The organism is Labilibaculum filiforme (assembly GCF_002843315.1).
Taxonomy (GTDB): domain Bacteria; phylum Bacteroidota; class Bacteroidia; order Bacteroidales; family Marinifilaceae; genus Labilibaculum; species Labilibaculum filiforme.
The window spans coordinates 1-57,671 of the sequence record NZ_MVDD01000012.1 but is presented as its reverse complement, the minus strand read 5'-3'; the positions used below and the strand labels follow the sequence as shown (position 1 = coordinate 57,671).

At 35.6% G+C, this 57,671-nt stretch carries 38 protein-coding genes (1 of these 38 running past the window's edge); 13 read left to right on the top strand and 25 right to left on the bottom strand.

The genetic code is table 11. The features are described from left to right. A protein-coding gene (locus BZG02_RS15000) for a translocation/assembly module TamB domain-containing protein (protein WP_180335744.1) crosses the window boundary here: on the top strand, window positions 1-832 show its 3' portion. Its footprint begins 3,755 nt before the window's first position; 832 of the gene's 4,587 nt are visible here — the last part of the coding sequence; its start codon lies beyond the left edge, outside the window; its stop codon occupies window positions 830-832. 10 nt (window positions 833-842) lie between these two features. On the opposite strand, the gene BZG02_RS14995 is transcribed toward BZG02_RS15000, so the two are convergent. The 4 genes from BZG02_RS14995 to argS form a co-directional block, all read right to left on the bottom strand. Further along, complete coding sequence (locus BZG02_RS14995) at window positions 843-1,205, bottom strand: hypothetical protein (RefSeq protein WP_101262260.1); 363 nt, start codon at window positions 1,203-1,205, stop codon at window positions 843-845. Between the two features lie 349 nt (window positions 1,206-1,554). Next, window positions 1,555-2,436, bottom strand: a complete 882-nt coding sequence (folD, locus tag BZG02_RS14990) for a bifunctional methylenetetrahydrofolate dehydrogenase/methenyltetrahydrofolate cyclohydrolase FolD (RefSeq protein WP_101262259.1) — start codon at window positions 2,434-2,436, stop codon at window positions 1,555-1,557. A gap of 65 nt (window positions 2,437-2,501) precedes the next feature. After that, window positions 2,502-3,833, bottom strand: coding sequence for a signal recognition particle protein (gene ffh / locus BZG02_RS14985; protein WP_101262258.1), 1,332 nt, complete (start codon window positions 3,831-3,833; stop codon window positions 2,502-2,504). Window positions 3,834-4,029: 196 nt separating this feature from the next. Continuing rightward, entirely contained in the window at window positions 4,030-5,823 is a 1,794-nt protein-coding gene (gene argS, locus BZG02_RS14980; protein WP_101262257.1) for an arginine--tRNA ligase, read from the bottom strand. Between the two features lie 378 nt (window positions 5,824-6,201). Between argS and BZG02_RS14975 the strand changes: the two genes are divergently transcribed. From BZG02_RS14975 to BZG02_RS14965, 3 genes are all read left to right on the top strand, one after another. Continuing rightward, window positions 6,202-9,180, top strand: a complete 2,979-nt coding sequence (locus BZG02_RS14975) for a tetratricopeptide repeat protein (protein ID WP_101262256.1) — start codon at window positions 6,202-6,204, stop codon at window positions 9,178-9,180. A gap of 69 nt (window positions 9,181-9,249) precedes the next feature. Further along, entirely contained in the window at window positions 9,250-10,242 is a 993-nt protein-coding gene (locus BZG02_RS14970) for an isoaspartyl peptidase/L-asparaginase family protein (protein ID WP_101262255.1), read from the top strand. Window positions 10,243-10,314: 72 nt separating this feature from the next. Next, window positions 10,315-10,656 (top strand): avidin/streptavidin family protein, encoded by a 342-nt coding sequence (locus tag BZG02_RS14965; protein WP_101262254.1) that lies wholly within the window; start codon window positions 10,315-10,317, stop codon window positions 10,654-10,656. Between the two features lie 52 nt (window positions 10,657-10,708). Here BZG02_RS14965 and BZG02_RS14960 read toward each other — a convergent pair whose 3' ends face one another. Next, window positions 10,709-10,993 (bottom strand): hypothetical protein, encoded by a 285-nt coding sequence (locus tag BZG02_RS14960; RefSeq protein ID WP_101262253.1) that lies wholly within the window; start codon window positions 10,991-10,993, stop codon window positions 10,709-10,711. Between the two features lie 174 nt (window positions 10,994-11,167). Here BZG02_RS14960 and BZG02_RS14955 point away from each other — a divergent pair, with 174 nt between their 5' ends. Then, a complete protein-coding gene (locus BZG02_RS14955; protein WP_101262252.1) occupies window positions 11,168-11,980 on the top strand; it encodes an aminotransferase class IV in 813 nt (270 codons plus the stop codon). 5 nt (window positions 11,981-11,985) lie between these two features. Here the strand turns inward: BZG02_RS14955 and BZG02_RS21040 are convergent, their stop codons facing one another. After that, complete coding sequence (locus tag BZG02_RS21040; RefSeq protein ID WP_218972252.1) at window positions 11,986-14,925, bottom strand: sensor histidine kinase; 2,940 nt, start codon at window positions 14,923-14,925, stop codon at window positions 11,986-11,988. Window positions 14,926-15,381: 456 nt separating this feature from the next. Between BZG02_RS21040 and BZG02_RS14945 the strand changes: the two genes are divergently transcribed. Next, on the top strand, window positions 15,382-15,942 hold the full coding sequence (locus tag BZG02_RS14945) for a hypothetical protein (RefSeq protein WP_101262250.1): 561 nt from the start codon (window positions 15,382-15,384) through the stop codon (window positions 15,940-15,942). Window positions 15,943-15,956: 14 nt separating this feature from the next. Next, complete coding sequence (locus BZG02_RS14940) at window positions 15,957-18,392, top strand: cache domain-containing protein (RefSeq protein WP_101262249.1); 2,436 nt, start codon at window positions 15,957-15,959, stop codon at window positions 18,390-18,392. Window positions 18,393-18,409: 17 nt separating this feature from the next. Here BZG02_RS14940 and BZG02_RS14935 read toward each other — a convergent pair whose 3' ends face one another. From BZG02_RS14935 to BZG02_RS14915, 5 genes are all read right to left on the bottom strand, one after another. Further along, the gene (locus BZG02_RS14935; RefSeq protein ID WP_101262248.1) at window positions 18,410-19,435 is read right to left on the bottom strand and encodes a PorP/SprF family type IX secretion system membrane protein; all 1,026 of its coding nucleotides are present in this window, start codon (window positions 19,433-19,435) and stop codon (window positions 18,410-18,412) included. Continuing rightward, window positions 19,435-30,831 (bottom strand): T9SS type B sorting domain-containing protein, encoded by an 11,397-nt coding sequence (locus BZG02_RS14930; protein ID WP_143470488.1) that lies wholly within the window; start codon window positions 30,829-30,831, stop codon window positions 19,435-19,437. The genes BZG02_RS14935 and BZG02_RS14930 overlap by 1 nt, the downstream gene beginning before the upstream one ends. A gap of 536 nt (window positions 30,832-31,367) precedes the next feature. Further along, on the bottom strand, window positions 31,368-32,093 hold the full coding sequence (gene rluF / locus BZG02_RS14925; protein WP_101262246.1) for a 23S rRNA pseudouridine(2604) synthase RluF: 726 nt from the start codon (window positions 32,091-32,093) through the stop codon (window positions 31,368-31,370). Window positions 32,094-32,204: 111 nt separating this feature from the next. Then, a complete protein-coding gene (locus tag BZG02_RS14920; RefSeq protein WP_101262245.1) occupies window positions 32,205-32,744 on the bottom strand; it encodes a carbonic anhydrase in 540 nt (179 codons plus the stop codon). A gap of 183 nt (window positions 32,745-32,927) precedes the next feature. Next, entirely contained in the window at window positions 32,928-33,842 is a 915-nt protein-coding gene (locus BZG02_RS14915; protein WP_101262244.1) for a glutaminase, read from the bottom strand. Window positions 33,843-34,105: 263 nt separating this feature from the next. On the opposite strand from BZG02_RS14915, the gene BZG02_RS14910 reads away from it, so the two are divergent. Beyond that, entirely contained in the window at window positions 34,106-34,837 is a 732-nt protein-coding gene (locus BZG02_RS14910; RefSeq protein ID WP_101262243.1) for a hypothetical protein, read from the top strand. Window positions 34,838-34,856: 19 nt separating this feature from the next. Here BZG02_RS14910 and BZG02_RS14905 read toward each other — a convergent pair whose 3' ends face one another. From BZG02_RS14905 to BZG02_RS14885, 5 genes are all read right to left on the bottom strand, one after another. Beyond that, the gene (locus tag BZG02_RS14905) at window positions 34,857-36,188 is read right to left on the bottom strand and encodes a hybrid sensor histidine kinase/response regulator (RefSeq protein WP_101262242.1); all 1,332 of its coding nucleotides are present in this window, start codon (window positions 36,186-36,188) and stop codon (window positions 34,857-34,859) included. Window positions 36,189-36,299: 111 nt separating this feature from the next. Further along, window positions 36,300-38,636: a penicillin-binding protein 1C gene (gene pbpC, locus BZG02_RS14900; protein ID WP_218972251.1), complete on the bottom strand. Its 2,337-nt coding sequence runs from the start codon at window positions 38,634-38,636 to the stop codon at window positions 36,300-36,302. A gap of 146 nt (window positions 38,637-38,782) precedes the next feature. Then, entirely contained in the window at window positions 38,783-44,347 is a 5,565-nt protein-coding gene (locus tag BZG02_RS14895) for an alpha-2-macroglobulin family protein (protein WP_101262240.1), read from the bottom strand. Window positions 44,348-44,511: 164 nt separating this feature from the next. Next, window positions 44,512-45,876: a DEAD/DEAH box helicase gene (locus BZG02_RS14890; RefSeq protein ID WP_101262239.1), complete on the bottom strand. Its 1,365-nt coding sequence runs from the start codon at window positions 45,874-45,876 to the stop codon at window positions 44,512-44,514. Between the two features lie 165 nt (window positions 45,877-46,041). Continuing rightward, complete coding sequence (locus BZG02_RS14885; protein WP_101262238.1) at window positions 46,042-46,482, bottom strand: VOC family protein; 441 nt, start codon at window positions 46,480-46,482, stop codon at window positions 46,042-46,044. A 211-nt stretch (window positions 46,483-46,693) separates the two neighbouring features. Here BZG02_RS14885 and BZG02_RS14880 point away from each other — a divergent pair, with 211 nt between their 5' ends. Genes BZG02_RS14880 through BZG02_RS14870 form a run of 3 tightly spaced genes read left to right on the top strand, consistent with a single transcriptional unit; the run spans window position 46,694 to window position 49,006 of the window. Continuing rightward, the gene (locus BZG02_RS14880) at window positions 46,694-47,236 is read left to right on the top strand and encodes an RNA polymerase sigma factor (protein ID WP_101262237.1); all 543 of its coding nucleotides are present in this window, start codon (window positions 46,694-46,696) and stop codon (window positions 47,234-47,236) included. Beyond that, window positions 47,220-47,942 carry a hypothetical protein gene (locus BZG02_RS14875; RefSeq protein WP_101262236.1) on the top strand — a complete coding sequence of 241 codons (723 nt, stop codon included), beginning with the start codon at window positions 47,220-47,222 and terminating at the stop codon, window positions 47,940-47,942. Before BZG02_RS14880 ends, BZG02_RS14875 begins: the two co-directional genes overlap by 17 nt. Before the next feature lie 38 nt (window positions 47,943-47,980). Beyond that, window positions 47,981-49,006 (top strand): hypothetical protein, encoded by a 1,026-nt coding sequence (locus BZG02_RS14870; protein WP_101262235.1) that lies wholly within the window; start codon window positions 47,981-47,983, stop codon window positions 49,004-49,006. Between the two features lie 393 nt (window positions 49,007-49,399). Here the strand turns inward: BZG02_RS14870 and BZG02_RS14865 are convergent, their stop codons facing one another. The 9 genes from BZG02_RS14865 to BZG02_RS14825 form a co-directional block, all read right to left on the bottom strand. Beyond that, window positions 49,400-49,627: a hypothetical protein gene (locus BZG02_RS14865; RefSeq protein WP_101262234.1), complete on the bottom strand. Its 228-nt coding sequence runs from the start codon at window positions 49,625-49,627 to the stop codon at window positions 49,400-49,402. A 128-nt stretch (window positions 49,628-49,755) separates the two neighbouring features. Then, on the bottom strand, window positions 49,756-50,460 hold the full coding sequence (locus BZG02_RS14860; protein ID WP_101262233.1) for a type 1 glutamine amidotransferase domain-containing protein: 705 nt from the start codon (window positions 50,458-50,460) through the stop codon (window positions 49,756-49,758). A 276-nt stretch (window positions 50,461-50,736) separates the two neighbouring features. Beyond that, entirely contained in the window at window positions 50,737-51,729 is a 993-nt protein-coding gene (locus tag BZG02_RS14855; protein WP_101262232.1) for an NADP-dependent oxidoreductase, read from the bottom strand. Window positions 51,730-51,795: 66 nt separating this feature from the next. Continuing rightward, entirely contained in the window at window positions 51,796-52,458 is a 663-nt protein-coding gene (locus BZG02_RS14850) for an NAD(P)H-binding protein (RefSeq protein WP_101262231.1), read from the bottom strand. Window positions 52,459-52,463: 5 nt separating this feature from the next. Then, complete coding sequence (locus tag BZG02_RS14845) at window positions 52,464-53,042, bottom strand: TetR/AcrR family transcriptional regulator (protein WP_101262230.1); 579 nt, start codon at window positions 53,040-53,042, stop codon at window positions 52,464-52,466. Between the two features lie 17 nt (window positions 53,043-53,059). Continuing rightward, window positions 53,060-53,446 (bottom strand): DoxX family protein, encoded by a 387-nt coding sequence (locus tag BZG02_RS14840; protein ID WP_101262229.1) that lies wholly within the window; start codon window positions 53,444-53,446, stop codon window positions 53,060-53,062. 215 nt (window positions 53,447-53,661) lie between these two features. Further along, window positions 53,662-54,264, bottom strand: a complete 603-nt coding sequence (locus BZG02_RS14835; protein WP_101262292.1) for a DUF1287 domain-containing protein — start codon at window positions 54,262-54,264, stop codon at window positions 53,662-53,664. Between the two features lie 73 nt (window positions 54,265-54,337). After that, a complete protein-coding gene (locus BZG02_RS14830; protein WP_101262228.1) occupies window positions 54,338-55,294 on the bottom strand; it encodes a calcium/sodium antiporter in 957 nt (318 codons plus the stop codon). Window positions 55,295-55,569: 275 nt separating this feature from the next. Next, entirely contained in the window at window positions 55,570-56,367 is a 798-nt protein-coding gene (locus tag BZG02_RS14825; protein ID WP_101262227.1) for an EFR1 family ferrodoxin, read from the bottom strand. Window positions 56,368-56,633: 266 nt separating this feature from the next. Between BZG02_RS14825 and BZG02_RS14820 the strand changes: the two genes are divergently transcribed. Then, on the top strand, window positions 56,634-57,014 hold the full coding sequence (locus BZG02_RS14820; RefSeq protein ID WP_101262226.1) for a hypothetical protein: 381 nt from the start codon (window positions 56,634-56,636) through the stop codon (window positions 57,012-57,014). A gap of 4 nt (window positions 57,015-57,018) precedes the next feature. After that, the gene (locus tag BZG02_RS14815) at window positions 57,019-57,516 is read left to right on the top strand and encodes a transcriptional regulator (protein ID WP_101262225.1); all 498 of its coding nucleotides are present in this window, start codon (window positions 57,019-57,021) and stop codon (window positions 57,514-57,516) included. The last annotated feature ends 155 nt before the right edge of the window (window positions 57,517-57,671 follow it).

Sequence of the window (57,671 nt, the reverse complement as noted above, 5' to 3'; positions counted from 1 at the left end):
CGAAAACCTTAAGGTTCAGTATGTTGTAAAAAAAGACACCACACAAAAAGAACCTCCAAATATTTACAAAAAGCTGAAAGGAAATTTTGATATCGAAATTCCAAGAAACACTTGGGTAAAAGGTAAAAATATGAATTTTGAATTGGCCGGAAGTATAAAAGCTATCAAAGAAAACGAACAGATAGATTTTTTCGGAACAATGAACGTAAAAAGGGGATACTATAAAATTTACGGAAGAAGACTTGAATTTGAAGAGGGAGAAATTACCTTAACAGGTGGAGCATCCTTAAATCCGATTGTTAACTTTACAATTGCGTACAAATTCCGCGATCCAGACAATCAACTTCGAAAGCTGACCGTAAATGTTACCGGTCGTATATACCAACCGGAAGTTCAATTTTTTCTCGACGAAAACTCTATTGAAGAAAAGGATGCCATTTCGTATCTTATTTTCAATAAAAGTACCAATCAACTCGATACCCAAGAAAATTCTTCGATGAAGAGCAGTAACCTGGATATCGCTAAAGATTTTGCCATTGGGCAATTCTCCAATGTTGTTAAGGATGCACTACAAAGCTCGCTTGGCTTAGATGTAATTGAGATTACTGGAAATACGGGATGGACACAAGGTAGTGTATCTGTTGGTAAGTACATTACAAATAATCTGTACCTAAATTACGAACGAACCTTTACCATCGATAAAAAAGATAAAATTATTGAACCAGAAAAAATATCTATGGAATATCAATTTTATCGCTCCCTGTTTTTACAGGCAACCAATCAGAGTACAAACTCAGGTTTTGATTTCATTATTAAATGGACCTGGAAATAAAAAGCCTCCATTAAGACGCTTTTCGTTGTGCTCTTCGGGCTGCAACAATTAGCAGATAACCAGCAATTACAGGACCATAGGATACAAAATAATACCCATGCATATCAAACCATTTAAAATAAGTTCCAAGAGTAATAATACCTCCAATTATCATTAAAGTCCATCCCATTAAACGAAATTCACGAGCTTTCGATTTCCCAGTCTTCTTCACTTCACCCCTCAACATTCTATCATCAATGGCGCGAACAACATCCTTAATTAAATCTTCATCGACATTTTTATCGGCTAATTCTTTACGGATTTGAGAAAAATCCATTCCCTCTATTTTCTTTTGGTAATATAAATCAACCAACTCTTTAAAACTCTTTTCCATGATTCAATTGTTCTATTTGTAAAACAAAACTACTTACAATTGAACAGATATTCAAAACCGAATCGGTAAATTTCACAAACATTGAATAAAAAAAAACGAACTAAACACAATTGTGTTACAGGCTACTATTCCAACCCGATACCATACCACTTCTACTCCCTATTTCGCCAAATAATTTGAACCCAATAACAACGCACTTACACTTTCTACTCAAAGAGTTAGTTTCACAACCAAACACCTCCAATATATCAACAACATCCTGAAAATCAAAATAGTAAGTGGCAGATTATATAAAAATAGGCTTCTCGAATCGAGAAGCCTACACTATATTTAGAACCATATTCTTGGTCTATTTGTATATTTCTTTTTTAGCAGCAAGCAATGTATTTTGTAGTAAAGAAACAATGGTCATTGGACCAACTCCACCTGGAACAGGAGTAATAAAAGAAGCTTTAGGAGCAACCTCATCGAACTTCACATCTCCTAATAATTTCCATCCCGATTTCGTTTTATCCGATTTTACGCGATGAATTCCTACATCGATAACAACAGCACCTTCTTTAACCATATCGCCAGTTAAAAATTCTTTCATGCCAAGCGCTACAATAACGATATCCGCCTGACGGGTGATTTCTGCAATGTTCTTCGTTCTGCTATGACAAAGCGTAACCGTACAATCGCCATATTCTGCTTTTCGCGACATTAAAACGCTCATTGGTGTACCAACAATATTACTACGGCCGATAACCACACAATTTTTGCCCGAAGTTTGAATTTTATACCTTTTCATCAGCTCAACAATTCCAGCCGGAGTAGCAGGCAAATAAGTTGGTAGGCTCGACACCATTTTTCCAACATTCATCGGGTGAAAACCATCCACATCCTTTTCCGGACGAATGGTTTCAATCACTTTTGATTCTGAGATGTGCTTTGGTAAGGGCAACTGAACAATTAAACCATCAATATCATTGTCATCATTCACCTTTTTAATTTCTGCTAACAATTCCTCTTCGGTAATATCCTCTTCGAAACGAAACTCTGAAGATTTAAAACCAACCATTTGACAGGCTTTCACCTTTGCTGCCACATAAGTTTCACTGGCTCCATCGTGTCCAACAATCATAGCTGCTAAATGAGGAGTTTTTCCTCCAGCCTTCACGATAAGTTCAACTTCGGCAGCAATTTCCTGCTTCACCTCCATTGAGATTTTTTTTCCGTCGATTAATTCCATGCTTGTATTGTTTGCTTTATAAAAAATGCCTGACCAAGTGGCCAAGCATTTCTATTTATAACTTATTATCTACGGCCTCCCATATTCCCCATCATTCGGGACATGTTTCCACCTTTGCTCATCATTTTCATTAATTTCCGTGTTTCGTCGAACTGTTTAATCAAACGATTCACATCCTGAATGGTAGAACCACTACCATCGGCAATACGCTTTCTTCTCGATCCGTTAATTAGCGCCGGATCCTCTCTTTCAGCTGGAGTCATCGAAAAAATAATTGCTTCCACCCCTTTAAAGGCGTCATCATCAATATCGATGTTCTTTAAAGCCTTTCCCACACCAGGAATCATAGAAGCCAGATCTTTCAAATTACCCATTTTCTTAATCTGAGAAATCTGAGAAAGGAAATCGTTGAAATTAAATTGGTTCTTAGCTATTTTTTTCTGAAGCTTTCTTGCTTCGTCTGCATCGAATTGTTCTTGAGCACGTTCTACAAGTGAAACAATATCACCCATACCCAAAATACGATCGGCCATACGACTAGGATGAAAAACATCAAGCGCTTCCATTTTTTCGCCAGTACCTACGAATTTGATCGGTTTATTAACAATAGAACGAATAGAAAGAGCTGCTCCACCTCGAGTGTCACCATCTAACTTGGTTAAAACAACACCATCAAAATCCAGACGATCGTTAAATTCCTTGGCAGTGTTCACTGCATCCTGTCCGGTCATCGAATCCACTACGAACAAAATTTCAGAAGGTTCAATCGCTTTTTTAACAGCCTCAATTTCCTTCATCATTTCCTCATCAATCGCTAAACGACCTGCAGTATCGACAATCACCAAGTCGTTTCCGTTAGCTTTTGCCTGCTTAATTGCATCCTGAGCAATTTTAACAGGATTTTTACTATCGATATCCGCAAAAACAGGAACTCCAATTTGTTCTCCCAGTACTTTCAACTGGTCGATAGCTGCAGGACGATACACATCACAAGCAACCAGCAATGGATTCTTAGAACGTTTTGTTTTCAGAAGGTTCGCCAATTTACCTGAAAAGGTGGTTTTACCCGAACCTTGCAAACCGGCAATTAATATTACGGCAGGTTTTCCCTGAAGATTTATGTCAACCTGAGTACTTCCCATTAATTCCGCCAGCTCATCGTGAACGATTTTCACCATTAACTGGTTTGGCTTTAATGCGGTTAGTACATTCTGTCCTAATGCTTTTTCTTTTACAGTATTAGTAAAGGACTTGGCTATATTAAAGTTTACATCGGCATCCAAAAGGGCACGTCTTACATCTTTCAGTGTTTCTGCAACATTGATTTCTGTAATTTTTCCTTGCCCCTTTAATATTTGGAAGGATCGCTCAAGTCTTTCGTTAAGATTTTCAAACATTATTATCCAGATTTATATTTCACTGCAAAATTAAAAAAATCTACTTAGCGATAAAGAGGAAGCGACAGAAATGTCAATATTTTTATCAATGATTTTAGCATTTTTAGTCAAAATCCTATAAAAGGAAGCTTTATTGGATAAAAAAAGAGCGGATTCCATTCCTGAAATCCGCTTCTTCATCATCTAAAATATATTTTTACATGCGCTCAGGAACTCCTATTCCTAATAATTCCATTCCACTTTTAATAATTTGCGCAATCTGCTTCGATAGTACCATTCGAAAAGCTCTTAATTCCACATCTTCCTCTTTTGCAATTGGAAAATCGTGATAAAATTGATTATACTCCTTTACTAAATCGTATACGAAATTAGCAATTTGTGCAGGACTTGTAGAATCTCCAGCCTCTTTAATAATCACTGGATAATTGGCAATCATTTGAATTAAGTTCGATTCCTTCTCTGAAATAGCAATGTTCGTATTCGCAAACTCTGGAAATTCAATTCCGGCATCTACGGTTTTTTTCAAAACCGATTGAATACGAGCATAAGTATATTGAATAAATGGTCCGGTATTACCATTAAAATCGATTGATTCTTTAGGATTAAACATCATATTCTTTTTAGGATCTACCTTTAGAATAAAATATTTCAATGCTCCCATTGCAACTTTATTATACACATCTTCAGCCTCTTCCTGCGAATAGCCTTGCAGTTTTCCTAACTCATTAGAAGTCTCGCGAGCGGTATTCACCATTTCGTCCATTAATTCATCCGCATCCACAACGGTTCCTTCCCGGGATTTCATTTTCCCTTCGGGTAATTCAACCATTCCGTAGGAAAGATGTTGTATTTTATTACTCCAATCGTATCCTAGCTTACCTAAAACTAAAGACAACACTTGAAAGTGATAATTTTGCTCATTCCCAACCACATAAATATGTTCATCGATACTGAATTCATTAAAACGTTCGTAAGCAGTTCCAATATCCTGTGTCATATAAACAGAGGTTCCATCGTCGCGTAACAGCAGTTTATGATCCAATCCATCGGCTTCTAAATTCGCCCAAACCGAACCGGTATCCTTGCGATACAAAACGCCTTCCTCCAAGCCTCGTTCAACTATTGCTTTTCCTTGTTTATAGGTCTCCGATTCGAAATAAACCTTATCGAAATCAACACCCATTTTCTCGTAAGTAACATCGAAACCTGCTAACACCCAATCGTTCATCTTTCTCCACAAGGCGACAACTTCCTTGTCTCCCGCTTCCCACTTCACCAACATGTCCTGCGCTTCAACTAACAATGGAGCTTGTTTTTTGGCTTCATCCGCATCCATTCCCTTGGCAACCAATGCTTCCATTTCCTTTTTGTATTCCTGATCGAATTTCACATAGTATTTTCCTACTAAGTGATCGCCTTTTAGGCCAGTTGACTCAGGAGTTTCTCCTTCGCCAAATCGCAACCAGGCAAGCATCGATTTACAAATATGAATACCACGATCGTTCACCAAATTTACTTTGATTACCTCGTAACCATTCGCTTTTAATATTTGCGCTACCGAATATCCCAATAAATTATTTCGGATATGACCTAAATGAAGAGGTTTATTGGTATTTGGTGAAGAATACTCAATCATCACTTTTTTAGCTCCGGCTTCTAACTTTTTAAAACCATACTTATCCGATTGCAAAGCAGTATTCAATACTGATATCCAATACGAACTATCGATAACTATATTTAAAAAGCCTTTTACAACATTAAAAGCAGTTACCGACTCAATATTTTCCTGTAAGAAAGCACCAAGATCCTTCGCAGTATCTTCAGGAGATTTTTTTGAAAAGCGTAAAAAAGGAAATACAACTACCGTTAAATCGCCCTCAAATTCGCGTCTTGTTTTTTGAATTTGAACTGTTTCAATATCAATATTCTGACTGTAACAACTATTTACGGCCTCTACAACCTTACCTTTTATAATGCTTTCAATACCCATCTGAAAATTCTTTATTTCGAACTCAACTAATTACCAATTCTTACTTCAAATTAAAATGGCGTTTTTATTACAACCCAGTATTTTCATACTTTCCTTAATCTTAAATCTACCAATAATTCGAATGTGCAAAGATAATAGGAATAAAATAAATAGCTGCCTACATTTAAAAAAAAGTCATTCGCAAGGATGTTTACGAAATCCCTCAAATAAGCACGCCTATTTAACTTTTTATAATCTAACAATGCTTATCTTTGCGCCACAAATACATCCAATCCTTTTTATTTAACAATCAACTGCTCTATAAGAACAGTAAAAACGCAAGAATAGCTTATTTTTTAACTAAAAAAGTAACTTGCACCTGTTTACAAGTCAAAAAGAATGAAAAACACACTCTTATTTCTATTTTCATTAATTATCTCCTTTTCCACCGAAGCTACTGATCGATTAGACGTAATTGATTTTAAAATTCAAAATTCAAATCTTGATAAAGTAATTGAAATTGCACAATCTAAATTCAATTCAAATAGTGCTGAAGCTCTAGAATTAAGCTTATTGGTCGCCGAAAAAGCTCTTGAATATAATAACCTAAAGCAATACGCAATTGCGAATGAACTATTGGGTAAAATCTATTCCTATCGAGGAGAATTAAAGAACGCCAGAACCTGTATTGATACTTCTTTTAAATATTGGAAAAGCATCAGCGACACTCTTAAAATGAGTTATTGCTATGGCTATCTAGGTGATTTAGAATATTCGATATGTAATTATTCTAAAGCTGAATCTTTTTATCAAAGAGGATTTGATTTAAAAATAATTACAAAAGACAGCATTAATTATAGCTATAGCTACAACGCCTTGGGCAATATTAACTTAGAAAAATGCAATTATGATGAAGCAATTTCGAATTACAACAAAGCTTTAAAGTTAAACATTCAATTTAAAAGTATTTCAGGCATCTGCTACACAAACAATGCATTAGGCAATGTTTATTTTGAAACAAATGATTTAAAATCTGCAAAAAAACACTTCGAAGAAGCTTTAAGAATTGGAAAAGAAAATAATCTAGATAAAAATATTGCATTTACACTCAACCAACTGGCAAAACTTCACAACCGATTAAATAATAGGACTTCTGCCATTGATCTATACAATGAATCGTTACTAATTAGCAAAAACTTATTATCGAAAAGTGGAATTGCATTCTCCTATATGGGAATGGGTGAGGTGTATCAGTCGCTCATGCAAAATGATAAAGCCATAGAAAATTTAAATAGAGCGTTAAAACTCTTTGAAGAGCTAGGATCTAAAAAAAACGCAGCAAACTGTTACCTAAATATCGGGATGGTTTTGTACGAAATGAAAAAGCACAGCTTAGCCAAAGAAAATTTTATTAAATCGCTTGAAATAAACCAGAAAATCGGTTATTTAAAAGGCATTGCAGAAGCTTATCGTAAAGTTGGGAACGCCTGTTTTCAAGAAAATGATTATGCAAACAGCATGACAAACTATAATAAATCTCTTACCATCCAGAAACAAATAGGAAATTTAAAAGGAATCGCTTCCTGTTACACAAATATGGGCTTGGTTTATGTAAAAACAGATAGTTTAGAATTAGCCAAGGATGTTTTCAATAAAGCAATTACTATTAATATCACCATTAATAATGTTGGTGGCAATGCATCTACCTACAATAATTTAGGAGCATTATATAAAGCACAAAAAAACAACAAAGAGGCAATTAAATATCTGTTAAAAAGTTTTGACATTGCATCGGAAACAGAGCAAAAGCCATTAATGGCCGAAAGTGCAAAGAACTTATCCGAAATTTATTCTTTAGACAAAAACTATCAAAAATCGCTCTACTATCATCAATTGTATTTCGATTTATACAACTCCATGTACAATGCCCAAATGGAGAATAGAATTGGTTGGATTCAGATGCAAAATGAAAGAGAAAAACGAGTAAGCTTGGAGAAAATTTTTACCAATGAGAAAGCAATTGAAAAAGAAAAATTAAAGAAACAATCATTAATCAACTCCTTTTTATTAGTAATTGTAGTTCTTATTTTACTTTCCATAAGCTTAATTTACAGCTTTTACGTTGCCGTTAAAAAGGCAAATAAAAAATTAACCAACGAAATCGTTGAACGAAAAAAGATAGAACTGCAACTGGAAGATAATCATCGAAATTTAGAAAGTCTGGTAAAAATCAGGACTTTGGAGTTGGTAAAAGCAAAAGAGAAAGCAGAACAATCTGATCAGCTAAAATCCTCCTTTTTAGCCAATATGTCGCATGAAATTAGAACACCAATGAATGCAATTATTGGATTTTCTAAATTGCTTACCATGACAAACTCCCAAAAAAAACAAAGCTATTACACTTCAATTATTTATGAAAACGGACATATTTTACTCACCCTAATTAACGACATTATCGATATATCGATGATTGAATCGAAACAGTTAAAGATTAAAAAATCCAATTTTAAGGTGTACCCAATGCTCGAAGAACTAAAAAGTACTTTTGATGAGCTTAAAAACAACGATAAAAAAAATAATATCGAATTTACAATTTATAAAAATGACATTCCGGAAGATTTAACCATATTCTCGGATCAGATTCGAATAAAACAGGTACTCATAAACCTTTTAAGAAATGCTCTAAAATTTACCAAATCAGGTCATGTTGATTTTGGGATTGAGTTAATTAAGGACAAAATAAGATTCTTCATCAACGATTCAGGGATTGGTATTCCTTACGAGGATCAAGCATTAATTTATGATCGATTCCGACAAGCAAGCAACAACTCGGCAGAATATGGAGGTGCTGGCTTAGGACTAACAATTTCGAAAAGTTTAGTGGAATTATTAAATGGTACTATTTGGTTTACCTCGAAGCCAAATGTAGGAAGCCAATTTTATGTCGACCTTCCTTTGCTAACAAATCCTATAAAAACACCTACTGAAGCTACAAAATTTGATAATGGAATAGATTTCTCTGGAAAAAAAATACTTGTGGCCGAAGATACAAAATCAAATTTCCTTTACATTAGAGAGGTGCTGCGCAAAACCAATGCCGAAGTAACTTGGGCAAAAGATGGTCTTGAAACCATTGAGCAATTTCAACTAAATAATTTCGATTTGGTGTTAATGGATATTCAATTACCCAAAATGGACGGTTACGAGGTGACTAGAAAGATTAAGCTGGAAAATCCACACGTACCTGTAATTGTTCAAACCGCATTTAATCATCAAGATAAAGAACAAAATCAGGCACAATCCGGTTTCGATGATATTATTACAAAACCGTATACAGAACGTCAACTTCTTAAAATAATTTCCCAAAATTTATCCTAAAACAATCTTTACCAAATATAAATAATTTCTTGTGGTCATGTAATTTTCACTTCTAAAGCTTTCTCTGTTATGAAAAAAGTAATTCTACCATTAATTATTACGATTACTCTACTAATAATTTGCTTTTTAGTATATCCTAAGAAAGAGAAAAAGTTTGATTATGCCATTGTAATTCACGGAGGAGCTGGAACAATTCTGAAAGAAAACTTCACTCCTGAAAAAGAGTCGGAATATAAAAAAGCACTTCAAAAAGCGATTTTTATTGGAGATTCTATCTTGAAAAATGGTGGTAGTAGTCTTGATGCTGTTGAGAAAACAATTCATATTCTCGAAAACTCCCCATTATTTAATGCAGGAAAAGGTGCTGTATTTACCAATTCAGGCAGAAATGAACTAGATGCTTCCATTATGTGGGGAAAGGATTTAAATGCTGGCGCAGTTGCCGGAGTTGATGATATAAAAAATCCAATTAGTGCCGCCAGAAAAGTAATGGAAAATTCGGAACATGTATTATTGAGTGGTCGCGGCGCTTCGGAATTTGCAAAAATACAAGGATTGGAAATAGTTGACAATAGCTATTTTTTTACTTCGAACAGGTGGAATAATCTTCAAAAAATACTGACAAAAGAGAAAGAGATGACTCCCGAAGATCGTCACGGAACCGTTGGATGCGTTGCTTTGGATAAAGATGGAAATTTAGCTGCCGGAACCTCAACCGGTGGCATGACAAATAAGCGCTTTGGTCGGATTGGGGATTCGCCTATTATTGGAGCCGGGACTTATGCCAACAATAATACTTGTGCTATTTCGTGCACTGGTCATGGCGAATTTTTTATCCGATTAGGAGTTGCAAAAGACATATCCTCCATGATGGAATATCAAAATATCAGCTTGGAAAAAGCTTCCAGTAAAGTAATTGATAAGCTAACAAAAATGGGAGGAACAGGAGGAATTATAGGTTTGGATAAAAATGGCAATGTAACGATAAAAATGAACACAGACGGCATGTACAGAGCTTACCGAAACTCAAAAGGAGAAACTGGTATATTCATCTTTAAATGAGAATAAATTATTTTGCAGATTGATTATTTCGAGCTAAATTAAACTTAGTCAACAATCACAAAAAATAAGGCTATGAAAATAAATTTAAACGGAAAATGGAAGAATCAGTACAATTCAGAAATGGATATAACAGTTACTGAAAACCGATTAAGTGGCACCTTCCAGACTGCAATAGGCCAACCAAAATTCGAGGAGAAATTTGAAATAACAGGAAAAATAAATACGAATGTTATTGCATTCATGGTCGATTTTGGCAAGTACGGATCCTTAGCTTGTTGGACCGGTCGATTTGAGTTAGATGATGATGGACCGGTAATTCATACCATGTGGCATCTTTCGCAAAGTGAAGGTGGTGAAGAAGAACAACTTGCCAAAGCAATCCTAACTGGCGTGGGAACTTTCCGAAAACCATAAACATAAAAAGGGGCTAATTACTTAACCCCTTTACACCTATTCTCAATTAGATTTAATTATCTAAATTATCAATTTTTCCAAGCAAGTCGTATGTTGAATTTAACAAATCATCATAAATAGACTTATAATGAGTCTTTATTTCTTTTGCTGATTTGCCACTCGACTTCTGATTTACACGAGCAATATACTCGTTTCTTGAAGCGGCAGCTTCATTCATAACCATATATAATTCCTCTGATTTTTCACGTCCAAAGAAATTTAAATGAATGATGCCTCTTGTTAAAATCTCGTTGGTTAGAAAATTTATGTCTTTTTTAAAATTTCTTCTGCTAGCCATAGTTACAATTTTAGTATTTGATGCTTGCTAAATTACTAAAAATACCTTGAGTATACCTTCCTAAAATTTATAATTTATATCTCCAATTAATAATCTTAAAATCATTGCAATTGGTTGACAAAAAAAGTTTATTTGTAAGTACAAAACGATGCTAAGAATTAGATACTACAGAATATGAGTGAATGTTTCCGTTATATTTTTCTGAAAAATGAGAAAACAAAACCTACCAAAGATTTTACAGATGAAATTTTTCTGCGAGGAGTTAGTCTTTATGAGGTTATTCGTGTAGTATCGGGAAAAGCTTTATTTCTTGAAGCTCATTTTCAACGGCTAACAAATTCAGCCATTTATATTGAACAGAAAATATGGTTAAGTCTGGATCAAATTAAAGAAAGCATTCATCAATTAATTGTATTAAACGATTGCAAGGAAGGAAATATTAAATTAGTATTTCACATTGATGGAGAAACTAAAACTTTTTTGGCTTATTTCGTAGCACACCATTACCCAAGCAAAAGTCAATATGACAATGGCGTTACCACTTTAGTTCATCAGGCCGATCGATTAAAACCAAATGCTAAAGTCTACAATCATACACTTCGCTCAACAGCTAATCATTTAATTGAAGAGGCTGAAATTTTTGAAGTTATACTTCTAAACTCATTAGGAAACATTACAGAAGGAAGCAGATCGAATCTTTTTTTTATTAAAAATAATGAACTACACACAGCGGTAGATGCTGATGTTTTGCATGGAATTATTCGTTGTAAAGTAATTGAGGTGGCAGAAGAACTTAAAATCCCAATTCGAAAACACGATATTAAGTACGATGATTTATCCAGTTTTGAGGCTGCTTTTTTAACTGGCACATCGCTACGCATATTACCAATAAAAAGGATCAACTCAATTTTTTACTCCAACTCTCATTCAATAATTAGTAGATTATCTGAAGTTCTTCAAAATAAGATTAATAACTATTTAAAGTAAGCATTCTATTTTTTAGGAAATCCTATTTCCACTTCGGTTCCCCTCGAGCATCCCTCTTCATTTTCTAAATCCTTGATTGTATAATCATATACTCTACCATTACTTAATACTTTATTCAATAATTTAATTCTATCCTTTGTAATGGTCATTGTTTTATGATGGCATTTAATATTAGAATCTAAATGTAATTTTTTAGCCTCTTTGCGCCCAATACCATTATCTATAATGATACATCTTAAGTACCCATCTTTTTCAATTTCAAAATTCACTTGAAGATTTCCATTTGTCTTCAACCCAGCAATTCCATATCGAATTGAATTTTCTAAAAATGGCTGTATTAACATCGGTGGTAATTTTAACTTATAAGGATTGATAGCCGAATTTACGTTTATTTTGTATGAAAATTTATTGGAAAATCGCATTTGCTCCAATTTTAAATATAGCTGTAAATACGCAATTTCATCCGATAAAGAAATAAAATCCTTATTTGCATTTTCGATTTTTTTACGCAGTACATTCGAGAAGTCGGAAAGATAACCCAAGGCATATTCTTTATTTTCTTCTAGGATAAAACTCTGTATTGAATTTAAAGAATTAAAAATAAAATGCGGATCTAACTGATTCTGCAGCGATCTCATCTTTAATCCAATAACCCTATTGAACTGTTTGGTTCTTGCTTTTTCTCGCTTGCGAATAAAATACGCATAGATCCACATCGCCACATAAATAATTCCACACAAAATTAGACTTGACAATGCAATGAACCACCACATTTTCCACCACGGCGTTTGCACCGTAATAGCAACGGAAAACGGAATAGTTATGCCTTCGCTTAGGTGTTTCCCTTCCACTTTTAAAGTATATTCTCCACTTGGTAAATGAGAAAACACAGCCTCTGATGAGTTACTCCAATTAGACCATTTATTATCAAATCCATCTAACAAATATCGAAATCGAACATTGGATACATTTTGGCAAAAATCAATTCCAAATGTGAATGTAATATCGTTTTCATTGTACTTAAAGATAATTGGTGCAATTGGTGTTTGCGTCCAATTTTCTACCTGTGTACTATCTGGCTCCCAAGCCTGATTACTAATTTCAATGGATTGAATCCTAATTTTACTCTTAAAAAGTCTTCTTTTTTCAATACCCGTCTCAATTTTCAGCAAGCGATTCTTTGTCTTTACCCAAATATTTTGGTTTTCATCAATCACAGACTGCTCTCCCGCTTGATCGAAATATCCATCTTTCGAATTCCAAAAATTTAATTTTAATTCAGAATTCTTTGCCCAGGAACTGTAATCGAAACGATATACCCCAAGATTTGTTCCACACCACAATGAGCCATCCGAAAGATACTTAATGCCATGAATTGATGTTCCCACTAAACCATTTACACTAGTAAGTGAGTCTACCACGACTAAAGCATTTGATTTGCTTTTAATCTTATAAATCAAGCCATTATTACCACCAGCAACTAAGGTAGAATCGGGAAGTAATAAAATATCATTAAGCACATTATGAATCTTTGAATTGCTTTTATTAAAAATTCTGAATTCGTTATTTTTGAATTGAATAATTCCTTTTTGCCGAGTAGATATCCATATTGCCGTATCCCGAGCAATCATTTTACTAATACCAATATTTGCCAATTTTGGAAACTCAAATATTGGTTTCTGCGACAGCAAACCCTTTTTGGTATAGAAGCTTAATTTATTCTGCCAAAAACAAAGCAATTCATCATCTTCAGTAAACACAAAGCTATTTGCAGGTGAAATTCCAACAAATCTTAATTCATGCTGATTTGGCTCGTAAGTGAAAAATCCAACACTAGTCGAAATCCAGATTAGTTTTTCTTTATCGACTCCCAATTTATAAATTAAAAAATCGTTATTACAATTAACTACCGAACTGTATTTCGAACAAAAATCGTTAACACTTAATCGAGATTGAACCTGAGTATCTTTTAGTAAAATAAGCTCTTTTTCACTTACAAGTACCACATTTCCAGATTCATCACAAAGTAAATCTTGCAAGTTTGAATTCTTAATCCCCAACAAACTTGAATCTAAATACTTAAAAATTGAATTTTGCAATTGAATTAAGCCATGATTATGCGTACCTATCCATAAATCATCGAATCCTTTTCTTAAAAAAATAGAATGAATAAAGTATTCATCTAAGCCTTTTTCGGTGGAAAAATCGGATAAAATAGTATTGCTAAGCTTTACTACTTTTTGTTTTTCGGCTTCTTTATCAAAATACCTCAACAAATAAAAGCTACTATTTTTGTTACTCTCCATTTCAACCACATCGCAAAATATTTTTTTTGTTGCGTTGATTTCCAGAGTAAATTGCTTTCCTGATTCTAATATATTTTTAAGCTCAATTATATTGTTTTGAATGCCAAACTTAACTGCTGGCAAATTTGAATTACTATTGCATTCCGATAACTTTCGCGATTCAATTTCAAATTCAATATTTTCTTCCTGAGCAACAGTATTCACAATAAAATTATTCTGATACGATCTAATTTTAAAAACAGGCTTTCTCCAAGAACTATTTACTGGCTGTAAATCTTCATTTTGCACCTTATATATAAATACCCCTGCAGATGATCCAAGCACTAAATTTTCACCGATGGAATCAATTACAAGACATTCAATATCATTCTCTGGTACAGTTGCTTCCAATTTAAAAACAGAGAGCTTTTTGCCATTAAATTTACAAAGTCCAACACCTTGCGCTCCAAGCCATAAATTGCCTGATTTATCTTCACAAATTGAGTTTATTCTCTCTCCCTGTAGCCTTGAAAGTTCTTTCCTAAATAGTATTTCTTCACCAATAAACTCGTACAGTCCTGCATCGGTGGCAAGCCACACCATTCCTCTTGAATCCTCATAAATATCATAAACAATGTTACTTGGGAGACCATCGGTCATTGAGAAATTTCTTGTTGATTGTAAATATGCTTTTACACAGGTTGGTAAACCAACAAAAAATAAGAGTAGTAAGAATAAAACTATTCGTTTGAAAATCATTCTGCAATAATAGTAAATATGAATATATTTAAAGCCTGTCAAGTGTGTCAAGTTTAACAACTTCAGTACATTTAAAGATTAGCAATATTGAATTATAATAAATAAATACAACACAAAGGCGATTTATCCGCACTTAAACCATAAATTTGTTTTCTTGTTAAATTTATAAAATATATTTAAGAAACTTAACTTTTAAATTTTAAGAGAGAAAAAGAACAATTATTGAAATGCTTCGTATTGATAGTACTTAAAATATTTTGCAACATAAAAAGGTTTATTTTTAAACTGAACATGCAAAGCATTCATATTAATTCACTTCTTTTGTTTTCTTAACTACAACTTAAGTAAAATCATTCTATGAAATATTCTTTTACTTCAACAACTATTGAAAAACTTAGCCTGGAATATTCTGGCAATCAAAACTTTATTCAAAATACGCTTCCCAGGATAAAAATTATTCACACAATAAAAAAAGAATTCAACACCATTCCAAATTTAGAATGGTACATAGAGTATAGTCCTACCAACATCAATACGAACCGTATTCTAATTCAATACCAAAATCAGGAAAGTAAAGATTTCAATTTCTTTTATGAAATACCTCTTTCTTTAAATTTTGAATTTCGGGTGTATTTATCCAATTCCTCAATTCATTTTATAGATTTGTACAATTTTCTGCTTAAAAAAGAAATTATACACAAAGATCAATATTCCATAAAAGCAGCTTATCACACTATCCCGCATTTTACGATCAACTCGAAAACGAAACGTTACGATTTGAATATCATCAATAAATATGTTGCTTTAAGTGATAATCAGAACAATTTAATTGATGAAAAGGTGAAGAATGAAATTGAATCTGGATTTAAAACATTCAACCCCATTTTTGATCAAATAATAGCACAATTTAAAATTTGAGTTAATTTTAAAATATGAAGTCCAAGCCACTACAACCTAAACAAAATAACCTGAGCATTAGCAGAGCTTACTTTTTTCTGTTTTTAGTATTATCAATAAGTTTTCTTGTTGGAATTGGAGGTGTTTGGATTTATAAGGAATTCTCAAAATTCACCAACGAATCAGAAGCTCTTCGAACAAAGTCAATAGCTCAACAAAAAATAATGTTGATTAATAAAACGGAAGAGTGCACCAATTTTATCGATTATCAAAATACACAAGCCGAATCCAGAACAAAAAGCAGACTCAAAAACTTTGTAAGTCAGGCACATGCTATTGCTTCCAACATTTATGAACAGAACAAAGGAAAAATCTCCGATCGGGAAATAAAATTAAGAATTAAGCAAGCAATTGATCCGTTACGATTATCGAACGAAAGAGGATACGTTTTTATTAATACTCTTTCGGGGGTTGGCGTTCTCTACCCTTTCTCGAAAGAAAACGAAGGACGAAATTTAATTAACTTTCAGGATGTAAATAAAAATGATCTCATTAAAAATGAAGTCAATTTAATGACGTATCAGGATGAAGCTTATACTAAATATGAAAATCCCCAAAAAATAAAAAATAAATATAACGCTTACACGAAAGTATCTTACATCAAGAAATTTAAACCTTACAATTGGTATTTTGGTAGTTATTCTTTTTTAGATGATCTGCAAGAAGAGAACCAAAAGGAGGCATTAAGTAGAATTAGTCAAATTAATATTGGAGACGGTAATTATTTCTTTGTGTATAAAAAAGACGGAACTTGTCTGCTTCACAATAGCAAAGAAAGTATTGGAAAAAACTATCGTGAATATGAAAATATTCATCGCAGAAAGAATGTAGAAAACCTCTTAGAACAGGCTACAAATAAAGGCAACGGCTTTGTTAAATATGGCGATCCGTCCTCCGAAAAGGGAATTAAAGTATCCTACATAAGTACAGTTGATGATTGGGATTGGATAATTGGTGCTGGTGTTTACACTAAGGACATAGACGAAAGCATTGCTAAAGCACATATTGAACTACGTGAAACAGTACTAAGATATATTTATCAAATCATTATTGTAATTGGGATTTCTATCCTCATTTTCTATTTTACTTCGAAGTTCATTTCCGACAAAATGAATAGAAACTTCGTTTCCTTCAATAATTTCTTTCGGAAAGCATCCACTAAATCGATAAAAATTGATCCAAAAGATCTGTATTTTCCTGAATTTCGGGACATGTCGAAAACAATTAATAGGATGATTGACATCCGTGCCCAGAAGGAAAAAGAATTAGAAATTGCAAAAGATCGTGCTCAAGAATCTGATCGTTTAAAATCATCGTTTCTGGCTAATATGTCTCATGAAATACGAACTCCAATGAATGCCATAATTGGATTTTCGGAGTTGTTACAAGATGAATCACTACCTTCCGAGACTAAAAGACAATTTTTCAATCATATCCGAAATAGCGGAAACTCCCTATTAAATTTAATTAATGACATTATTGATTTTTCGAAAATAGAATCAGGTGAACTAAAAATCTCCAAGACTATTTTTAATTTAAATCAGCTTTTCGATGAATTGCATCAAACCTTCGAAAAAATTAAAACTGGAAAAGGAAAGGATCACATTAAGCTCCAATTCATTATAAGCCTAAGCGATGATCAATCAATTGTTTATACAGATCCTTTTCGTTTAAAACAAATCATTACCAATTTGGTTGAAAACTCCTTAAAATTTACCGAAAAAGGGAGTATCATTGTCACTTGTCAATTAGATGAAGATGAATTAATTTTTTCGGTAAAAGATACTGGAATTGGAATCTCTGAAGATAAACAGAGCGTAATTTTTAATAGATTCCGACAAGCGGATGATTCCCATGCAAGAAAATATGGAGGAACAGGACTTGGACTTTCTATTTCCAAAAAATTAGCTAAACTTTTAAATGGAAAAATGTGGCTAGAATCTACCGTAGGAGTAGGAAGTAGCTTTTTTATTAGTATTCCATATCAGAAAGACAAGGATACAGCACCCGTATCGTTAGTAAGTGATGATTCTACTTCGAATAATAAATTGACTGGAAAAAGAATCCTAATTGTGGACGATTATATGGTGAATCTTAAACTATTAGAAAAAATGCTTAAACCAACAGGCGCTGAACTTATCGTTGCTAAAAATGGAGAATTAGCAGTTAACTTTTGCCTGAAAAATAATTTTGATTTAATTCTTATGGATCTTCAAATGCCTAATTTGAATGGTTACGATACATTAAAACTAATTAAGGAAAACAGACCCAACACAAAAATAATTGCACAAACAGCCTATGCAATAGCTCACGAAAAAGAAGAGGTGTTAAAATCGGGCTTTGATGCCTATATTGTTAAGCCAATTATCAAACAAGAATTGATAGAAGTTATTCACAAAATGATTTACTAAATCGATTATTTCTACCATTAAAACTTCGGACATTTAATTCTACCAATTTGTCTTCGTTTGCGAAGAGTTTTTTCCATAGATCCCGATGATCTACTTTTAAATCTCATTAGAAAAGATATCTCGTGAGCTCCGGTATTGGTATGTATTAATTTAGAAACCGTTTTATCGTAGCTATAAGACACTTGCCACCAATCGCGAATTATTCCCAATTGTAGGATTATTGCATCGTATTCCAACTCTAAATTATCTCTGTACCACATTCCATAAATTATCGATCCTTTTGAAAGGTACAATCCATAATTTAATTGTTTATTGGTTCCTTGTTGCTGAAATAAAAAGTTAGGTGCTAAACTATAAGCAGATCGCTGTAATCCATTTCGAAAAACCGGCACGTTAACTCCGCAATGCAAAGTAAACTTTCTAGGTAATTTTGAATAGTCACTTTCCTCCTTAAATGTTTCATCTGGTTCGGTTACATGGTGAGCTGCAAATCCAACAAACCAATTCTTATAGGAAGCAATCATTCCGGTTGAAAAATCAAAATAACTCCGGTTTAAGCGGTCAATTGCTCCCTCTCCAGTAAATGGATTGATTAACCCATTAATATAAAATTCATCTGTTTGGTCGGGATAAGTAAAATTAGTATCATCCAGTTTTCGCTCAATAAATGAAACCTGAAAGCCTGTTTTAATCGACAACTCTCGAGACACCCGAAGTGTGTATGCATACATTGCGCTTGCCGTTGTAGTACTAATTGTACCATCTCCCTGTTCATCCTGCATTATTTGCAATCCAAAACCACCACCAATTGCATTTACGTATTGATCGTAGGACACACTATAACTAATATATGCGGAGTTTAATTCGGGCCATTGATTTCTGTATCCAAGTGAAATTCTAGGGTCATAATCGGAACCTGCAAATGCTGGATTTAAATAAATTTTATTCGCGTAGAACTGAGAGAACTCTACATCCTGTGAAAACAGGTTTAAAGAATTCAATAATAGTATAAAAATGCTAACTATTTTCAGTCCGTTTCTCATTATCTAAATAAAGTTACTGTCCCGTGAGCTCGTTCTTTACCACCGTAAAAAATCATCCACACATAAACCCCAATTTCTGCATCTTCGCCTTTATAGGTTCCGTTCCATCCATCGTATTTCAATTCATTATTACTAACAACATCTCTTCGTAACTCGAATAACTGCTCTCCCCAACGAGAATAAATATACAATTCAAAATCAGTAACTACACCTTTAAAAACTGGATAAAAAATCTCATTTGGACCTTTTCCGTTAGGCGTAAATACATTTGGAACCACCATTTTGGGTTGTAATAATTTAACCGCAGCTGTTGATTGTGCAATACAACCATAACTGTTTGTTACCTGAATAGAATAATCTCCAGCTTGATCCACCTCAATACTTCTCCAATCGGAACCTGTACTCCAATAGTAAGAAGAGTAACCAGAGCCAGCATCTATTGTAACAGACTGACCTTTATAAAAACTCAAAGTATCAGCAGTCAAATTTATTTCCGGACTAGGATAAACCTCTACATGTAAAGTATCTATCCCCATTATTCCATATACATCCCAAACACTTACGATATAATCGCCTGTTTTGTTCACATTAATTGTTCTTGTTGTTTCTCCTGTACTCCAACTATATCTTTCCCAGTGTCCTGGATCCAACATAAGAGATGTACCTTGACAAATACCTGCACTTCCACCCAAATTTATGCTTGGGACTGGATTCACGGCTACTTTTACTTTTCCGTTTCCTCGACATCCATGTACATCAATTACATTTACCGCATATTCTCCATCGCGATTCACTTTTAAGAACTGTGAACTTTCCTGATTATTCCACTCATATTGCACATATCCACTTCCAGCATCAAGTAAAAGAGTCGTTCCCTCTGCAATTACAGTATCGCGTCCTAAATAAACTTCTGGATTATCATGAACAAATATTTTAATTTCATCAAGTCCTACACAACCAAACTCGTCTGTAGCTTTCAAAGTATAAGCGCCATCTTCGTACACATAAATTTCTTTTGTCTGTCCACCCGGAATCCATTCCGTTTGATAACCAACTGGTGCTTCGATGATCAACTCTTCTCCTTCACAAATATATAAATCCGGTCCCAAGTCCACTAGCGGAAGATCATGAACAGTTACACTCACAGAATCATAGCCAATACATCCATGCGAATCATGAACTTCAACAGAATATACTCCACTATTATAAGCCAATCTTGTCTGAGTTGTTATTCCATCATTCCATAAAAAACTTTCCCCATCACCTATATCTAATAGAACCGATTCCCCAAAACACATATCAATCTGACTTGGAAGAGGATTATTTGGTAAATGTATTATCTCCACATGTATGCTATCAGAAGCAAAACATCCATTTTCATTAATGATATTTAAAGTGTACCAACCTGTATCTCCAGCCTTAATTGAATAATTAGTTTCCCCTACTAATTGCGTTCCATCTTTATTCCATTGATACGAATATCCTGCTTGTATAGGACCTTCAATATGCGTAGAGTCTCCATAACAAACCAAATTAGATGAATAGGACAATTTAAAATTAAAAGACGGATAAAACTCTACATTGATACTATCTATTGCAGTACATCCGTTGGCATCAGTAAAATTAACAGAGTACGTTTTTGCTTCGGATACGGTAATTGTATGTGTTGTTTCACCAGTATTCCATAAATAACTACCAATTTGAACCCCAGCATCAAGAACGATCAAATCTTCATCACAATATGATTGATCAGCACCCAAATCTACTGTTGGATTTGCATGGATCGTAGCATTTGCATCATCTGTTGCAGTACATCCGTTGGCATCGGTTATTGTAACCGAGTAATTTCCGGAAGTTGCAACTGTTATAGTTTGTGTTGTTTCTCCGGTACTCCATACATAAGTAGCACCTGCATTTTCAGCATCAAATGTGATGCTGTTTCCTGCACAAGTTGATTGATCAATTCCTAAATCAACAAGAGGATTGGCATGAATCGTTGCATTTGCATCATCTGTTGCGCTACATCCGTTGGCGTCAGTGATGGTTACTGAATAGTTACCTGAAGTTGAAACAGAAATCGTCTGAGTAGTTGCTCCGGTACTCCATAAATAAGTCGCGCCAATATTTCCAGCATCAAATGTGATGCTGTTTCCTGCGCAAGTTGACTGATCAATTCCTAAATCTACTGTTGGATTCGCATGAATCGTAGCATTTGCATCGTCTGTAGCGGTACATCCATTTGCATCGGTTATTGTTACGCTGTAATTTCCTGAAGTGGTAACAGAGATTGTCTGAGTCGTTGCTCCTGTAGACCATAAATAAGTCGCTCCAATATTTCCAGCATCAAATGTAATTGTTCCACCAGCACAAACTTCCTGGTCTGCACCCAAATTTACTGTTGGATTCGCATGAATCGTAGCATTTACATCATCTGTTGCAGTACATCCGTTGGCATCGGTTATTGTAACCGAGTAATTTCCTGAAGTAGCAACTGTTATAGTTTGTGTTGTTGCTCCGGTACTCCATAAACAAGTCGCGCCAATATTTCCAGCATCAAAAGTGATGCTGTTTCCTGCGCAAGTTTCTTGATCAATTCCTAAATCAACAAGAGGATTTGCATGAATCGTAGCATTTGCATCATCTGTTGCGCTACATCCATTGGCATCGGTTATTGTAACCGAGTAATTTCCTGAAGTAGAAACAGAAATCGTCTGAGTCGTTGCTCCGGTACTCCATAAATAAGTCGCGCCAATATTTCCAGCATCAAAAGTAATCGTGCCACCTGCACAAGTTGATTGATCAATTCCTAAATCAACTACTGGATTGGCATGGATAGTAGCATTTGCATCATCTGTTGCGCTACATCCGTTGGCATCGGTAATAGTAACCGAGTAATTTCCTGAAGTAGCAACTGTTATAGTTTGTGTTGTTTCTCCGGTAGACCATAAATAAGTAGCACCTGTATTTCCTGCATCGAATGTGATGCTGTTTCCTGCACAAGTTGATTGATCAATTCCTAAATCAACAAGAGGATTTGCATGAATCGTAGCATTTGCATCATCTGTAGCGGTACATCCGTTTGCATCAGTTATGCTTACACTATAATTACCACTTGCTGAAACTGTGATAGTTTGTGTTGTTGCTCCAGTACTCCATAAATAAGTCGCGCCAATATTTCCAGCATCAAATGTGATTGTATTTCCGGCGCAAGTTTCTTGATCAATTCCTAAATCAACAAGAGGATTCGCATGAATCGTTGCATTTGCATCATCTGTTGCGCTACATCCGTTGGCATCGGTTATTGTAACCGAGTAATTTCCGGAAGTAGCAACTGTTATAGTTTGTGTTGTTTCTCCGGTACTCCATAAATAAGTAGCACCTACATTTTCTGCATCGAAAGTGATGCTGTTTCCTGCGCAAGTTGATTGATCAATTCCTAAATCAACAAGAGGATTTGCATGAATCGTAGCATTTGCATCATCTGTTGCAGTACATCCGTTGGCATCGGTAATAGTAACCGAGTAATTTCCTGAAGTAGCAACTGTTATAGTTTGTGTTGTTTCTCCGGTACTCCATAAATAAGTCGCGCCAATATTTCCAGCATCAAATGTGATTGTATTTCCGGCGCAAGTTTCTTGATCAATTCCTAAATCTACTGTTGGATTCGCATGAATCGTAGCATTTGCATCATCTGTTGCGGTACATCCGTTGGCATCGGTTATTGTAACCGAATAATTTCCTGAAGTAGCAACTGTTATAGTTTGTGTTGTTTCTCCGGTACTCCATAAATAAGTCGCGCCAATATTTCCAGCATCAAAAGTAATCGTGCCACCTGCACATATTTCCTGATCTGCACCCAAATTTACTGTTGGATTCGCATGAATCGTAGCATTTGCATCATCTGTTGCGGTACATCCGTTGGCATCGGTTATTGTAACCGAATAATTTCCTGAAGTAGCAACTGTTATAGTTTGTGTTGTTTCTCCGGTACTCCATAAATAAGTCGCGCCAATATTTCCAGCATCAAAAGTAATCGTGCCACCTGCACATATTTCCTGATCTGCACCCAAATTTACTGTTGGATTCGCATGAATCGTAGCATTTGCATCATCTGTTGCGGTACATCCGTTGGCATCGGTTATTGTAACCGAATAATTTCCTGAAGTAGCAACTGTTATAGTTTGTGTTGTTTCTCCGGTAGACCATAAATAAGTAGCACCTGCATTTCCTGCATCGAATGTGATGCTATTTCCGGCACAAGTTGATTGATCAATTCCTAAATCTACTATTGGATTCGCATGAATCGTAGCATTTGCATCATCTGTTGCGCTACATCCGTTTGCATCGGTTATTGTAACCGAGTAAGTTCCGGAAGTTGCAACTGTTATAGTTTGTGTTGTTTCTCCGGTACTCCATAAATAAGTCGCGCCAATATTTCCAGCATCAAAAGTGATGCTGTTTCCCGCGCAAGTTTCTTGATCAATTCCTAAATCTACTGTTGGATTCGCATGAATCATTGCATTTGCATCATCTGTTGCAGTACATCCGTTGGCATCAGTGATTGTTACTGAATAGTTACCGGAAGTTGCAACTGTTATAGTTTGTGTTGTTGCTCCGGTACTCCATAAATAAGTAGCACCTGCATTTCCTGCATCGAATGTGATGCTGTTTCCTGCACAAGTTGATTGATCAATTCCTAAATCAACAAGAGGATTTGCATGAATCGTAGCATTTACATCATCTGTTGCACTACATCCGTTTGCATCAGTGATGGTTACTGAATAGTTACCTGAAGTAGCAACTGTTATAGCTTGTGTTGTTTCTCCAGTAGACCATAAATAAGTTGAACCTACATTTCCGGCATCAAATGTAATTGTTCCACCAGCACAAACTTCCTGGTCTGCACCCAAATTTACTGTTGGATTCGCATGAATCGTAGCATTTGCATCATCTGTTGCGGTACATCCGTTGGCATCGGTTATTGTAACCGAGTAATTTCCTGAAGTAGCAACTGTTATAGTCTGAGTTGTTTCTCCGGTACTCCATAAATAAGTCGCGCCAATATTTCCTGCATCAAAAGTAATCGTGCCACCTGCACATATTTCCTGGTCAATTCCTAAATCAACAAGAGGATTTGCATGAATCGTTGCATTTGCATCACCTGTTGCAGTACAACCATTGGCGTCAGTGATGGTTACTGAATAGTTACCACTTACTGAAACTGTTATAGTTTGTGTTGTTTCTCCGGTACTCCATAAATAAGTAGCACCTGCATTTCCTGCATCGAAAGTAATTGTACCACCTGCACAAGTTTCCTGATCTGAACCCAGGTTTACGATTGGATTCGCATGAATTATTGCATTTGCATCATCTGTTGCGCTACATCCGTTGGCATCGGTAATAGTAACCAAATAGTTACCTGAAGTAGCAACTGTTATAGCTTGTGTTGTTTCTCCGGTACTCCATACATAAGTAGCACCTGCATTTTCAGCATCAAAAGTAATCGTGCCACCTGCACAAGTTTCTTGATCAATTCCTAAATCAACAACCGGATTTGCATGGATTGTTGCATCTGCGTCATCTGTTGCCGAACATCCGTTTGCATCAGTGATTGTTACGCTGTAATTTCCTGAAGTAGCAACTGTTATAGTTTGTGTTGTTTCTCCGGTAGACCATAAATAAGTAGCACCTGCATTTCCAGCATCGAATGTGATGCTATTTCCTGCACAAGTTGATTGATCAATTCCTAAATCAACAAGAGGATTTGCATGAATCGTTGCATTTGCATCATCCGTTGCAGTACATCCGTTGGCATCGGTTATTGTAACCGAGTAATTTCCGGAAGTAGCAACTGTTATAGTTTGTGTTGTTTCTCCAGTAGACCATAAATAAGTTGCACCTGCATTTCCTGCATCAAATGTAATTGTGCCACCTGCGCAAGTTTCTTGATCAATTCCTAAATCTACTGTTGGATTTGCATGAATCGTAGCATTTGCATCATCTGTTGCGATACATCCGTTGGCATCGGTTATTGTAACCGAGTAATTTCCGGAAATAGCAACTGTTATAGTTTGTGTTGTTTCTCCGGTACTCCATAAATAAGTAGAACCAGGATGTCCTGCATCAAACATGATATTATTTCCATTACACTCTTCCTGATCTGCACCCAAATCAACAATGGGGTTTGCATGAACGGTAATATCAATATCATCAGTTCCTGAACATCCATTTACATCAGTTACAGTAACCGAATAAGTTCCAGTTGTATTGACAATAATCGTCTGTGTTGTTTCTCCGGTATTCCACAAATAAGTAGCTCCAGCATTACCAGCATCGAAAGTAATTGTTCCACCAGCACATATTTCCTGATCTGCACCCAAATTTACTGTTGGATTTGCATGAATCGTAGCATTTGCATCATCTGTAGCGGTACATCCGTTGGCATCAGTTATTGCAACCGAGTAATTTCCTGAAGTAGCAACTGTTATAGTTTGTGTTGTTTCTCCAGTAGACCATAAATAAGTTGCACCTGCATTTCCTGCATCAAATGTAATTGTTCCACCTGCGCAAGTTTCTTGATCAATTCCTAAATCAACAACTGGATTTACATGAATCGTAGCATTTACATCATCTGTTGCGCTACATCCGTTGGCATCGGTTATTGTAACCGAGTAATTTCCTGAAGTAGCAACTGTTATAGTTTGTGTTGTTTCTCCGGTAGGCCATAAATAAGTAGCACCTGCATTTCCAGCATCAAAAGTAATCGTGCCACCTGCACAAGTTGATTGATCAATTCCTAAATCAACAAGAGGATTCACATGAATCGTTGCATTTGCATCATCTGTTGCAGTACATCCGTTGGCATCGGTTATTGTAACCGAGTAATTTCCTGAAGTAGCAACTGTTATAGTTTGTGTTGTTGCTCCTGTACTCCATAAATAAGTAGCACCTGCATTTCCAGCATCAAAAGTAATCGTGCCACCTGCGCAAGTTGATTGATCAATTCCTAAATCAACAAGAGGATTTGCATGAATCGTAGCATTTGCATCGTCTGTAGCGCTACATCCGTTGGCATCGGTTATTGTAACCGAGTAATTTCCTGAAGTAGCAACTGTTATAGTTTGTGTTGTTGCTCCGGTACTCCACAAGTAAGTAGCTCCTGTATTTCCAGCATCGAAAGTAATCGTGCCACCTGCGCAAGTTTCTTGATCAATTCCTAAATCAACAACCGGATTCGCATGGATCGTTGCATTTGCATCATCTGTTGCGCTACATCCGTTGGCGTCAGTGATTGTTACGCCGTAATTTCCTGAAGTAGCAACTGTTATAGTTTGTGTTGTTTCTCCGGTACTCCACAAGTAAGTAGCTCCTGTATTTCCAGCATCAAATGTGATGCTGTTTCCTGCACAAGTTTCTTGATCAATTCCTAAATCAACAACCGGATTCGCATGGATCGTTGCATTTGCATCGTCTGTAGCGGTACAACCATTTGCATCAGTGATGGTTACTGAATAGTTACCTGAAGTAGCAACTGTTATAGCTTGTGTTGTTTCTCCGGTACTCCATAAATAAGTCGCTCCAATATTTCCAGCATCAAATGTAATTGTTCCACCAGCACAAACTTCCTGGTCTGCACCCAAATTTACTGTTGGATTCGCATGAATCGTAGCATTTGCATCGTCTGTAGCGGTACATCCGTTGGCATCAGTGATTGTTACGCTGTAATTTCCTGAAGTAGCAACTGTTATAGTTTGTGTTGTTTCTCCAGTACTCCATAAATAAGTCGCGCCAATATTTCCAGCATCAAATGTGATGCTGTTTCCTGCGCAAATTTCTTGATCAATTCCTAAATCAACAACCGGATTCGCATGGATCGTAGCATTTGCATCATCTGTTGCGCTACATCCGTTGGCATCGGTAATTGTAACCGAGTAATTTCCTGAAGTAGAAACAGAAATCGTCTGAGTCGTTTCTCCGGTAGACCATAAATAAGTAGCACCTACATTTCCTGCATCGAAAGTAATTGTTCCACCTGCACAAGTTGATTGATCAATTCCTAAATCAACAACTGGATTTGCATGAATCGTAGCATTTGCATCGTCTGTAGCGGTACATCCGTTTGCATCGGTTATTGTAACCGAATAATTTCCTGAAGTAGCAACTGTTATAGTTTGTGTTGTTGCTCCGGTACTCCATAAATAAGTAGCACCTGTATTTCCTGCATCGAATGTGATGCTGTTTCCTGCGCAAATTTCTTGATCAATTCCTAAATCAACAAGAGGATTGGCATGAATCGTAGCATTTACATCATCTGTAGCGCTACATCCGTTGGCATCGGTCATTACAACTGAATAATTTCCGGAAGTAGTCACTAAAATCCCTTGAATTGTTTCTCCGGTACTCCATAAATAAGTAGAACCAGGATGTCCTGCATCAAACATGATATTATTTCCATTACACTCTTCCTGATCTGCACCCAAATCAACAATGGGGTTTGCATGAACGGTAATATCAATATCATCAGTTCCTGAACATCCATTTACATCAGTTACAGTAACCGAATAAGTTCCAGTTGTATTGACAATAATCGTCTGTGTTGTTTCTCCGGTATTCCACAAATAAGTACCTCCAGCATTACCAGCATCAAGTGTAATCGTATTTCCTTCACATATTTCCTGATCAATTCCCAAATTAACATTCAAATTACTATTGATATCAACCCGAACTGTATCTAATGCAGGCATTACACAAGGAATAATTGGTTGTGCACTTAACTCTAAATCAACGTATCCATTTAAAACATCAGCACTACCAGGGGTATAATTTGGATTTAGAATTCCAGTATTATCAAAACTTCCATCTCCAAAACTTCTCCACGTAAAGGAAGATTCATTTGTAACACCACCACTCAAACTAGCGGTACCCAACTCACAAATAGCAAGATCAGGACCAGCATCAGCAGTTACATGCTGAATTACCTCAACTGTAACGTCTAATGGTATCTCCGACAATTTATACATACTAATACCGTCTAATGCAAAAGCATTATTGGAACCACTTGTACTGACATTATTAATTTGAATATTTAAAGAATTTGATGTGTCAGAATAAACCAATCGTTGATACTTATCCCAATTACAAGGGGAATTCGTACTAAACCTTTCAATAACGACTCCATTTATCACTAACTCAAAATCGTCAAAACTATCACTCTTAAGATTGGTAATATTTAAAGCAAATACATAATAACTATCTGCATCAACATCAATATCCTGCTCCCAAACCGTGGTATTTACACCTCCTCCTTCAATCACCATCATCTGGTCTGATGAATTTCCTGTAACCCCTGAACAATCACTTTTATCGGAACCAAAATATTCAGTATTACTACTAACTGTATATTTACTTGAACGAGATCTACACCACCTAGCATATGAACAATAATAATAATCACTTTCAAAATTCGTTCTTCCTAGAGTAAAATCACCATTCTCGACTAATTCTAATGTTTCATCAACATAAAAGACCCGTAAATGATAGGTTGTTGTTGAATCGGGCGACACTACAACTCTCGACGAAAGTCCATCAACATCCCAATTAAATAAGAAGTCGTTTCCTGCATACAATTCAACCGATTCATCTCTACATATAATTGTATCATTTAAAGTAACATCGGGCACAGTACCTGTAGCGCTAATAATATTAACCATATCCATAGCAGAACAACCATTCCTATCATAAACACGAACAGCGTACAAACCAGGTTTGTCAACATCTAAATATCTATTTCTAGATCCATCATCCCAAACATAGAAATAATGACTTCCCGCATCCAATCGAATTACGTCTCCTGTATTCAATACCTGATCAGGTCCTAAATCAACCACCGGAGGTGGAACCAAGGTCACATTAATATCGTCGGTAGCATTACAACCATACGAATTAGTAACTGTAACAGAGTAGTTACCATCATTATACACAATAATCTCTTGGGTGTTTTCTCCCGTACTCCAAAGATAAGTAGCCCCCGAAATTCCGGCATTTAAAACCACCGGCTCCCCAGAACAAACAATACGGTCCGGCCCAAGATCGATGCTTAAATTTTCGTAAAAACCAACGTAAACCGTATCTGTAACAACACAATTAAAAGCATTAATTACCTCTACAGAATAAGTTCCTGCCGTTGACACTTCGATGGTTTGCGAAGTTTCACCAGTATTCCAAGAATAGCTAGAACCTGAATTTTGAGCATCTAAAATAACATTTCCACCATCACAAGAAGCCTGATTATCACCAAAACCAACAAATGGAATTGGATTCAAAGTCAAAGTTAAAAAATCAGAAACAGTTCCACATGGAGAATTAGAATTTGCGGTTGCAGTTAGTTGTACACTTCCATTAGCTACATCGTTACTTCCTGGAGTATAAGTAGAATTAATATTTGATGAATTAGAAAATGAACCATCACCTGAAGTTGACCACAAAAAACCGGTTTGATTGGAAACTACTGCACTTAAGTTAGCTACTTCATTTCCACATATTGCAATATCGGCACCTGCATCAACTATCGCAGGTTCAAGAACAGTAATAGTTCTACTGTCTGGAACTTCCACCAAAGGATTAAAAGAGATCCCATCTAAAGCATAATCGTTACCACTTCGAATTAAATTTTTATTTACAATTGATATTTTAATAGAAGTTTTTGTACCTGAATACCACAACGAATAAAATTCTTCCCAATTACAAGTTAAACCAGCACTTGGTTCAATATAATCTCCCATTAAAATACCATCAATCATAAATTCCAGTCTGGCTGGATTGGTTGGATGAACATTTGATGCCCAAGTTGAAAAAGCATAATATTGGTTTGGAACCACTGTTATTGTCTGACTCCAAACTACTACATTTTCGTCTGGAGCACCATTCACAATCAGCATTTTATCCGGACTGTTACCCGAATGTCCGTTACAAGATGAAAAGTTAGCATGATAAGCTTGCGGATTACTATCAACGGCATATCTTCCTTCCATCCATAAAGATTGTGTATTAGAATGACTTGCAGAAGAAAGAACAGGATCCGGACAATAAATATATTCACTATTAATACCTGTATTTCCAAAATCAAAATCACCATTGGTAATTAACTCTGTTCCTGTATCTGGAATAAAAACACGAAGATTATAAGTTGTTGTGACTACTGGAGAAACACTAATTTTAGGAGAAAGCTGACCAGTACTCCAATTGTACATGTAGGAACCAGATTGCGCCTCTAATACAACCGATTCGCCAACACAGATTGTTGTATCGTTTACAGGTCGTAGAATCTGCGACACTCCAGAATAAGAACTAATTCCAATAACAATCGTAACATAAATAAGCTGTAGAAATCTTTTCATATTTACTTCTTCATTAACCATTTATTCCAAATATTCGAAGTGTGGAATTTTGATGAAACAACACTTTTACTGTTTTAATTACGTAAATTTGCTGATTAAAGTTTGGTTTTTTTCATGTCATGACGCCCCCTTCATCAAAAAAATATACAACTGTCACATTATAAGTAAATTATCCACTTGTTTAAGTTTTATTAAAATTGAAACTAAATAAAATTCCATGATTGATGTATGCAATAAAAAATAGGAAGGATACCCTGTAAAAAAGAAATATTTACGAAATTGAAGGAGCTTAATTGCTAATTTAATTATGCAACACCAGGCTATGCAGAGAAAAGATAGACTACTCTCTAATAGATAATTAAAAAGGATTTAATAATAATTACAGCAACTATTAGACATAATTCTTTCCTAATAGCTTTAATACACTTTTTCAATATTAAAACTATATACTCAGTAGCTCCCTATCTTAATTAAATTCCATCAAGATTAGAAAAAAAGTAATCAATATTTAATTATTTCCCAGTCAAAAACCGATTTTAAATCTCCTCGAAAGTTTTGGCAGAATCCTCGCACAAATTTAGCAAGGTTTGTAATTCATTTTTGGTAAATGAACGATATTTCCCAATTTTTAAATGACCTAAAGAGATGTTCATAATTCGAAGCCTTTGCAAGCCTTTCACATTATAATCGAGGTATTCGCACATTCTACGAATTTGTCTATTTAAACCTTGGGTAAGTATTATTTTAAATGTAAAATCATCTACTTTCCACACTTTACATTTTTTAGTCACGGTATCTAAAACAGGAACACCATTGCCCATTTTTTTTATAAAATCGGAAGTTATTCGTTTATTAACACGAACCAAATATTCTTTTTCATGATTATTTCGTGAGCGCAAAATTTTATTCACGATGTCCCCATCATTGGTCAAAAAAATCAGACCTTCACTTGGTTTATCTAATCGTCCGATAGGAAAAATTCGCTCTGGATAATTAAGAAAGGTAATAATATTACCTTTGATATGGGTATCGGTAGTACAGGTAATCCCAATTGGTTTGTTAAATGCCAAATAGATATTTCCGACTTGCTTGGTAATAATTTGCCCTTTTACCTTGATGGTATCCTCACTTGATACCTTAACGCCTAAATCGGCGGTTGTTCCGTTTACCTTAACCCTTCCACTCTCAATTAGCTTATCAGCCTCTCTACGTGAACAATATCCTGTTTCGGCAATTGCCTTATTTAGTCGTTTTAATTCCATGTATAATCTACTTCACACTAGTTTAAACGCAAAACTAAAGGAATAAATCTAATATCCGCAATTTTCAGGTTATTCTTGCAAAAAGCGCTACCCCCTCAACCGCTTAAAAGTTTATTCTTTGACTATCGATAAACGGTTTGTTTCAACATGATAAAATAAAGGAGCAATGGTAATTTTCGGATATTTTACACGCAAGCGTTTCGCTTCCATCACAACAAATTCCATTGCATTTCCGATTTCAAACATCGGAGCAAAATTAGTGAAATGTTCTTCCGCTCTTTCAGTAGTCCAACCTGCAATGCCCACTAATCCGCGAATAAATTCATCTTTGCGAGAATGCAAATTAACCATCCCACAATTATCGTGACCAATCAATGCAATGTGCTTAACTTTACCAACCGAAATAGCATAAGAAACTTTAAACTCACTGTACCGTAAATTTGCTCCTCCAGAACGAATTATATACGAGAAATTTTCAGGTATTTTCAAATGTTTTCGATTATCCATGCACATACCAACCAAAAGTTGTGCTTCGGAATAAGTAGCATAGGGACGACCTAAATTATGGTATTCCAAAAGTAGACCAATTGGTGTATGTCGATATTCAGGTATAATATCCTCTATACAATTAATAGCTAATAGTTGATTCATGTTGATATTTCTTGCGCGTCTAAAACTCATTATTTTAGAACGGAGTGTTTTTAGAATGATTTTAAAGATAAACAAATGATTGCTCTGTACAAGAACAAAAAAGTATGAATAAATAATTTATAATGGAAAGATTCAGTAGAGCTATGCGTACAAACTTATAGTCAGCAATGTTTTCCATACCAGTTAAAATATAGAAGCTTCTGTTTCGCTGGTAAACAGCTCTAAAAATTTCATTCCTTTGCTCGAATTTCCTTTTTTATTTAATCTGGGACTCCAAACTGCGATACAATATTGATTGGGAAGTATAGCAACAATCCCTCCGCCAACTCCACTCTTTCCCGGTAATCCAACCTTAAAAGAAAATTCACCAGCTTCATCGTAAAATCCACACAATTGCATTACAGCATTAATTCTTTTCGATTTACTCGAGCTTAAATATCGTTCTTTTGTTATCGGATCGATTCCATACGAAGCTAAAAAAAGAAAAGTTCGCGCAAGTTCACGACAAGTCATTTCGATGGAACACAAATTAAAATAAAAGTCCAAAACCGTATTAATATCATTACGGATATTCCCAAGATCCTTCATTAAATTAATTAATGCCGCATTTCTATAGCTTGTCGATTTTTCGGATTCAGCAATACGCGAACAATATTCGAGTTTTGAATTACCCGATAGACTCCTAACAAAATTCAGAAATTCTTCCTTCGGATTTTCAAAATGATCCACTAAAACATCACAAACAACCAATGCGCCCGCATTAATAAAAGGGTTTCGAGGAATTCCCTGATCGTATTCTAATTGCACCAGCGAATTAAATGGTGTTCCCGAAGGTTCAACTCCTACTCTTTTCCACAAATCCTTATCTTCCAGGCGATATGCCATCACTAACGAAAGAACTTTTGAAATACTTTGAATGGAGAATTTCTCTTCCGAATCTCCCAAACTATAATTTTCATTAGTATTAGTAATTAAATGAACCCCAAACTTACTGGAGTCAACATTGCGAAGTTCGGGAATATAAGAAGCAGGACTCCCTGAATCTTTATATCCATCCATCTTTTTTAAAATCTCCGTAAATATCTTTTGGTAATCCATATAACTATATTTTAGATGGGTTTAAAGTTACATTTTGAACCGTAAAATCCTATTCTAATTAAAAAGAGATTCCTACCCTCTGCTCGCGCTTAAAAACTTTGACAAATGGTAAAAATGAACAGCAAGAAATCTCATATTATAAATAATTTAAAAGAATATAAGATCTCTTTCTCAGCAAATACGCGACATAGCTCAATACTCCTCTATTTTAAGCAATTACGAAACACAATATAAAAATACCAAAGGCGTTATATACCAAAATCATGAATAATCATTTTATCATTATGCAACAGAAGAAAATTAAAAAATACTTACCGGCGATACTTTTCTTGCTCCTATTTGCATCGAGCATAAAAGCTCAGGAGCAAAATAAATTTAAGCAAAAAACTGATTTTCAATTTACAGCAGGACTCAATAGAGGAATTAATATGGGAGCTAGTCTTGTTCTTCATGAGCTTTCTACAGAATTCCCCTTTGACATTCGCTTTGGAGTAGGATATACATGGCTAAATCCTGGAAGTTCGGCCGATGCTCGCAGAATTTTCATTAATAATGCAACCAATGGTGTGCCTGAAGAAAAAGGGCACAGTATAGATGCTCGTATTGATTTTCTAAAACCAATGACACTAATGGGGAATACTTCCTCGTACTGGTTTATTGGTCCGCGCTACTCTAAATTCCGAGGTAATTTTAAATATGTGGGAGGTAATGAAGATTTCGATGTTACTAGCCCACAATTTGGATTTGGTGGTGGTTTTGAAAGCCATTATAAAATTTCCGATGGCCTTAAATTAATTATTATTGGTGGATTAGACTATTACTTACCTGCAAAACTTCAAGGTCACGATACATCCTATTATCCCGATAATGACAATGTTAATGCAAGAACTAATAACGAAACGGATACCAATTTTAGATATAAAGATGCAGATAAAGCTGTCGATCAGCCTAAATTTATGCCTCGTTTTTTAGTTGGAATTCAATTGGATTTATAAATAGGAGAAAACTCCCTAATTATATTCTATTTCGTTTAATCTTACGCAACAACTCATCTTTCTTAAAAGGCTTTGCGATGTAATCATTACACCCAACATCCAAAGCCTTTTGTTTTTCATCCCCTATGGCAAAAGCTGTTTGGGCAATAATAGGAATTTCATTCTTAAATTCGCGAATTATTTTCACAGCATCATATCCGTTTAATACCGGCATTTTAATATCCATCAGAATCAAATCTATATTTAAACTATTTCTACAAATATCTACAGCTTCCTTCCCATTTGTGGCTCTCACAAAATTAATACCTGCATCTGTCAATATTCTCGAAATATATTGGAAATTATATTCTTCATCTTCGGCAACAAGCACATATCCAGGGCTTACCTCCCATTCAATATCTTCCTTTTGCTCTTCAGTAATTTCTTGAACAACAAAATCACAAGGGATTGTAAAAAAGAATTTAGAACCAATTCCCAATTTAGATTCTACCCAAATATCTCCTCCCAATAAATCTAAATTCCCCTTACAAATGGATAAACCTAGACCTGCACCACCAATAGTTTTAGTTGTTTCAATCTCGGCCCTATGAAAACGATCAAAAATTTTATCTTGATATTCGGGAGCAATACCTATTCCCGAATCCTTTACAAAAAATAACAATTGATTCTCCTTTATCTCGCAACCAAACTCAATCGCTCCTTTTAGTGTATACTTTATCGCATTATCAATCAAATTATCAATCACTTGTATTAGTTTAACCTGATCGGTAAAAACGATATGATTCGCACTAGCAAGCGTATTATTTAATTCAAGAGAAAAGCCATCCCTTAGCATAGTTCCATGTGCAGAATAAATTTGCTCCATAAAATCATTCAGGTGAAACTGGGTCTTATTTATGGTCACATTTCCTGAATCTATTAATGAAATATCCAATACATCGTTCACTACGATCAGCAATTGATCCGAACTTTTAGTAATAATGTCGAGGTACATTTCCTTTTGTTCCTTTGTTAAACCATTCTCTTTCAAAAGTCCTGCAAAACCAACTATCCCATTCATTGGGGTTCTAATTTCATGCGATATATTCTGCAAAAAAGCAGTTTTTAAGGAATCACTCTCTTTAGCTTTTTTTTCTGCATCCCGAATTTTTAGCAAATGCTTTTTTAGTAAAATGTAAAACAAAAAACCGGTTACTAAAACATAAAACCAACCTTTATAGGTTTGTATTTCTGTCATATATACGGGATCCGAGATTATTTTTATCAATAATCTATCCGAGAAAGAAATCCATAATCCTCCTACTAACAAATAGGATATCAGAATTTTATGCTCGAATTTAATCTTTACCATATATTTTTCTTCTGTATATTCGAAAAACTTATTTTAAGTAGCCAATAAACTAAAGATAAACTTTTAACCCGAAAAACCAATATCTCCAAAAGGAATTAATAATTTGTCCTGTTAGTTAACTTCTCGGTCATTCCTACCCACCACAGTAAAGTTTTTGTATAATGTGTTGCCATGATTATCCACTAAGCTAAGAACATGCTCCCCCTCATCGGGACTTAACTCCTTTTGATGAAGAAAAACAGTTGTTCCTATAAAATCTCCATCGAGGTGCCAAAACACTTCCGCCTCTGGATCGTGATGTGCCATCTCAAAAACAACCCTTCCACGAGTTCCATCCATATCGATGGGAACAAAAATCTGATCGTTTCCTCGTGGATAAATCAACTCCATCACTTCCTGATTCTGAACACCAGAACAATCATCCCGAAAGGGAGGCAAAGGGCGATATAAGGCATTCCTTTTTTTATAATACCATTCCATCGCCGGAGGCAAAACGAACCAGTTTACATGTTGCATATTGCTCACTTTCTCGCACTTAGAATTTACCTGATACCTCTTACTGGCATCTAAGTGTACCAATCGGTGATACGGACAAGAATTAGTCTCCAATCCTGTTTTACAAACCCACATGGTATCAATAGTCTCGCACCAACGGCCAGCTCTGTAACCACTTTGTCTGCAAACCGGAATCTCCTCCATTTCTTCAAAAGGAATATCAAACCAATAACCCGATGGAAGTAAATTAAACACATCGAACATGACAGGAGCTGCTGCACTTACACCCGTTAAGCCTGGACGACCTTCGCCATCGGCATTTCCCACCCAAACTCCAACTACATAGTTAGGTGTTGTTCCGATAGCCCAAGCATCCCGAAAACCAAAACTGGTGCCTGTTTTCCAAGCCACTTTACGGGTTGAAGAAAAAGATTTCCATCCATTCTCATCATCCGGTCTAGTTACTTCGAGCAAGGCATCGAAAGTTTGATAGATTGAAGCTGCACTTAATCTTGAATGAAATTCTTTTTTCCCAAGTTGCACAGAGTCTTTCAATCGATAAAAAGGCTCTCGTATATCCGTTGAAAAATAAGCTTTATTGAACTGATTGTAGTGCGTTAAACTTCTTGCCAAACCTGAATAAATTCCGCATAAATCCCATAAAGAACCTTCTGCACCTCCTAATATTAATGATAATCCATAATGCCCAGATGAATGATTTAGAGTAGTCATCCCCAACTTACTCATTAGATGATGAAAGCGTTCCACTCCGTAATCGCGAAGCATACGAACTGCTGGTACATTTAAAGAGCGTGACAATGCAACTTGAGCCGGAACAGCACCATCGTATCGAAGATTAAAATTCTTCGGCGAATAGCCTGCTATCTGCGTAGGGATATCGGGAATGAGAGTATTTGGCAAAATTTCGCCAGAATTTAGCATGCCTGCAAACAAAAATGGTTTTAAAACACTGCCGGTACTACGTGCTGCTCGAATCACATCTACCTGATTTCCATGATTATCAACAGTAAGACTTGCAGTATTTCCAACATAGGCGATACTTTGACCTGTTTCCACCTCTAAAACCAAAACAGCCATATTATGAATTTGATTGGCCTCGAAATTTTGCTGATATTTTCGAACCAACTCATTAACTTGTAATTGGAGCCGATAATTTAGCGAACTCGTAATGCGTTCCCCTGCATACTCCAAATTTGCTTGATCCAATAAATGAGGAGCCAGCATGGGTAGAGAATGAATTTTAGAAGGTATCTCCTCCAACTTTGCCAGTTTACAAGTTAAGGAGTCAATAATTTCTTTTCTCCACAATCTATCTAATAACCGATTTCGTTTATCTCGAAGTTGATTCGTATTTCTTCCCGGATAAATTAAAGCTGGAGCATTTGGCAACACAGCTAAAGTAGTTGCTTCCGCCCATGATAAATCCTCGGCATTTCGCGCAAAAAAACGCCACGAAGCGGCTTCCAACCCAACCACATTTCCACCAAAAGGAGCATGAGAAGCATACAAAGCGAGTATTTCTTTTTTAGAATATCCCAACTCCAAACGAATTGATTTTATGATCTCAATTAATTTCTGATAAATGTTGCGACTCTTTCCTTTTCGGGAAATACGAATTAACTGCATGCTAAGCGTACTTCCTCCACTCACCACATGACCAGCTTTTAAATTTTGAATTAAAGCTCTTCCCATAGAAATTGGATTTACTCCGGGATGAGAATAAAAATACTGATCCTCGAAAGCTAAGAGAGATTTTTCAAATTTTTCCGGCACCTGCTTCGATTCTGGGAATCGCCATTGTCCATCATTTGCAATTCGTGCACCAAGTAACTTTCCTTCTCTACTGTAAAGAATAGTTGAGGTAGGATCGTGAAACAATTTTGATGGCAAACAAAACCAAAAAACAATACCCAACAGCAAAAATGCCAACATAAAAATGTGGCATTTTTTAGATTGGCAATATTTTGATTTGGGTATTTTCATTTACTAAAAGAAAGCTTCCTTTTTGAATCTATTGTTTTCCAATTAAAAAAACGCTGTCAGGTCTTTCAGACTCTGACAGGTTAAAAAATGTAACGCTATTTCACAACCTCAACCCATTCACCAGGCTTGCGGGCATGAATACGATCATCGTACATGGCTTCACAATTTACGGTTGGAAGATAATATTTTCCTACGTAGGCAGCATTCATAGTCATCGAAAAAGTTTTACTTCTATTTCGCTCTAAATCAAAATAGGTATACACCCGATCGTCACGAATATCCTGATAAGTTGGTGCATCTGATTTTTCCAATTCATCAACATCTCCAAAGCGAGTATTCACAATTTCCCATCCCGAAGGAAATATCTGCGTTAAAGCCATTTGCTCATAATTGTCCATCACACCCGGATTTTCAATACGAACTTCTACTTTAAAGTCTGTTCCCTGTTGCAAGCTCTTCACATCCATTGAATTTCCCTGCATATCTTTGTAGGTAATCCTCATTTTCAGATTTTCTTCTGCCGAAGTCTGATCTCCTGTTGCAGGAATACCGCTTATACTTACCCGTGCATAAAGAACTCCATCGGATAGATTATTAACTTTCACACTAGGTTTCCCGGTTTTTAAATCCAAAGGAATTTGAATAATTGGGTTGGTACTTTGTAATTCCTGCTTTGCACCACCATTTAAGGAGTAGGAAACACTCAATTTCTTTGTATCTCCACGACCAGCAAACTCAGCCATTCCAATCAAGCAAAATGCTGTTGTTTGCGTACTCATCCAAGAATTACTTGATAATTCTGCTGATAATTTCTGCACCAAAGGAAAAGCCTCTGTTTTTTTATTTAACAAACTTAAAGTCTCCAAAATCATTGCTCTATCACGAGTATCAGAACCAAAAGATCCGGAATGTTCCCGATAAGCTTCCACTTCGGTTCCCAGATTTTCGATTAAATTTTCGGCAACTCCTGTTTGTCCAATTAAACGATAAGCCGCAGCCAATCTCCATTTCGCAGCTGCTGAAAGTTTTGTTTGTTCTCTCATTCTATTCATGGAAGCCAAATCAGGAGCTTCTGCTTCGGCAAGAGTAAACAATCGATAAGCCTGCAATAAATCGTGACGAGAATAGTAAACACCACCACGATAGGAAGCATTCTCCCAACTTTTAGCCACCGACTTTTGATATCGTAACCAGGCAGCCTTTAAACCCATTGGTAAAGTATAGCCCATTTCTTCGGCCTTCAGCATAAAATGTCCGGCATAACTAGTTCCCCAATCACTTTCATAATCTCCTCCTGGCCAATAACTAAACCCACCATTTGGCATTTGAAAACTCAATAATCGATTTAAACCAGCCTGAACATTTTTAGAAATCCGGGCTTTTTGTTCGGCATTCAAACTCACTACTTTATCTAAATACAACTGAGGAAAAACAGATGAAGTTGTTTGTTCAATACATCCGTGAGGATATCCAATGAGGTACTCTAAACGACGGCCAAAATCGATTGGTGGCATTTTAGACAATTCCAAAATTCCTTTATTGGTACCGTCCATTCCTGGCAGATTTAATACATTCGCCCAGCTTTCACCTGCTTTTAGTAAGGTGTCGCTTACATTTACAACACGTGGATTGGGATTACGTACGTCCAGTTCTATATCGTAAGAAGTTTTTACACTTCCACTTTCGGCAAAAACTTTTACTTTGGCAATACCCAATTTTGAAGCCACTTTTAAATCAAAATTAACGATCTGTTCTCCCGTTTTTTCAAAAGCAATACTTTTTTCAAGACCGCTCTTACTTATCAGAAACTCATTTGGTTCAATTCTAACTTTTACATTCTTAATTTTGGGATCCATTGCAAAAACTGTAACCGGCAATTTCACCAATTCGGTTGGACCAAGCACTCTTGGCAAAGTTGCTAATATCATTAATGGTTTGCGAACCTGACAAGTTTTTTCTGCTGCGCCATATGCTCCATTATCGCCTGCAACAACCATAGTACGAACCGATCCAACGTAATTTGGCATGGTAATTTTATGCGATTTACTATCGCCAGCATGTAATGTAAACGGTCCGTAAAACATTACCACAGGTTTAAACCGATTGGCTTTGGCTTGCTTCTTTTCGCCTAAATCTTCATCCCCTCCAATGGCAAACGCTTTTTCTAATCTAGCACCAAATGCTCCCATCACAAAATCGTACATGTCCCAAGTTTTCACACCTAAAGCCTCGCGAGCATAAAACGTATTCCAAGGATTTGGAGTCGTAAAACGAGTCAAATCAAGCAAACCATCATCAACCACGGCCAAAGTATAGGTCATTGCTTTCCCTGTTTTCTCAGAAACTTTCACTTCGAATTCTTTTTCGGGCTCTAAAACATCCGACATTTTAATTTCCGGATTTAATCGAGTATTTGGATCTTCAACCAAAATTGGAATCACTCCATACATTCGAATTGGTAAATCATTCTCGGTTTGAGCATGAGCTTGCACCAAGCTAACGCTAACATATGCGTTTGGTGCCATTTCTGGAGTAATCTCAAAAGAAAATTCAGACTCTTTCGACTCTGTATCTACCCAAAAAGCCTGCAAAACTTTTGCTCCCGTTTCTATACTTACCAATGCTTTTCCTGATTTTGACGAAGGAATTGTTACTTTGGCCTTTTCGCCAACCTGATATTTATCCTTATCAGAAGTAAAAGAAAGCATGCTTGCATTGCCAGGCATTCCTTCGGGCGTGCGACCATACCATTTCGAAAAATAGGCAGTTTCCCCTGTTGAATGTCCACTTACGGGATCGCTTACGCGGATTAAATAACGTCCGTAATCATGCCAGTCGTTGTATTCTATATTGAGCTTAAATTTTGCTTTTCCTTGCTTGGTACTTACTTTTTTATGAGATACTATTCTTGTAGAAGAACGACTAATATAGGAAGCTAAATTTTCCTCGCCAGCATCCCACCACCATCGCCAATCAATCTTATAAACCTTAACATCAAGATCTGTTCGATCAACAGGTGCACCGTTCGAATTTACAGTAGCAATTTGAATTTCATGATCTGTATCGGTCAGGTACCAACCTCTCTCCGATTCGGGCATTTGAATTCCTACAAATGATGGATAAGGAGCAAACTTTACTCGTTGCATATCGATACTAAAATCACCACCTTCTTCAAATACACGAGTGATAAAATTGGCATTCAGCATTCCTGGAGCCGATTTATTACCTTGTAAATCCAAGTTCACAACTGCTTTTCCCTCCTGATCTACTTTTCCATCAAAAATAACTTGCTCGTCGGCATAAAATTCTTTCGAAGGATCATCAAAAGTATAACGAGGATATTTATCGAAGGAAGTTTTTGTAGGAGTTAAGCGCAAACTAATATTTGATTTTAAATCGCGGGCAATAGCTCCATGAAGCCATTTCACTTCCAAATTGGCCTTTTGATTTGCCGAAGAAGATTTTAAAACCTCAGATTCAAAATCCAGCTTAATTTTTAGACGATTTGGCTTAACAGTTTCAATTTTAATCGCTTTTGTAAAAGTTGCACCACCTACTTTTATTCTGGCAGTCCAGCTTCCTGTTGGAGCTTCGGCATCCGTTGCTGTTGTAAATGAGTAAAAACCATTGGTTCCTCCAGTACTTACCTTGTGCGAAACGGTTTGTCCTTGAGGATTAATCAATTCAAACACTACCGGATGATTATCTGGTAATATATCATTAGAATCTTCTAAAACAAAGGTTAAATAAAGATTATCTCCTGGACGCCAAACCCCACGTTCGCCATACAAATATCCTTTTATTCCTTTTTGAACCACTTGTCCGCCAATATCAAAATTACTAAGCGAAAGGGCCGAACCATCATCCAAACGTAAATAGCCACGTTGCTTTCCTTTTTTTGCCACCAAAAGGAACGGCTGTCTATCTAATTGTACTTTAGCCAATCCATTTTTATCGGTTTTACTTCTAGCCATTAACTGTTTTTGGTAGTTGTACACTTCCAATTCTACTGAATTTTCCGGCTCTGCAGTAATTAAATTCGAAACAGCAAAAGTTATTGATTTATCGTTTCCTCCTTTGGCAATAATCCCCAAATCGGAAGCAAAAATATTTCGACTCTCAAAGCGTTCTCCGTTATAGTAGGATACGTGACAAGGATTCTCTTCCTCTCTCCACGTATATCCGGCAGGATAATAGTAGGACTCATACCATCCTGGTTGATCCCAATCTTCCATTTCGTTCTCGAATTGCTCTTGAGCAACTATATCGTCCAAATTATTTAAAGCAATATCCGTTTCCTGCTCTGTTCCGCAGGCATACAATGCATATTCTTTTTTAAAACGCAATTCAAGTCGATAAATCGATCCGGGTTTTACATCAATATAGTTTGCAATATCCAAAGTATAAGCGTTCCATTTTCGCAAATCAACGGCACGATTGGTTCCTAAATCAATTCGTTTTTGCAATACCAAACGAGCTACTCTTTTGATATTATCGGACTCTCCCATTCGATTATCCTGCAAAAACTGATGCACATTATTTTCGAATATCTCAACAACTCTCAAATCAACAGCTTTTAAGCTAACGGCTTCAAATGGCAAAATCAATCCTTGCGATGAAGGAGAAATAACGCCCTTTCCAATTAAACGAACCGCTGGTTTAATATCTTCAAAAGTAATTTCCATTTTAGAGCTTTTCGTCAAAGCATATTCCATTACATTCTGAATTCCTTCTTCAAATCTTACCGTTTTAGTTCCTGATAAACGGTAAGCCGGATAAACCTGCACCTCATTTCCTTCTACAATAAACTTCAAGTTAGTAAGTCCGTCGATACGAATTAAACCATCCAGTTTCTGATTCTTATTTAAAGGATCGGAAAAACGGACAGAAAGATACTGCTCTGGCTGTTGAAATACCTGAACACTCATTACCTTGAAAACATTTAAAGCAGGAATCTCAATTTCCAAATCTCCTTTTTCATCCATTCCAATGGATCGTCCATTCCATTCCAATTCTAGTTCTCCGCTCTCCTCTTCTCTTTTTAAGCTATCCACTACAAAATAATGCTGTTTTCCATCTGCAGCATGTATCCATTCAATATTTTTTTTCTTCGAATTCATTGTTGCAGTCAAAACCGACTCAATCTCATCATCAACAATTACATCGGCAGTAGTAATATATCCTTTGTATTTTTGATAAAGCATATTTGTTTTATCGTAAGATTGCAAGCCCTCTCCAGTAAGTGCAAAATTTTGCTCTATGGTTTGAAAGTTGAAGCTTAGCTCGGCATATTCCGCAGGCACTTTCATCAATTTTGACAGCTTCACATTCACCTTATAATCTTTTCCCGATTCTAATCTGGTCTCTGGTCGAAATTCGATACAACGAGGATCTTTCCAATAAGCTTTTCCTTTTACCGAAGGCGTAATACTAACAATTCCAGCTTCCAATTCCTGTCCCGGAACTATTTCCTGATCGTAATCATTCACTAACCTTACTTGAATGACTGTACCAGCTGAGACCACACCAGAAGTAAATGCGGAAATGTATTGCCCAAAACCGGGATCAACTTGTTGTTTTGCACTCTTATTATTTTTACAGGAAAAGCTTGCCAGGATAACTATCGCCAGCGAAATTAGGAGGTAGAATTTCTTTTTCATTTTGTGAATTGTACGATTTTATTAACTCAGCATAATATTAAGGATAAGAAATGATTAATCAAAACTTATTGACAATCATAATTAAACCTATTTTACTGATAATAAGCCGAAAAAAAGCCGAAAAGGATATCCTTTTCAGCTTTCTATCTATTTAGAATTTACTTTTATTCTGATTTCTTCTGTGGTCTTCTTCTTGAGGTAGAATTACCACGACGCCAATCATTACTTCCTGATTTTGATGATTTCGAAGAAGTCGATGAAGTCGATGAAGTCGATGTCCTCGAAGAGTTTGATGATCTGGATGAATTTGATGGTTTTGAAGATTTAGATGATCTTCCCCTTTGTCTTTGTCTTTGTGGTTTTTCTTCCTCGGCCACAAGGCTATCAACTCCATCTAAAAGAAAAGGATGCTCCTTAACTACTTCTATATCTTGTTTTATTAACTTCTGAATATCTTTTAAGTAAGGTTTTTCATCCGTATCGCAGAATGAAATTGCATTACCGCTTGCACTTGCACGACCCGTTCTTCCAATACGATGCACGTAAGTTTCTGGAATATTTGGCAAGTCGTAATTTACAACCAAAGATAATTCGGACACATCAATCCCTCTGGCTGCAATATCGGTAGCAACCAAAACTTTCGTACTGCCATTTTTAAAGTTATTTAAAGCCAACTGTCTAGCATTCTGAGATTTATTGCCGTGAATTGCTTCGGCCTGAATGCCAGCTTTTTGCAAACCTTTAACTACCTTATCGGCTCCATGCTTTGTTCTGGTAAACACCAAAGTAGAATCTGTATCTTCGGTTTTTAGCAGAAAAACAAGCAATTTTGGCTTTGCTTTTTTACTCACATAATAAAGCGATTGTCCAACCTTTTCGGCCGTAGTTTGCTCTGGCTTTATGGTTACTTTATCAGGATTACCTAATATTTTGCCCGCCAAACTTACAATACTTGATGGCATTGTTGCAGAAAAAAACAAGGATTGTCTTTTTTTAGGCAACATATCAATAATTCTACGAATGTCATGAATAAAGCCCATATCAAGCATTTGATCGGCCTCATCTAAAACAAAATATTTAATGTCTCTTAACGAGATATAACCTTGTCCGATTAAATCCAGCAATCTACCTGGTGTGGCAATCAATACATCAACACCTCGGTTTAAAGCCTGTGTTTGAGCGCCTTGTTTTACGCCTCCAAAAATCACTGTATTAACAATACCGGTATACTTGCCATACTCCGAAAAATTATCTTTAATCTGAATCGCTAATTCGCGAGTTGGAGTAACTACTAAAGCTTTAATTTTGCGACGACCTTTTTCTGGTGTTGCATCATTATAAATATGCTGTAAAATTGGAATTGCAAATGCTGCTGTTTTACCCGTTCCTGTCTGTGCACAACCTAATAAATCTCTTTTGCGAAGTAAAATGGGTATTGATTTCTCTTGAATTGGAGTGGGATGTGTATAACCTTTTGCCTCAATCGCTTTTAGAATGGGCGCAATAATTTCTAATTTGTCAAATGTCATAAATGTTCTTAAAATTGAGCGGCAAAGGTAGTCTAATAGTTTGGATTAATAGCACAAAGTCCAAATAAGTTCTAAATCAAACAATTACAAGCTACTAAAGTTTCAAAATCAAATAAGACCGATTCATTGGACTGTATGACAATCTCTTTTTATTCCTTCGTAAATCTATTGATGTTCAGTAATTTCATAACTTATCATCCACTGAATACCAAATTTATCGACAAACATCCCGAAATAGGAGCCCCAGAAAGTATCATCTAATGGCATAGTAACTTGTCCACCTACAGAAAGTGCTTTAAATATTCGATCCGTTTCTTCTTTTGTACCTGCATTTATCGATAGAGAGAAATTAGTCCCTTGAACTACAGGTGGTCCAAAAGCTTCTGACGAATCGCATCCCATTAAAACAGTTTCTTTACTTATTGGTAGGGAAACGTGCATGATTTTATTCTTATCCTCTTCGGGAACAGCTGGACAATTATCCGACGGTGGCATTTCGCCATATCGTGCTACATGAGCAAATTCTCCTCCTAAAACAGATTTATAAAAGTGGAATGCCTCTTCGCAATTCCCGTTAAAAGTCAAGTAAACATTAAGTGTTGTCATAAATCAGTATTTTAAATCCATTTCAGACTACGAAGTCTTAAATTACTAAACTTTCCCATTATAATCAAAATAAAAACCCTCTCTAATTCTCAAAAAACGAATACATTCGATAGGAAACAAAATTATTCTTTTAAATAATTTTAACCTCAGGCAACCTTTTTAAATGAATCTGCATTATTATGTTTGTAGAAAATAATTATGATCTCGGCTTGTGAAGAAATTTATAAAGGCTCTTAAGAATAAAAAACCGAAAGCTCAGGAACAGCTATACGGGCAATATGCCGATTATCTGTATCGTATTTGCTATCGGTATATAAACAACAGAGACTTATGTCAAGATGTACTTTCTCAAAGCTTTATGAATATTTTTAATAGCATTGAAAAGACAGACATCGAAGAAGAACACGTACTAAAAGCCTGGATGAAAAAAATTGCGATCAATCAATCGCTAATGGAAATTAGAAAGAACCTTAAATTTTCGAATACCATTGAATTGATTGAGGACATTGAAGAATCGGAACTAAGCAGTGATGAGAAATTATTGGAAGATGATTTAATTCAAATGGTGCTGAATTTGCCGGATGGTTACCGAACTGTTTTTAGTCTGTATGCAATTGAAGGCTACAAACATGAAGAGATTGCACAAAAACTAGGTATCTCAATTGGTACATCGAAATCGCAGTTGAGTAAGGCTAGAAAGTTATTAAAACAAATGATTACTAAAACAGAGGTGAGATATGAAGCAGTCCGTTGAAAAACAAATAAAGAATGCATTCGAATCGTGGGATAATGAGAAAAACACGGTTGGCTTCGACAAATCTGCAGTATGGAATTCTATGAACATGCCTACAAAAAACAAGGTATTTATTATTACCTGGTTTCGGGTTGCTTCTATTGCAATTATCTTAATCTTACTGGGAGGTTTGAGCTATTCTTACCGAGTGAACCAATGCTTACAAATGAGTCAAAACAAATTGCAAATTGAACTAAATCAAGCGAAAGCTTTACAGGCTAAAATCGCCCAAAAAGAAGTGGCAACTGAAATTATTTATAAAACACAGATTAAAACAGTTGATTCGGAGCAAGCAAAAATGGCCTTAGCAAATTTAAGTGCAAAAATAGAGCAAATTGCTTCGGAAAATAAAGCATTACAACAACAATTAAGCGAACAGCAACTGGCTAATAATTCTTTAAACGATAGCATTAACACACTAACAACCAATTTGGAAGAAGCTACAAGCTGGTATGCACAACAATTAGAAAGTAGAAAAGGTGAAAATCCATCTCAAGGACTATCTATTGATATTAATGAAGAAGCTTTACTGGCTTTATCTAAAAATAAACAGAAGATTAAAACAACAACAAACAATCCCAATAAAAGGTTTAAAATCACATTTAAGAATAAGTCTCGCGAGTCTGAAACATCGGCGCCATTGTTTAAAGATATCACGATGAAATAATTACGAACCCAGTTCATTCACTCATTAATAAAACACACATGACAAATAAAATAGTAATCCTTAGCGGACTCCTTCTTCTTTTTTCGATAAAAGTAATTGCTAGCCAAGAAAACAAATTTCATCCGGATACCATTCGCATGCAAATGCCTAATGGAACCAGTATTGAAGGCAGAAGCACTTATGATGGCAAACATGATTTAGCTGATAATCTTGAAATTAAAAAACTACTTGGGGATTTTCTTACACGCTGGACTGTTTTAAACATTACAGAACTAGAGGAGAATAAATCCATTCTTATTAAATGTTCTACCATAAAAGAGTATGACAAAGATGATCAACACACCATTACATTAGAGGAGATAACCACAACTAGGCGTATTTCTTTTCCTGTAGACACAGCTGTTGCCTTAATGATTAATGGACATAACAAGCTAGAACTTAACTCTCAAATCGCCATTTATTTTGATCGAATTGATCAATTAAAAGAACTTACAAAATATGACTTCTCACAAATTCTAAAAAATACAGATCAACAAATCAGAAAGGAAAATGATTGGTATTTTAAATCTTCCCGTTTTGTCGCTTGGGTAAAAATAAACAAAGACAATTCAGCAGAAATGCTTCACCGAAATACTATTTTGTCGCCTGCAACCAATCAAATTATTTTAAGCGGAGGTACTTCACTTGAAAATGTAAAAGGAGAATGGAATGGGACTTTTTATGCTAAAATGACATTTCAACTTGGAAACAAAAACTTAGCCAAACAAGCTTTTTCTTTAGGATACGAATGGATGTACGATTTTTCATCAGGAAAAGAAAACATCAATCATTGGGTAGATTTGGGTTATCAACGAAATTTCTCGAAAAATCCGAATAAAGGAGATTGGTACGGATTAAATTTAGGATACTTGGTGAAACGAAATGGCGATTTATTTGAAAAAGCCTCCTTCCGTCTTGGCATAGAAAAGAAAATAAACGATAACATAAGTGTCGTTCCACAAATCTATTTCAACGATATTTTTAAGGATGCTTTTCCTGGCATAAAAGTTAAAGTTCATTTCTAAAACACAAAGACATATCCATAGATTTTGAAACCTCTTAAAATCTATAATTTTAAGAGGTGGCTCTTCACTCTGAGGGGCCATTCTTGAATCTTCAAGATCCAAAATCTGACAAATAAACAAGTATCGCCACCTACGGGGCTCTTTTTATTGATTATCGTCTGCCAGCTACCATATTCTCGCTCCTCTGGAGCTATTCAAAATCCAGTAGGGATGTAATGTAGTAGTAATCAATCCATATCAAAATAATAAGTGCTGTAAGTACAAAAGAAAATAATGTAATGGCAAATGTGTTATAAATAAACCTTTAAGCTTCAAATAAGCTCAAATCTATACAAAACAAAATCCCCTTTGAGTTTTCAGTCTCAAGGAGGATTTTTGATTTTATTCTAGCTCCTATTTTTTAGAAGGATCTTTCTTTTTAATATGAATCAATTCCATTTTGCGGATTCGGGCGCGAATTGCTCCTTTGGTACGCTTCAATTTAATAGACATTTCGCCAACCGGCACACCATCAAAAAACAGATTGATTAGTTCATCATCATCTTTTCTTGACCAAGGATTGAAGGCTTGCTTATTTTCTTTTTTAATTTTCTTGATGGCATCGAAATCTTCTTGGTCCATAGCTTTAAATTGTTTGGGATTACGGTTTCTATTGCAAAGGTAGTTAGAAGAATTCATTTCAAATAATAAGAGCCTAAGAATGACAAAAAATCATTCAAAGGCTCTTTTTATGAGTATTTTATTTAAAATTACTTCTTTTGAAGCATTTTCAGTAACATTTCGGCTACAAGAGCAGATGATGCAGGATTTTGTCCGGTAATTAAGTTTCCATCCTCAACGGCATAAGCAGCCCAATTATCCCCTTTGCTGTAGATTCCACCATTCTCTTTTAGCATATCTTCTACCAAAAATGGAACTACATTAGTCAACTGCACAGCTTCCTCTTCTTCATTGGTAAATCCTGTTACTTTCTTTCCTTTCACCAAGAATTCACCTTTAGCATTTTTCACATTTTTCAAAGCTGCAGGAGCATGACAAACAAAAGCGATTGGCTTTTTAGCCTCATTAAAATCTTGAATCAATTTTGCCGAGGTAGCATCTTCCGCTAAATCCCATAGTGGACCATGTCCGCCAGGATAGAATACCGCATCGTAATCTTCAAAATTAATAGCTGCCAAAGCAATGGTTTCATTTATTTTTTTCTGAACAGCCTCATCTTTATTAAAGCGCTCTGTGTCCTCTGTTGCATTTTGTGGTAAATTTGAAGTTGGATCGATTGGTGCAGCACCACCCTTTGGCGTAGCAATAGTAATATCCACTCCCTGATCGATTAATGTATAATAAGGATTGGCAAATTCTTCTACCCAAAATCCTGTTTTGTGCCCTGTATCTCCCATTTGAGAATGAGAAGTTAGCACGAATAATATTTTTAAAGCACCTGTTGTTAAAGTCATATCTATTAAAATTTATTTGTTTATTATTAGTATTTATTTTCCTTAAGATTATAATAACTTACTGATTTACATGATAAAAGTCATCAATAACTCATTCCCTTTTTTCGCTCAAGCCGCTGGGCTCATTCTTTTTCTTAGATAAAAAAGAATGCAAAAAATCAAGTCAGCCTGATCCTTATTTGCACTCCGATTTGGAATTAGCAACACGCCTAACGGCAGGCTGACAAAACCCGTTCATTTATTATCGAACCTATACTTATAAGCTCGATAAATAAATTAGATCTTTACGATCATTTTACCTTTGTTCTTTCCTTCGAAAAGATCGATAAAAGCCTGTGGAGTATTTTCAAAACCTTTTACTATAGTTTCTGTGGATGTTAGTTTTCCTTCCTGTAACCATTTAGCCAACTGTGGAATTGCCTCTCCAAATTTCTCCATATAATTGGAAACAATAAAACCTTGCATCAACACCGAATTCTTAATTAGTATGGGTTGCACTCTTGGTCCCATAGGCACACTAGTAGCATTGTACATGGATATTGCGCCACAAACTATAATTCGTGCAAAACGATTCACATTCATCATTACTCCATCGGAAATTTCACCACCTACATTGTCGAAATAAACATCCACTCCATTAGGACAAGCCTCTGCAATTGCTTGTGTCATATTCTCGCTTGTATTGTAATTAATTGCGGCATCGAAACCAAATTCAGAAACCAACTGATTCACCTTCTCGTCGCTACCTGCAATACCAACCACACGACAACCCTTCAGCTTTGCAATTTGACCTACAATTCCACCTACCGCACCTGCAGCTCCAGAAACTACAACAGTCTCTCCCGCTTTTGGCTTTCCAATTTCCAACAAGCCAAAATAAGCCGTTAAACCAGTCATTCCCAGCACTCCCAAATAAGAAGATAAGGCAGCTTTTTGCGCATCTACCTTTAGTAAGCCTTCGCCATTCGAAACCTGTACTTCTTTCCATGCCAGCATTCCTGATACAAAATCGCCTTTGCTAAAACCATTCAATTTTGATTCCATAACCTCCGCAATCATCCCGGAACTTATTGCTTTATTCAACTCAAAAGGTTCAATATACGATTTGCCTTCCATCATTCGTCCCCTCAAATAAGGATCAACAGAAATATACGACGCCTTCAAAAGCATTTCACCATCTGCAATTTTTTCTTGCTCTTCGCTTACAAATTTGAAATCTGATAATTTAGGTATTCCTACCGGTCTGCTATTTAGTTGTATTGTTTTCATTTTATTTTCTTTTTTTTATTAATGAATGTTCATTCTCTTTCGAGGATAAAAAAACCCATCTATCACTTATAGATAGGCTCCAATTTCTTGTATTTTGTCTGATTCAATGATTTTATCACTTGATTTTGACTGAGCCAGAGCGTGCAATGCATTTGCAATTGTTTCTGCCTCAATGGCCCGATACTTTTTCCATTTCCCAAATAAAAACGGACGGAACACCTTCATAACAATAGCACCTATTGTTTCACCCAAGCGATCTTCATCTCTTTTTCCTTTAATTAATGAAGGTCTTACTATATAAGTATTTATAATCTCCTGACCTAAAACTGCTTGCTCCATTTCGCCCTTTGTTTTGTTGTAGAAGATAGTGCTCTCTGCATTTGCTCCTAATGCCGAAATTACAAGGAAACTTTTAATTCCATTTGCCTTAGCCAAGCTTGCCGCTGTTGCAGGAATACCAAAATCAATCTTTCGATAAATGGCTTTGTCTTTGGTTTTTTTAGCTGTAGTTCCAATGCAGCAAAATACTTCATCGCCAACAAAATCAGCTTTGTAATTCTCTAACTGTAAGAGGTCTACAACATATTCTTTTAGCTTATCATGCTTTAAACCTAAACTTCTTCGAGTAAATATTCGAATGCTATCGTAAGTTTCGTCTTCCAAAAGCCGATTCAAGAGAATTTTCCCTGTTAATCCGCTCGCTCCCAATAAAATGGCTCTTTTACCCATATCAATTATATTCTAATGCTATCCCAGGAAGCCTGAAAAGCTTGTTTCAAACTCTCTTTATCTAATTGGTAAAGCTCTCGCTTTTGCATATTCATTAAAAAAGCCAATGGATTAATAGCGTAAGCATAAAGAAGATATGGTGACACATCTTTAATAATGCCTTCCTTCTGTCCCTTTTCCCATAAATCCAACAAGGGTTGCAAATGTTTTAAACCTTCCTGTCTGCTATTCTCATCAATCATCGTGGTATTATCGCATTGAGCTAAAAACCAAGCCTCATCGACCTGTTTTAGTTTGTAATTAGCAATATTATACCAAATTAATTCAAAAGCCTTTTTCACCGGCATATTCTCCGAATAATCTTTAAAAGCCTGCTCGGTATAGGATATTTTTAACTCCAAATAAAGTTGATTAATAAGGTCCTGTTTGTTCTCAAAATAGATATAAATAGTTGCAGGCGACACATTGGCCATCTTTGCTATTTTAGACATTGGAGCATCATGAAAACCATTATTATTCACCAAATTCAAGGTGGCTTTTAACAAGGCATTCCGTTTCTCCTTACTTTTCTCTCTTATTGCCATATTGCTCAATCTTACTACTAAAATTTTTCTGAAACTTGTTTGATCTTCCAGGCTATTGCCATAAAAAGAAACTGAAATGGCAATCGAATTAAGGCTGCTTTCTGCGATCCAATTGCCGGATCATCTGAGAAAATATCCCAAATATGAATCGGCAAAAACAAAAGCATTAATACAAAAATGCCAATAGCAGCTATTCTCGTATACCTTCTAAAAACAAGTAAGAGCCCTAAACCAATCTCAACAATTCCCGACAAATAAATGACTAGTACCGGAAAAGGTAAAAATTCTGGCACCCATGGCAGATAGAAATCTGGTTTTAAAAAGTGCTGCACCCCGCCCATTATCATAAAAAAAGCGAAGAAGAATCTAACCCCGGTCCATATTGTATTTGAAATATTCTTCATTCTATTCGTTCCGTTTTTGTCTTTTGTTATTTTGATAGAACAAATATAAACAAATAATTCACAAAATGAATGAACGTTCACTTTTATTAACGTTTAAAATATAGCTTGCACTTTTCAACCTAAAATAGGCATTTAGAAGTAAGTCATTCCCAGACATGGGCAACTTAGCTTAATTCAGAGAATAACTGACCTAAGCTTTAAAGAAAATTATGCACTTACAGATTTAAAATAGTACGAACCTGCTTGGAATACGCATAATGCCCAATAATGGTAAAATCAAATAAGCAGTCTTCAATTACCTGACCAGCACCAATATTGTGCACAATCAAATATCGGTCTCCATCCTGAGATTTTTTATTAATTACAATACCAATATGAGTAATTGCTCCTCCCAGATTCCAACAAACAACATCTCCAGGTAAATAATCCGAATTATTTCTACTTATGAGCTTCTCCTCTCCATGTCGCTCGAAAAACCGCATTAGATTTGGAACTCTTCGATGATCGATATTCTTATCGGGATGTTGTAAACCCCAAATTTTAGGATACAAAGAAAAGTTGGCTTTCATATCCTCATGCACCTCTTTCTGCAAATCAATACCTAATTTTCGATAAGCTCGAATCACTACATCGGTGCAAACACCCTTATCCGAAGGAACATCTCCGTTAGGATAAGCTATAGAAAAATAAGAAGGATCGTAGACAACTCTTTGTTCTGTTAACTTTATTGCTTCCTTGGCTAATCGATCCGAAAAACTTTGCGCATGACCAGCAATGGAAAGAAAACAACAAATCAGGATAAAAAAAAGAGTTCTCATTTGCATTGTAATTTTGTTTTAGAATGATCAGCACCGCCTACATAAACAGGAAAATCTTAGAAATAGTAGACATTTACAACTCTTTGCTAATTAAATATGCAGTATAAGCCAAATAACTGATTAGGAGAAGTGCAGCTTCCCATCGATCTAATTTCTTCTTTACACCTGTAAACATTGCGATAAATAAAAATATGGTTCCTCCCGCTAAAATAGAAAGATCGACATTGAATAAAGTCGTAAATTCAATAGGTCGGATAAAGGAACTAATAGATAGAATTAGAAAAATATTGAAGATATTGGAGCCAATAATATTCCCTATTGCAATGTCGTTATTTTTACGCAAGACAGCCACTACCGAGGTCACCAGTTCGGGCAATGAAGTTCCCGCCGCAACAATCGTTAGTCCTATAATCTTTTCGCTTACTCCCAAGCCTGAGGCAACCTCAACGGTATTATCCACAACTAGTTTCCCACCCAAAACCAATCCTGATAAACCCACTACAATAAGACTCCATATTTTAAGTGTGGTCATTGGTATTGTTGCAATTTCGGGCGCATGAGTTTCTGTTTTTAATTGTTTGTAAACGTAAAACAAGAAAAGCCCAAACATTACAATTAATACAAGTCCATCGAGACGACTAAGTACAGCACTTTCCTGAAACAAGAAGCTATTGCAAAGTAGATATAAAATTACAACAGCGAAAAAGGAGAGCGGAATTTCTTTCCAAACCGTATTCGACTGCACCACAATAGGAGAAACCAATCCTACAATTCCAAGAATAATAAATAAATTAAAATTATTACTCCCAATTACATTGCCAAATACAATATCGGAATGTCCGTGAAAAGATGCGAACGAATTCACCACTAATTCGGGTGCCGAAGTACCAAAAGCAACAATTGTTAGACCAATAGCAATATTCGAAATGTTATTTTTTTTAGCCAGTGCCGACGATCCGCCAACCATCCAATCAGCCCCTTTAATCAGCAAAACAAAACCTACTAAAATTAATAGAATTGATACTATCATATTTTTAAAATTATCTTGATTTTCAAATCGAAGATATCGTTTTTTCAAATACCAAAAACATACACATTAAAATTTTAATACCAAATAAAATCAACAACATAAACTACTGTAAGTTAGAGCCTTTCAGATGAGAAGTTGCGGATTTATCCTCCTATTTCTTTAAAACCGAATTAAAAACTCGAAACTCATTAGTCCTTAATTACAAATCAGGAATAGCGACAAAAAAAAGAATAACACTCCTGCTATCCTTCCTATTTTATATTGAATTCTATTTTCTAAATAAAAAATTCAGGTTCTCTGCGCTCCGAACAATTTGTAAAGAGCCTTTCTCGTATCCCATCAATCAATTCATTATCGAACACTCTAGCATTCGAAGAACAAACCTTAATACAAGCACAGCAACGAATACAAGCTTTCGCATTGGTAACAACCTTATCGGTCACATTAATAACATCAACCGGACACACATCGGCACACATCCCACACAAATCGCAAAGTTCTTCCATAGTGGTTGGAGCAATATCGGGCATATTCCCTTTTGCCTTGTAAGGAACATTTCCAGGAACATCACAAACTTTAAAACCATTTGCTTCTCCATCTTTTATTTTAAGCAACAACTCTTCTGCAAATTGTTTAGCCTTTAACAAATCAGCCTCATCAGGACGATTTACTGCTATCGGTTTACTTTCAATCGAAAAAGAATGCTCTCCGATAAATGCTGCAGCACCAAAAGGTGTAAATCCAATTTCTAATACCGCATCTTTTAATTCAAGCAAGGCATCATCGTAATGCCTATTCCCATAAACTGCAAGTAGCACAACAGGTGCATTTTTAGCTTCAAATTTTTGTAAGTGCTCCAAAGCTTGCTCTGGCACTCGTCCTCCATATACAGGAATAGCGATAATTGAAAGCTCGTTCTCAATTTTCGGATTTTCGGATGAAGCAAAAGACAATGGTGTTATATCAAACTCGTTGATTTGCTTCGCTCCTAATTCTTGTCCAATCGCTTTCACTATTTTTTTACTTGTTCCTGTAGGGGAAAAGTATATTAAATTGACTGCAGGTATTTTCATCTGATTCTAATTTCAAGTTTTTGCCCTATGGAACTTACCAGATCATTATCTCTCTATGTGTAGAAAGAGTTATACTTGGACGTTTCATATTCTTTCCTTTATTCTTAAAGTTGTCCTAAAGGTAGGAAGTCTTAAAACAAATTAGAAATGGAAATCAATGAAATTTATTATCATCTATCAAGAGTAAATTCCCAACCATTGGGAATTTAGTATTTTATTCTATATATTTGTATTGAATACTTATAAACACATCTACGACTATACCGATGACGGAATTACCATATACAGTTGATAACATCGACCTAATACAAAATTTTATTAACGAAACAAGAAGAAGAATTTCAAATGGTGTTACGATAACCTTTACAAGTAAGGCCAGCTCTGAATTGGAAGATTTAATGCTTCAGTATGACATAAACGCAGATGATATCGAATATACAATTCTAAATCTTTCCACAGAGAATTATTTCAGAGGAATAGATCCATCAGGGAGTGCTGATTTTAACGTATGTGCTTTTCGTGCATTTGTTGGAAAAGAGAAGCTTGAAATTTATTTAAAATATGGACTTGAAGCAGAAGGTTTACAAATATTAATTTTTTCGAATCATATTCCAGATTTCCCAATGAAGCAACCATTTAAAAACTAACATTATGGAAGCAAAAAAGATACTAACGAGAAAGAACAAACCCACCAATGAACTACAAAGATCTGTAGAGAAGATTTTTAAGGGTACAAAATTGATATTTACTGAAGCGTATTATTTAGATTGCGAAGTAGATGAAAATACTGGTATTATTAATAAGAATAAAGAAGTTAGGCACTATACTAAAGATCAAATAAATCGAAATATGAAAGCACTTAAAAGTGCTTACTTAATTTCTAAAGGTGCAGTATCACCTAATGAAATTATAGAGTTTAGAAACAAATATCGTATTGCAGCATCAACATTAAGTGTGATATTAGGATTTAGTAAGAATACAATATCAAACATTGAAAATGAAGGAGTTACGTCTCTGCCTAGTGGTCGATTAATAAAAATGTGCCTAAGTAATTTGGAGCTATTACGTTCCTACATTAAAAATTGTGATGATATTGATAATCACAAAAAAGATGAGCTGGATAAGAGCTTACTTCAATGTGGACTGTAAAAAAGATATGATTTATAATCAAAAAAGGTATAATACCCTAAGAAAATTAGACCAGGAGCTTAATTGAAAAATAATGTAAATTAAACTCATGGAAAAAATGAAAAGAACACGTCGTAAATTTAGCTCAACATTTAAAGCAAAAGTTGCAATAGAAG

What these genes read in the sequence shown, in the direction of transcription:
- BZG02_RS14995 (WP_101262260.1), bottom strand. Translation starts at nt 1,205, where the DNA reads ATGGAAAAGAGTTTTAAAGAGTTGGTTGATTTATATTACCAAAAGAAA.
- folD (WP_101262259.1), bottom strand. Translation starts at nt 2,436, where the DNA reads ATGGAATTAATCGACGGAAAAAAAATCTCAATGGAGGTGAAGCAGGAA.
- ffh (WP_101262258.1), bottom strand. Translation starts at nt 3,833, where the DNA reads ATGTTTGAAAATCTTAACGAAAGACTTGAGCGATCCTTCCAAATATTA.
- argS (WP_101262257.1), bottom strand. Translation starts at nt 5,823, where the DNA reads ATGGGTATTGAAAGCATTATAAAAGGTAAGGTTGTAGAGGCCGTAAAT.
- BZG02_RS14975 (WP_101262256.1), top strand. Translation starts at nt 6,202, where the DNA reads ATGAAAAACACACTCTTATTTCTATTTTCATTAATTATCTCCTTTTCC.
- BZG02_RS14970 (WP_101262255.1), top strand. Translation starts at nt 9,250, where the DNA reads ATGAAAAAAGTAATTCTACCATTAATTATTACGATTACTCTACTAATA.
- BZG02_RS14965 (WP_101262254.1), top strand. Translation starts at nt 10,315, where the DNA reads ATGAAAATAAATTTAAACGGAAAATGGAAGAATCAGTACAATTCAGAA.
- BZG02_RS14960 (WP_101262253.1), bottom strand. Translation starts at nt 10,993, where the DNA reads ATGGCTAGCAGAAGAAATTTTAAAAAAGACATAAATTTTCTAACCAAC.
- BZG02_RS14955 (WP_101262252.1), top strand. Translation starts at nt 11,168, where the DNA reads ATGAGTGAATGTTTCCGTTATATTTTTCTGAAAAATGAGAAAACAAAA.
- BZG02_RS21040 (WP_218972252.1), bottom strand. Translation starts at nt 14,925, where the DNA reads ATGACCGATGGTCTCCCAAGTAACATTGTTTATGATATTTATGAGGAT.
- BZG02_RS14945 (WP_101262250.1), top strand. Translation starts at nt 15,382, where the DNA reads ATGAAATATTCTTTTACTTCAACAACTATTGAAAAACTTAGCCTGGAA.
- BZG02_RS14940 (WP_101262249.1), top strand. Translation starts at nt 15,957, where the DNA reads ATGAAGTCCAAGCCACTACAACCTAAACAAAATAACCTGAGCATTAGC.
- BZG02_RS14935 (WP_101262248.1), bottom strand. Translation starts at nt 19,435, where the DNA reads ATGAGAAACGGACTGAAAATAGTTAGCATTTTTATACTATTATTGAAT.
- BZG02_RS14930 (WP_143470488.1), bottom strand. Translation starts at nt 30,831, where the DNA reads ATGAAAAGATTTCTACAGCTTATTTATGTTACGATTGTTATTGGAATT.
- rluF (WP_101262246.1), bottom strand. Translation starts at nt 32,093, where the DNA reads ATGGAATTAAAACGACTAAATAAGGCAATTGCCGAAACAGGATATTGT.
- BZG02_RS14920 (WP_101262245.1), bottom strand. Translation starts at nt 32,744, where the DNA reads ATGAATCAACTATTAGCTATTAATTGTATAGAGGATATTATACCTGAA.
- BZG02_RS14915 (WP_101262244.1), bottom strand. Translation starts at nt 33,842, where the DNA reads ATGGATTACCAAAAGATATTTACGGAGATTTTAAAAAAGATGGATGGA.
- BZG02_RS14910 (WP_101262243.1), top strand. Translation starts at nt 34,106, where the DNA reads ATGAATAATCATTTTATCATTATGCAACAGAAGAAAATTAAAAAATAC.
- BZG02_RS14905 (WP_101262242.1), bottom strand. Translation starts at nt 36,188, where the DNA reads ATGGTAAAGATTAAATTCGAGCATAAAATTCTGATATCCTATTTGTTA.
- pbpC (WP_218972251.1), bottom strand. Translation starts at nt 38,636, where the DNA reads ATGTTGGCATTTTTGCTGTTGGGTATTGTTTTTTGGTTTTGTTTGCCA.
- BZG02_RS14895 (WP_101262240.1), bottom strand. Translation starts at nt 44,347, where the DNA reads ATGAAAAAGAAATTCTACCTCCTAATTTCGCTGGCGATAGTTATCCTG.
- BZG02_RS14890 (WP_101262239.1), bottom strand. Translation starts at nt 45,876, where the DNA reads ATGACATTTGACAAATTAGAAATTATTGCGCCCATTCTAAAAGCGATT.
- BZG02_RS14885 (WP_101262238.1), bottom strand. Translation starts at nt 46,482, where the DNA reads ATGACAACACTTAATGTTTACTTGACTTTTAACGGGAATTGCGAAGAG.
- BZG02_RS14875 (WP_101262236.1), top strand. Translation starts at nt 47,220, where the DNA reads ATGAAGCAGTCCGTTGAAAAACAAATAAAGAATGCATTCGAATCGTGG.
- BZG02_RS14870 (WP_101262235.1), top strand. Translation starts at nt 47,981, where the DNA reads ATGACAAATAAAATAGTAATCCTTAGCGGACTCCTTCTTCTTTTTTCG.
- BZG02_RS14865 (WP_101262234.1), bottom strand. Translation starts at nt 49,627, where the DNA reads ATGGACCAAGAAGATTTCGATGCCATCAAGAAAATTAAAAAAGAAAAT.
- BZG02_RS14860 (WP_101262233.1), bottom strand. Translation starts at nt 50,460, where the DNA reads ATGACTTTAACAACAGGTGCTTTAAAAATATTATTCGTGCTAACTTCT.
- BZG02_RS14855 (WP_101262232.1), bottom strand. Translation starts at nt 51,729, where the DNA reads ATGAAAACAATACAACTAAATAGCAGACCGGTAGGAATACCTAAATTA.
- BZG02_RS14850 (WP_101262231.1), bottom strand. Translation starts at nt 52,458, where the DNA reads ATGGGTAAAAGAGCCATTTTATTGGGAGCGAGCGGATTAACAGGGAAA.
- BZG02_RS14845 (WP_101262230.1), bottom strand. Translation starts at nt 53,042, where the DNA reads ATGGCAATAAGAGAGAAAAGTAAGGAGAAACGGAATGCCTTGTTAAAA.
- BZG02_RS14840 (WP_101262229.1), bottom strand. Translation starts at nt 53,446, where the DNA reads ATGAAGAATATTTCAAATACAATATGGACCGGGGTTAGATTCTTCTTC.
- BZG02_RS14835 (WP_101262292.1), bottom strand. Translation starts at nt 54,264, where the DNA reads ATGAGAACTCTTTTTTTTATCCTGATTTGTTGTTTTCTTTCCATTGCT.
- BZG02_RS14830 (WP_101262228.1), bottom strand. Translation starts at nt 55,294, where the DNA reads ATGATAGTATCAATTCTATTAATTTTAGTAGGTTTTGTTTTGCTGATT.
- BZG02_RS14825 (WP_101262227.1), bottom strand. Translation starts at nt 56,367, where the DNA reads ATGAAAATACCTGCAGTCAATTTAATATACTTTTCCCCTACAGGAACA.
- BZG02_RS14820 (WP_101262226.1), top strand. Translation starts at nt 56,634, where the DNA reads ATGACGGAATTACCATATACAGTTGATAACATCGACCTAATACAAAAT.
- BZG02_RS14815 (WP_101262225.1), top strand. Translation starts at nt 57,019, where the DNA reads ATGGAAGCAAAAAAGATACTAACGAGAAAGAACAAACCCACCAATGAA.